The 56490-nt window shown below is 56.0% G+C and carries 63 protein-coding genes and 1 riboswitch (2 of these 64 cut by a window edge); of the genes, 47 read left to right on the top strand and 16 right to left on the bottom strand.

Annotated elements, in window-relative coordinates:
- The 11 genes from atzF to QOY30_RS16940 form a co-directional block, all read left to right on the top strand.
- Positions 1-9, top strand: partial view of an allophanate hydrolase gene (gene atzF / locus QOY30_RS16990; RefSeq protein WP_283745807.1) — the 3' portion only. Its footprint begins 1761 nt before the window's first position; 9 of the gene's 1770 nt are visible here — the last part of the coding sequence; the start codon falls outside the window, past its left edge; the stop codon is at positions 7-9.
- A 5-nt stretch (positions 10-14) separates the two neighbouring features.
- On the top strand, positions 15-884 hold the full coding sequence (locus QOY30_RS16985; protein WP_283745806.1) for an apurinic/apyrimidinic endonuclease family protein: 870 nt from the start codon (positions 15-17) through the stop codon (positions 882-884).
- Between the two features lie 2 nt (positions 885-886).
- Positions 887-1771 (top strand): DMT family transporter, encoded by an 885-nt coding sequence (locus tag QOY30_RS16980; RefSeq protein WP_283745805.1) that lies wholly within the window; start codon positions 887-889, stop codon positions 1769-1771.
- Between the two features lie 328 nt (positions 1772-2099).
- Entirely contained in the window at positions 2100-3098 is a 999-nt protein-coding gene (locus QOY30_RS16975; RefSeq protein WP_502958697.1) for an ABC transporter substrate-binding protein, read from the top strand.
- A gap of 48 nt (positions 3099-3146) precedes the next feature.
- The gene (locus QOY30_RS16970; protein WP_283745804.1) at positions 3147-3959 is read left to right on the top strand and encodes a TorF family putative porin; all 813 of its coding nucleotides are present in this window, start codon (positions 3147-3149) and stop codon (positions 3957-3959) included.
- Positions 3960-4090: 131 nt separating this feature from the next.
- Entirely contained in the window at positions 4091-5056 is a 966-nt protein-coding gene (locus QOY30_RS16965) for an ABC transporter permease (RefSeq protein ID WP_283745803.1), read from the top strand.
- Between the two features lie 2 nt (positions 5057-5058).
- On the top strand, positions 5059-5970 hold the full coding sequence (locus QOY30_RS16960) for an ABC transporter ATP-binding protein (RefSeq protein WP_283745802.1): 912 nt from the start codon (positions 5059-5061) through the stop codon (positions 5968-5970).
- Between the two features lie 2 nt (positions 5971-5972).
- A complete protein-coding gene (locus QOY30_RS16955; protein ID WP_283745801.1) occupies positions 5973-6743 on the top strand; it encodes a creatininase family protein in 771 nt (256 codons plus the stop codon).
- 26 nt (positions 6744-6769) lie between these two features.
- On the top strand, positions 6770-8134 hold the full coding sequence (glnT, locus tag QOY30_RS16950) for a type III glutamate--ammonia ligase (protein ID WP_283745800.1): 1365 nt from the start codon (positions 6770-6772) through the stop codon (positions 8132-8134).
- Between the two features lie 10 nt (positions 8135-8144).
- Positions 8145-8654, top strand: a complete 510-nt coding sequence (nikR, locus tag QOY30_RS16945) for a nickel-responsive transcriptional regulator NikR (protein ID WP_283745799.1) — start codon at positions 8145-8147, stop codon at positions 8652-8654.
- Positions 8655-9118: 464 nt separating this feature from the next.
- Positions 9119-9922, top strand: coding sequence for a MipA/OmpV family protein (locus QOY30_RS16940; protein WP_283745798.1), 804 nt, complete (start codon positions 9119-9121; stop codon positions 9920-9922).
- A gap of 189 nt (positions 9923-10111) precedes the next feature.
- On the opposite strand, the gene QOY30_RS16935 is transcribed toward QOY30_RS16940, so the two are convergent.
- Positions 10112-10732: a phosphatase PAP2 family protein gene (locus QOY30_RS16935; protein ID WP_283745797.1), complete on the bottom strand. Its 621-nt coding sequence runs from the start codon at positions 10730-10732 to the stop codon at positions 10112-10114.
- 12 nt (positions 10733-10744) lie between these two features.
- The gene (locus QOY30_RS16930; RefSeq protein ID WP_283745796.1) at positions 10745-11311 is read right to left on the bottom strand and encodes a DUF4337 domain-containing protein; all 567 of its coding nucleotides are present in this window, start codon (positions 11309-11311) and stop codon (positions 10745-10747) included.
- A 264-nt stretch (positions 11312-11575) separates the two neighbouring features.
- Here QOY30_RS16930 and argS point away from each other — a divergent pair, with 264 nt between their 5' ends.
- The 7 genes from argS (at position 11576) to QOY30_RS16895 (ending at position 17940) form a co-directional block, all read left to right on the top strand.
- A complete protein-coding gene (argS, locus tag QOY30_RS16925) occupies positions 11576-13252 on the top strand; it encodes an arginine--tRNA ligase (RefSeq protein ID WP_283745795.1) in 1677 nt (558 codons plus the stop codon).
- 19 nt (positions 13253-13271) lie between these two features.
- Positions 13272-13865, top strand: coding sequence for an SPOR domain-containing protein (locus tag QOY30_RS16920; RefSeq protein WP_283745794.1), 594 nt, complete (start codon positions 13272-13274; stop codon positions 13863-13865).
- 31 nt (positions 13866-13896) lie between these two features.
- The gene (locus QOY30_RS16915) at positions 13897-14520 is read left to right on the top strand and encodes a thiol:disulfide interchange protein DsbA/DsbL (protein ID WP_283745793.1); all 624 of its coding nucleotides are present in this window, start codon (positions 13897-13899) and stop codon (positions 14518-14520) included.
- Positions 14521-14579: 59 nt separating this feature from the next.
- Positions 14580-15365 (top strand): SDR family oxidoreductase, encoded by a 786-nt coding sequence (locus tag QOY30_RS16910; protein WP_283745792.1) that lies wholly within the window; start codon positions 14580-14582, stop codon positions 15363-15365.
- A 176-nt stretch (positions 15366-15541) separates the two neighbouring features.
- Positions 15542-16054: a ubiquinol-cytochrome c reductase iron-sulfur subunit gene (gene petA / locus QOY30_RS16905; RefSeq protein WP_283745791.1), complete on the top strand. Its 513-nt coding sequence runs from the start codon at positions 15542-15544 to the stop codon at positions 16052-16054.
- 12 nt (positions 16055-16066) lie between these two features.
- Entirely contained in the window at positions 16067-17305 is a 1239-nt protein-coding gene (locus QOY30_RS16900) for a cytochrome b (protein WP_283745790.1), read from the top strand.
- The gene (locus tag QOY30_RS16895; protein ID WP_283745789.1) at positions 17302-17940 is read left to right on the top strand and encodes a cytochrome c1; all 639 of its coding nucleotides are present in this window, start codon (positions 17302-17304) and stop codon (positions 17938-17940) included. The genes QOY30_RS16900 and QOY30_RS16895 overlap by 4 nt, the downstream gene beginning before the upstream one ends.
- Before the next feature lie 111 nt (positions 17941-18051).
- Here the strand turns inward: QOY30_RS16895 and gatB are convergent, their stop codons facing one another.
- The 4 genes from gatB to gatC are packed head-to-tail and all read right to left on the bottom strand — an operon-like array spanning position 18052 to position 22099.
- Complete coding sequence (gatB, locus tag QOY30_RS16890; RefSeq protein ID WP_283745788.1) at positions 18052-19545, bottom strand: Asp-tRNA(Asn)/Glu-tRNA(Gln) amidotransferase subunit GatB; 1494 nt, start codon at positions 19543-19545, stop codon at positions 18052-18054.
- On the bottom strand, positions 19545-20345 hold the full coding sequence (locus tag QOY30_RS16885) for a DUF3050 domain-containing protein (protein WP_283745787.1): 801 nt from the start codon (positions 20343-20345) through the stop codon (positions 19545-19547). Before QOY30_RS16885 ends, gatB begins: the two co-directional genes overlap by 1 nt.
- Before the next feature lie 8 nt (positions 20346-20353).
- A complete protein-coding gene (gatA, locus tag QOY30_RS16880) occupies positions 20354-21805 on the bottom strand; it encodes an Asp-tRNA(Asn)/Glu-tRNA(Gln) amidotransferase subunit GatA (RefSeq protein ID WP_283745786.1) in 1452 nt (483 codons plus the stop codon).
- A gap of 6 nt (positions 21806-21811) precedes the next feature.
- Positions 21812-22099, bottom strand: coding sequence for an Asp-tRNA(Asn)/Glu-tRNA(Gln) amidotransferase subunit GatC (gene gatC / locus QOY30_RS16875; protein ID WP_283745785.1), 288 nt, complete (start codon positions 22097-22099; stop codon positions 21812-21814).
- A 97-nt stretch (positions 22100-22196) separates the two neighbouring features.
- On the opposite strand from gatC, the gene QOY30_RS16870 reads away from it, so the two are divergent.
- The 9 genes from QOY30_RS16870 (at position 22197) to QOY30_RS16830 (ending at position 31202) form a co-directional block, all read left to right on the top strand.
- Positions 22197-23240 (top strand): rod shape-determining protein, encoded by a 1044-nt coding sequence (locus QOY30_RS16870; RefSeq protein WP_283745784.1) that lies wholly within the window; start codon positions 22197-22199, stop codon positions 23238-23240.
- 15 nt (positions 23241-23255) lie between these two features.
- Positions 23256-24173 carry a rod shape-determining protein MreC gene (gene mreC, locus QOY30_RS16865; RefSeq protein ID WP_283745783.1) on the top strand — a complete coding sequence of 306 codons (918 nt, stop codon included), beginning with the start codon at positions 23256-23258 and terminating at the stop codon, positions 24171-24173.
- Positions 24170-24688: a rod shape-determining protein MreD gene (mreD, locus tag QOY30_RS16860; RefSeq protein WP_283745782.1), complete on the top strand. Its 519-nt coding sequence runs from the start codon at positions 24170-24172 to the stop codon at positions 24686-24688. The genes mreC and mreD overlap by 4 nt, the downstream gene beginning before the upstream one ends.
- Positions 24685-26577 carry a penicillin-binding protein 2 gene (gene mrdA / locus QOY30_RS16855; RefSeq protein WP_283745781.1) on the top strand — a complete coding sequence of 631 codons (1893 nt, stop codon included), beginning with the start codon at positions 24685-24687 and terminating at the stop codon, positions 26575-26577. The genes mreD and mrdA overlap by 4 nt, the downstream gene beginning before the upstream one ends.
- A gap of 2 nt (positions 26578-26579) precedes the next feature.
- Entirely contained in the window at positions 26580-27680 is a 1101-nt protein-coding gene (gene rodA, locus QOY30_RS16850; RefSeq protein WP_502958696.1) for a rod shape-determining protein RodA, read from the top strand.
- 8 nt (positions 27681-27688) lie between these two features.
- On the top strand, positions 27689-28648 hold the full coding sequence (locus QOY30_RS16845) for a septal ring lytic transglycosylase RlpA family protein (protein WP_283745780.1): 960 nt from the start codon (positions 27689-27691) through the stop codon (positions 28646-28648).
- A complete protein-coding gene (locus QOY30_RS16840; RefSeq protein ID WP_283745779.1) occupies positions 28648-29007 on the top strand; it encodes a DUF1304 domain-containing protein in 360 nt (119 codons plus the stop codon). Before QOY30_RS16845 ends, QOY30_RS16840 begins: the two co-directional genes overlap by 1 nt.
- A 479-nt stretch (positions 29008-29486) precedes the next feature.
- Complete coding sequence (locus QOY30_RS16835; protein WP_283745778.1) at positions 29487-30323, top strand: DUF3800 domain-containing protein; 837 nt, start codon at positions 29487-29489, stop codon at positions 30321-30323.
- Between the two features lie 552 nt (positions 30324-30875).
- Complete coding sequence (locus tag QOY30_RS16830; protein ID WP_283745777.1) at positions 30876-31202, top strand: DUF167 domain-containing protein; 327 nt, start codon at positions 30876-30878, stop codon at positions 31200-31202.
- 41 nt (positions 31203-31243) lie between these two features.
- Here the strand turns inward: QOY30_RS16830 and QOY30_RS16825 are convergent, their stop codons facing one another.
- On the bottom strand, positions 31244-31708 hold the full coding sequence (locus tag QOY30_RS16825; RefSeq protein WP_283745776.1) for a bacteriohemerythrin: 465 nt from the start codon (positions 31706-31708) through the stop codon (positions 31244-31246).
- A gap of 125 nt (positions 31709-31833) precedes the next feature.
- Here QOY30_RS16825 and QOY30_RS16820 point away from each other — a divergent pair, with 125 nt between their 5' ends.
- From QOY30_RS16820 to QOY30_RS16785, 8 genes are all read left to right on the top strand, one after another.
- Entirely contained in the window at positions 31834-32925 is a 1092-nt protein-coding gene (locus QOY30_RS16820) for a VanZ family protein (RefSeq protein WP_283745775.1), read from the top strand.
- On the top strand, positions 32922-33233 hold the full coding sequence (locus tag QOY30_RS16815) for a (2Fe-2S) ferredoxin domain-containing protein (RefSeq protein WP_283745774.1): 312 nt from the start codon (positions 32922-32924) through the stop codon (positions 33231-33233). Before QOY30_RS16820 ends, QOY30_RS16815 begins: the two co-directional genes overlap by 4 nt.
- On the top strand, positions 33233-33853 hold the full coding sequence (locus QOY30_RS16810) for an alpha/beta hydrolase (RefSeq protein ID WP_283745773.1): 621 nt from the start codon (positions 33233-33235) through the stop codon (positions 33851-33853). The genes QOY30_RS16815 and QOY30_RS16810 overlap by 1 nt, the downstream gene beginning before the upstream one ends.
- Positions 33850-34764, top strand: coding sequence for an ATP-binding cassette domain-containing protein (locus QOY30_RS16805; protein WP_283745772.1), 915 nt, complete (start codon positions 33850-33852; stop codon positions 34762-34764). Before QOY30_RS16810 ends, QOY30_RS16805 begins: the two co-directional genes overlap by 4 nt.
- A 181-nt stretch (positions 34765-34945) precedes the next feature.
- Positions 34946-35413 carry a thioesterase family protein gene (locus QOY30_RS16800; protein ID WP_283745771.1) on the top strand — a complete coding sequence of 156 codons (468 nt, stop codon included), beginning with the start codon at positions 34946-34948 and terminating at the stop codon, positions 35411-35413.
- Entirely contained in the window at positions 35410-36195 is a 786-nt protein-coding gene (locus QOY30_RS16795; protein ID WP_283745770.1) for an ABC transporter permease, read from the top strand. The genes QOY30_RS16800 and QOY30_RS16795 overlap by 4 nt, the downstream gene beginning before the upstream one ends.
- A gap of 132 nt (positions 36196-36327) precedes the next feature.
- Positions 36328-36738: a CopD family protein gene (locus QOY30_RS16790; RefSeq protein WP_283745769.1), complete on the top strand. Its 411-nt coding sequence runs from the start codon at positions 36328-36330 to the stop codon at positions 36736-36738.
- Position 36739: 1 nt separating this feature from the next.
- Positions 36740-37885 (top strand): THUMP domain-containing class I SAM-dependent RNA methyltransferase, encoded by a 1146-nt coding sequence (locus QOY30_RS16785; protein ID WP_283745768.1) that lies wholly within the window; start codon positions 36740-36742, stop codon positions 37883-37885.
- 121 nt (positions 37886-38006) lie between these two features.
- Here the strand turns inward: QOY30_RS16785 and QOY30_RS16780 are convergent, their stop codons facing one another.
- Both QOY30_RS16780 and QOY30_RS16775 read right to left on the bottom strand, forming a co-directional pair.
- Positions 38007-38264, bottom strand: coding sequence for a hypothetical protein (locus QOY30_RS16780; RefSeq protein WP_283745767.1), 258 nt, complete (start codon positions 38262-38264; stop codon positions 38007-38009).
- A 345-nt stretch (positions 38265-38609) separates the two neighbouring features.
- Positions 38610-40388, bottom strand: a complete 1779-nt coding sequence (locus tag QOY30_RS16775) for a Kelch repeat-containing protein (protein WP_283745766.1) — start codon at positions 40386-40388, stop codon at positions 38610-38612.
- Positions 40389-40904: 516 nt separating this feature from the next.
- Here QOY30_RS16775 and QOY30_RS16770 point away from each other — a divergent pair.
- A complete protein-coding gene (locus QOY30_RS16770) occupies positions 40905-41429 on the top strand; it encodes a hypothetical protein (protein WP_283745765.1) in 525 nt (174 codons plus the stop codon).
- A gap of 41 nt (positions 41430-41470) precedes the next feature.
- On the opposite strand, the gene QOY30_RS16765 is transcribed toward QOY30_RS16770, so the two are convergent.
- Positions 41471-43744, bottom strand: a complete 2274-nt coding sequence (locus QOY30_RS16765) for a putative bifunctional diguanylate cyclase/phosphodiesterase (RefSeq protein ID WP_349496697.1) — start codon at positions 43742-43744, stop codon at positions 41471-41473.
- A gap of 568 nt (positions 43745-44312) precedes the next feature.
- On the opposite strand from QOY30_RS16765, the gene QOY30_RS16760 reads away from it, so the two are divergent.
- The 6 genes from QOY30_RS16760 to QOY30_RS16735 all read left to right on the top strand — a co-directional run bounded on the left by QOY30_RS16760 (position 44313) and on the right by QOY30_RS16735 (position 48404).
- Positions 44313-44846, top strand: coding sequence for a GlcG/HbpS family heme-binding protein (locus QOY30_RS16760; protein WP_283745764.1), 534 nt, complete (start codon positions 44313-44315; stop codon positions 44844-44846).
- A 226-nt stretch (positions 44847-45072) separates the two neighbouring features.
- Entirely contained in the window at positions 45073-45291 is a 219-nt protein-coding gene (locus QOY30_RS16755; protein WP_283745763.1) for a hypothetical protein, read from the top strand.
- A 4-nt stretch (positions 45292-45295) separates the two neighbouring features.
- A riboswitch (cyclic di-GMP riboswitch) is annotated at positions 45296-45376 on the top strand.
- Positions 45377-45851: 475 nt separating this feature from the next.
- Positions 45852-46574, top strand: coding sequence for a thiopurine S-methyltransferase (locus tag QOY30_RS16750; RefSeq protein ID WP_283745762.1), 723 nt, complete (start codon positions 45852-45854; stop codon positions 46572-46574).
- 88 nt (positions 46575-46662) lie between these two features.
- Positions 46663-47238: a hypothetical protein gene (locus tag QOY30_RS16745; protein WP_283745761.1), complete on the top strand. Its 576-nt coding sequence runs from the start codon at positions 46663-46665 to the stop codon at positions 47236-47238.
- A gap of 61 nt (positions 47239-47299) precedes the next feature.
- A complete protein-coding gene (locus tag QOY30_RS16740) occupies positions 47300-47866 on the top strand; it encodes a hydrolase (protein ID WP_283745760.1) in 567 nt (188 codons plus the stop codon).
- 61 nt (positions 47867-47927) lie between these two features.
- Positions 47928-48404, top strand: coding sequence for a YbhB/YbcL family Raf kinase inhibitor-like protein (locus QOY30_RS16735; RefSeq protein ID WP_283746079.1), 477 nt, complete (start codon positions 47928-47930; stop codon positions 48402-48404).
- A 51-nt stretch (positions 48405-48455) separates the two neighbouring features.
- Here the strand turns inward: QOY30_RS16735 and QOY30_RS16730 are convergent, their stop codons facing one another.
- The gene (locus QOY30_RS16730; RefSeq protein ID WP_283745759.1) at positions 48456-49934 is read right to left on the bottom strand and encodes a coniferyl aldehyde dehydrogenase; all 1479 of its coding nucleotides are present in this window, start codon (positions 49932-49934) and stop codon (positions 48456-48458) included.
- A 193-nt stretch (positions 49935-50127) separates the two neighbouring features.
- Between QOY30_RS16730 and QOY30_RS16725 the strand changes: the two genes are divergently transcribed.
- Positions 50128-50592, top strand: coding sequence for a hypothetical protein (locus QOY30_RS16725; RefSeq protein ID WP_283745758.1), 465 nt, complete (start codon positions 50128-50130; stop codon positions 50590-50592).
- 98 nt (positions 50593-50690) lie between these two features.
- A complete protein-coding gene (locus QOY30_RS16720; RefSeq protein ID WP_283745757.1) occupies positions 50691-51992 on the top strand; it encodes a cation:proton antiporter in 1302 nt (433 codons plus the stop codon).
- Positions 51993-52106: 114 nt separating this feature from the next.
- Here the strand turns inward: QOY30_RS16720 and QOY30_RS16715 are convergent, their stop codons facing one another.
- Together QOY30_RS16715 and QOY30_RS16710 are read right to left on the bottom strand one after the other, a co-directional pair.
- Positions 52107-52871 carry a hypothetical protein gene (locus QOY30_RS16715; protein WP_283745756.1) on the bottom strand — a complete coding sequence of 255 codons (765 nt, stop codon included), beginning with the start codon at positions 52869-52871 and terminating at the stop codon, positions 52107-52109.
- Between the two features lie 286 nt (positions 52872-53157).
- Complete coding sequence (locus tag QOY30_RS16710) at positions 53158-53562, bottom strand: hypothetical protein (RefSeq protein WP_283745755.1); 405 nt, start codon at positions 53560-53562, stop codon at positions 53158-53160.
- A gap of 63 nt (positions 53563-53625) precedes the next feature.
- On the opposite strand from QOY30_RS16710, the gene QOY30_RS16705 reads away from it, so the two are divergent.
- The 3 genes from QOY30_RS16705 to QOY30_RS16695 all read left to right on the top strand — a co-directional run bounded on the left by QOY30_RS16705 (position 53626) and on the right by QOY30_RS16695 (position 55598).
- The gene (locus tag QOY30_RS16705) at positions 53626-53865 is read left to right on the top strand and encodes a hypothetical protein (RefSeq protein WP_283745754.1); all 240 of its coding nucleotides are present in this window, start codon (positions 53626-53628) and stop codon (positions 53863-53865) included.
- Between the two features lie 47 nt (positions 53866-53912).
- Entirely contained in the window at positions 53913-54788 is an 876-nt protein-coding gene (locus tag QOY30_RS16700; RefSeq protein WP_283745753.1) for an alpha/beta fold hydrolase, read from the top strand.
- Positions 54789-54857: 69 nt separating this feature from the next.
- Positions 54858-55598: a UPF0149 family protein gene (locus QOY30_RS16695; protein WP_283745752.1), complete on the top strand. Its 741-nt coding sequence runs from the start codon at positions 54858-54860 to the stop codon at positions 55596-55598.
- Between the two features lie 64 nt (positions 55599-55662).
- Here QOY30_RS16695 and QOY30_RS16690 read toward each other — a convergent pair whose 3' ends face one another.
- The 3 genes from QOY30_RS16690 to QOY30_RS16680 form a co-directional block, all read right to left on the bottom strand.
- A complete protein-coding gene (locus QOY30_RS16690) occupies positions 55663-55893 on the bottom strand; it encodes a hypothetical protein (protein ID WP_283745751.1) in 231 nt (76 codons plus the stop codon).
- 58 nt (positions 55894-55951) lie between these two features.
- Positions 55952-56320, bottom strand: a complete 369-nt coding sequence (locus QOY30_RS16685; RefSeq protein ID WP_283745750.1) for a TusE/DsrC/DsvC family sulfur relay protein — start codon at positions 56318-56320, stop codon at positions 55952-55954.
- 67 nt (positions 56321-56387) lie between these two features.
- Positions 56388-56490 carry the 3' portion of a hypothetical protein gene (locus tag QOY30_RS16680; RefSeq protein WP_283745749.1) on the bottom strand. Its footprint extends 47 nt past the window's final position, so only the last 103 of its 150 coding nucleotides appear in the window; the start codon falls outside the window, past its right edge — the gene reads right to left on this strand; its stop codon occupies positions 56388-56390.

Here is a 56490-nt window from a genome sequence, read left to right as displayed (position 1 = left end):
TTGAGCTGATTTCCATGGAACTGCAATTGTTCAAAACGCTATGGGGGCATGGCGGCTCGCTGAACAAGGCTGCCTATCAGGCCGTTGATGCGGGTTTTGTCGGCCTGGAAGGAAATGCGGATATGCCGCAGACACGTCGCGATGAATTGCAGTCCATATTGCAGACGTGGGGCTTGCGCTACATTCAGGAGATCGTGACGGCAGGCGGTTATGTGCCCCGACGCCAGGCGACAGTGGAAGAACATATCGCCGATGTCGAGCGCCAGCTTCAACTCGGACGCTCGCTTGAACCTCAATGGGTGACCGTTATCGGCGGTTGCGATGCATGGCAGTTGGAACAAAGTGTGCGCTTCTTCGGCGAAGTGCAAGAAGTCGCTGCGAGAATGAACATCGAATGCAGCTTTGAGACGCACCGCAGTCGCTCATTGTATAACCCCTGGACCACGATCGATATCTTGCAGCGCCTGCCGGAATTGCAACTCACTTGCGACTTCAGCCACTGGGTAGTGGTGATGGAGCGGCAACTGGATCACGACTGGGATGCGGTCAAGGAAGTTGCGCGGCATGCCCGTCACATTCATGCCCGCGTCGGTTATGACCAGGGACCGCAAGTACCCCATCCGGCCTCGCCGGAATATGCGGGTGCGCTGGCATCGCATCAGCGCTATTGGGAAGCGATCTGGTCGGCACAGCGCGACAACGGAAATTCCCTCACAACGATGACCCCTGAGTTCGGCCCGGACGGCTATTTGCATACCATGCCATTCACGCAGCTGCCGGTTGCCGATTTGTGGGAGATCAATGCGTGGATGGGAAGAACCGAACTCGAGCATTTTGAGAATTGGTGCAGCAACGGCCATTCGACTGACAGCAGTGTGAAGTGACCATGTTCGGACTCACCTTTCAACCGCGGCAGAAGGCCGTCTCGGCACTGCTTGCGGGCTCGGTGTTCTGGGGGCTGTTCTGGTGGCCGCTCAAATCGCTCTCCATGTTCGGCATCCAGGGCGGCATTGTGCAGGTATATGCGTTTGGCTTGTCGGTGCTGCTGCTGTTGCCCTTCGTTTGGAATAATTTGGCGCAATTGCGCGGACAGATACGGCTGATCCTGCTTATAGCCGCACTGGGCGGCTGGGCCACCGCGGCATTGGTCACCTCTCTCGCTGCGGGAAGCGTGGTCCGCGTCATGTTGCTGTTTTACCTGGCACCTGTGTGGACGATCCTTGCGGCAAGGATATTCCTGGGCGAAGCGTTCACACGGTTGCGACTCATTGCGCTGGGACTTGCACTGGCAGGACTGGCCGCGACCTTGGGCGGCCCCGAGATATTTTCGACGCCGCTGTCTGCGATAGATATGCTTGCGCTCTCTTCCGGACTGGCTTTCGCCTTCAACAATGTGGCTATCCGGGTTGGTCACGGCTTGCCGGACACGGTGCGGGCAGTGGCGATCAACGCAGGATGTGCCCTCATTTCGTTCGGCTTCATGTGCCGGGAAGCCAAGCCCATGCAGACGCTCGATGTCATGCAGCTGGGAATACTGTCCGCACTCGGTTTGTTCTGGGTATTGCCCGGCACGCTGGCGACTTTCTACGGTGTGGCGCGCCTTGATGCGGGCAAGGCGGCGATCTTGTTGCTGGCGGAACTGGTTGTCGGCGTATTTTCCGCAGTGTTGATCGGGGGAGAGCAATTGTCCATGCAGGAAATCACAGGCGGGTTCCTTATTCTGACGGCAGCAATAATCGAAGCTCGATCAGAGGCTGCTGCGCATATTTGATCCTGATCACACCATTCACATCATCAACACAACGTTTGTCGAATGACTAACTCTGTCCCAGCGTTCCGGAAAATTGTCCCTGAAATTTTGAGTGATTTTTCTTTCAGGCAAAGCAAACCCGGGTGCACTACTTTTGGTGCGTGTTGCGTTCAATGTTGGTGCGAGTCGCCTGTGTTTTAGCGCAGCATTCAATCAGTGAAAACAATCTAATCTCAATAAAAACAACGGCAAACTGAAAAATTTGTAGTCTGGCATCGTTATTGCTGAATGATTAATGAATATTACGAATATTCAATCCAGTAATACCATAGACAAATCGGAGACGACAATGAATGTAAATAGATTCGGTAAGGCAATGAAGCGTTGGATGGCAGGTGCGCTGGTTACCATGGCGGCCTTTTGTTCCATTTCTGCAAATGCGGCCCAACCCTTGACGATAGGTTACAGCGACTGGCCTGGCTGGGTGGCTTGGCAGGTGGCGATTGACAAGGGTTGGTTCAAGGATGCCGGTGTTGACGTGAAGTTCCAATGGTTCGATTACTCTGCATCAATGGACGCGTTCGCGGCTGGCAAGATTGATGGGGTCTTCATGACCAATGGCGACGCGCTCGTTACGGGCGCCGGTGGCGGCAGAAGCAAGATGATTCTGATAACCGACTATTCCAACGGAAACGATATGATCATTGCCAAACCGGGCATCAAGACACTGACCGACCTGAAGGGCAAGAAGGTGTCTGTGGAAGTGGGTTTGGTTGAGCATCTGTTGTTGCGCAATGGCATGAAGAAAGCCGGCATGAAGGCAGATGATATCGAAATCGTCGGTGCCAAAACCAACGAAATGCCACAAATGCTCGCATCCAACGATATCTCTGCCATCGGAGCCTGGGAGCCCATCGCAGGCCAAGCCAGAAAAGCGGTTCCGGGCGCCAAGGCGATCTATACCTCCGCCGACGAACCGGGCTTGATCTATGACGTATTGGCGGTTAATCCAGCGAGCGTCAAGGATCGTCGCGATGACTGGCAAAAAGTGGTCAAGATGTGGAACAAGGTAGTCGCCTACATTGAAAATCCCGAGACTCAGGCAGATGCGGTCAAGATCATGGCGGCCCGTTCCGGCGTGAGCCCGGCGGAGTACCTGCCTCTTCTTAAAGGCACAAAGCTGCTGACGCTTGAAGAGGGCAAGAAGGTATATGTCAAGGCTGAAGGCTATCGATCCATTTATGGTTCTACCGAAATTGCGAATACCTTCAATTGGTACAACAAGGCGTACGGCTTGAGTCAGAACGTGCCCAGCTACATCGATCCGTCTTTCACGAATGCAAACTGAGCATAATTTAGAACCCCTACTTTTAACCTGCAAAAAAAGGAAACTTTCATGAACCCCAACCTTTTGAAGAACACATTTCAACATTCGCTTTCCAAAGTGGTGTTGCCTGCCGTGGCGCTCGGCTTTTCTCTGGCCGCTCATGCAGAAGAAGCGCCTGTTCCCGATTACAGCCTGGCCTACAACGTGGGGGTGCTCTCCGACTACCGTGTGCGCGGTATTGCCCAGACTTCGGGCGATCCGGCCCTTCAGGGCGGAATCGACTTGACCACCAAGAGTGGCGTTTACCTGGGCACCGCCGCTTCCAATGTGAAATGGGTAAAGGAGTTCAATGGCGCCACAAAAGGAAGTTACGAGCTCGACCTGTATGGCGGGTATCGGGCGCAAATTACCGATACCAATTTTTCGTACGACGTGGGTGTGATCACATACCAGTATCCGGGTAACAATTCCGGCGTGGCGGGTTTCTATCCTGCCGGCACATTTGGGAACGCCAGCACAGTTGAAATGTACGGTGATCTTACTTACGAAATATACACACTGAAATACAACCGCAGTGTCGGCAATTTCCTGGGTAACCTGAACAGCTCCGGAAGTCAGTATTTTGACCTCAGTGCGGCTGTAGATATGACTCACGGCTTCACGCTCACGCCCCATATCGGACATCAGTTCATCCCGAACCAGACCGGAAACCTGGGCAACTATACCGACATGTCGTTGACCTTGGCCAAGGATTTTGGCAATGGCTTAAGTGCAACTGCTGCGCTCATCACCACCAATGCCAACAAGACTTTCTACACGGATACCAAGGGCAGATACCTGGGCAACAACACGTTTGCAGCCGGATTGAGGTATAGCTTCTGATTGGAAATATCGGGCTCGATAGCAGTCTGAAAAGAAAACACCAAGTGTCCCGCAGAGGATCGCGGGACTTTGGCAGGACAATTGAAATTTCTAGCATTGAAGATATTAGGAATAAGGGCAAGGAAACGAGTATGAATACCAGCTCCTGGTTTGCGGTGCGGCGAGAACTGTCGCAGAACAAGAAAACGATACTGGGCGTTGCTTCGTTCCTGCTTCCTCTGCTGATATGGTGCATGGTCAGCTATTTGCCCTTTATCTGGCATCCGAAGGTGTTGATCAGCAACCCGGGCGATGTGGATTATTTTCAGGTGGGCATGCTGGTCGACAAAGCGACGTTCAGGGACGAGCTTTCCAATATGCAATCCACGGGCAAGATCGCGCCCCAGGGTCAGCCCGCCAATCCCATCTATCTTCCTGCGCCGCATGAAGTTGCAAAAGCGTTCTATACCGGATTCACCACAGCGCCGGAACAGCGCGACGGACAGTGGTTGCACGAGAGCCTTTGGCACAGCATTCAGATTATTTTTTGGGGTTTCGTGATCTCCTCGGTGATTGGTGTTCCTCTGGGGATCCTTTGCGGTACCTATAGCGCTGTTTCAAGGCTGAATGAGCCATTTGTGGAATTTTTCCGCTATCTGCCTGCACCGGCATTCGGTGCGCTGGCCGTGGCGATCCTCGGTATTTACGACGGGCCAAAAATTGCCATTATCGTGATCGGCACACTGTTTCAACAGATCCTGATCATCGCCAATACCACGCGCAAGCTGGACTACGCACTGATCGAAGCGGCGATGACGCTCGGCACCGGCCGCATCAAGCTCCTGTTTCGCGTGATACTGCCCGGAGTGTTGCCGGACATCTACCGTGATCAGCGCATTTTGCTCGGCTGGGCGTGGACCTATCTGATCGTGGCCGAGCTGATCGGTACCTCGTCGGGCATTACCTGGTTCATCACCCAGCAAGCGCGCTACCAGCATTTTGACAACGTCTACGCAGCCATCTTCATGATCGGCTTGCTCGGTCTCGGCGGCGATTTGCTGCTGGCCGTTCTGGGCAAGAAATTGTTCCGCTGGAACCTTTCGGCCAACAAGGAGTAAACATGAACACTACCAGCCATTTGCCGAGCTACCTTGAACAGTCCGAAGCAGTCCGGAGCCGGTTTGATCGTCTGAAGTCGCGCGAGGTCATCCTCGAAGTAAAACATCTGGGCAAGGACTACAAGACGACCAAGGGCAATGTCACGGCGCTAAAGGATGTCAACTTCAAGACCCATCGTCGCGAATTCGTCTGCGTAATTGGGCCATCCGGCTGCGGCAAATCGACCCTGATCCGCATTCTGGCGGGTCTGGAATCCCACACCTCAGGCGAGGTGCTGCTGGATGGCAAGCCGGTGACCGGACCGGGCCGGGACCGTGGCATGGTATTTCAGGGCTACACATTGTTCCCCTGGCTGACCGTAAAAAAGAACGTCATGTTCGGTCTGGAAGTGAACAACGTCAGTACAGACGATGCCGGTCGCGAGGCGGAACTTTGGCTGGAGTTGATCGGGCTTGAGAAGTTCGCCAACGCGTTCCCACACGAATTATCCGGCGGCATGAAGCAGCGAGTGGCGATCGCCCGTGCGCTGGTAAACCAGCCGCGCATTCTGCTGATGGATGAGCCGTTCGGCGCACTGGATGCGCAATCCCGCGTCAAGATGCAAACGCATCTGCTGGAAATCTGGCGCAACATCGACATCACTGTGCTGTTCATCACGCACGACCTGGATGAGGCCATATTCCTGGCGGATCGCATTCTGGTATTGAAAGCGCATCCGGGTGAAGTGCAGGAGTTGATCGAAGTCCCGGTGCCACGCCCGCGAAGTGGCGAGCAGTTTGCCGGCCCGGAATTCCTGGCCACCAAGGCGCGCCTGGAAGCCCTCATTCATCCGCAGGAAGCGGAGCCGGATCCGGATGCAGAGGTAAAACCGCAGATGATCCGTTTCGTCAACGTTGCAGACAACGTGGAGTGATCATGACAATGCAATGGTCACATGCCACCTGGGACGAGCTCCCTTCCGCGCTCGGAATCTCGAACAACAGTGCCATCCTGCCGGTCGGCGCGACCGAGCAACACGGGCCGCATCTCGGATGCGGCATGGATTACATCCTGGCCGATATTCTGTGTCGGGCAGTGGCAAGAAAAGTGAAAGTGCCGATGCTGCCCACCATGCCTTACGGTTGTTCGGTGGGACACAGTCGGCGCTGGCCGGGCACAATCGCCGTGTCACCGATCACGCTGATCAACTTGATCAAGGAAATCGGTGACTGGTCCTACCACAGCGGAGTGCGTCGCCTGTTTATCGTCAATACCCATGTCACCAATGCCGCGCCTCTGCGCTGCGCGCTGGAAATGCTGCGCGGCGAACACGATGACATGATGGTGTGCGTGTTCAATTCCGGCACGCTCAGTCCGCGCGTGCGCGAATTTCATCATGCAGATGGTGATGACTGGCATGCGAACGACGCAGAAACTTCGCTGATGCTGGCGAAAGCGCCTGAGATGGTGCGCAACGACAAACTCGGGATCGCGGATGACCCTGACCGTACTGCCGGACTGGTGTTCTCCCACCCGGTGAACCGCACAAGCCTCAACGGTGTCACCGGAAAGCCCAGCATTGCCAATGCCGACAAAGGCGCAACGTGGTTTTCCTGGATGGTGGAAGACTTGAGCCAGTTGATCATGCAAGGCATGCACGAAGAACCTCCCCTTGCACATTCGTATTTCAGTCGTGTGCACGGCTAATAACCGATTTTTTTGAAAGGAATGGTATGACGAAATCTTTAGCGGAAATCAGCAAAATTCAGGAAGACCTGAAGAACAAGGGTGTGAAATATTGCATCGGTGCGTATGTCGATATCCACGGTATTCCCAAGGCCAAGGTCGTGCCCATTGACCATTTGCCGCAGATGGCCGCTGGCTCAGAGCGCTATACCGGTTATGCGTTGGACGGCCTGGGCCAGGCACCGAGCGATGATGAATTGAATTCCATCCCGGATCTCGACCATATCATCCAATTGCCGTGGGAGCCCAAAGTTGCCTGGATGCCTGCCGACAACGGCTTTCAGGGAAAGCCTTATCCGCTCAATACCCGGGTGGCGCTCAAGAATGTACTGGCAACGGCGGCAGAAATGGGGTTTGGCTTCAATCTCGGTATCGAGTGTGAAATCTACCTGCTGAAACAGGAGGCAGATGGCCAGCTGGTTGTGCCCAATCCAGACGACAAGCTGACCAAACCTTGTTACGACGTGCGCGGCTTCATGGACAATTTCGGCTGGCTGGACAAGATGGCCAGCGCCATCAACGGCCTCGGTTGGGATCTCTATTCGCTCGATCACGAGGATGGCAATAGCCAGTTCGAATTCGATTTCAATTACAGTGATGCGCTGACCATGTGTGACCGTCTCACCTTCTTCCGCTACATGGCCAAGCACTATGCCAAGGAGGAAGGTCTGCTCGCCACCATGATGCCCAAGCCCTTTGCCGACAAGACCGGCACTGGTGCGCACTTCAACATGTCACTGTATGACATCAATACAGGAAAAAATCTGTTTGCCTGCGACCCCAAGGACGACCCGCGCGGCATCGGATTGACCAAGCTCGGCTACCAGTTCATCGCCGGCATCCTCAAGCACGGTCCCGCGTTGTGCGCGACATTTGCCCCGACCGTCAATAGCTACAAGAGACTGGTAAGGCAGGGCAAGATGAGCTACTTCAGCTGGGCCCCGGTATTCAATTCTTACGGCTCCAACAACCGCACCAACTCGGTACGGGTACCGGCCGGCGGCGGGCGCTGCGAATCGCGTAACGCCGACGGTGCCGTCAACCCCTATCTGGCCGCGGCGTTAGCACTTGCCGCAGGACTGGAAGGGATACGCGAGGGACTCGACCCCGGCAATCCAAACGAAGATAATCTGTATGGAATTTCGGAAACCGAACGCACCAAACGCGGCATTGATTTCCTGCCGCAGACACTACAAGAGGCGGTGGCTGCGTTTGCAGCGGATCCGCTGGTCGAGCATGCGCTGGGCAAAGAATTGAAGGACGAATTCATACACTACAAAACGGAAGAGTGGGAAACGTATCATCTCACCGTGAGTAAGTGGGAAATCGAACGTTACAGTTATATGTTCTGAAAGAAGTACGATGAAAGTCAGCAGCGAGAAGAAAAATTCCACATTGGTAAGCCGCGTCAGTATCTCGTTGCCGCCGCCGTTGCTGATCGAGCTCGACCGCATGGTGGAGAGCCGTGGATACGAAAGCCGTTCGCAGGCGATAGGCGAGATGGTGAATTACCAGCTCAGCGAGCATAAACGCACACTGGGCAACGAGGTGATGGTTGGCACGATCACGCTGCTTTATGACAGATTGACGCGTGACTTGCAGAAGAAGCTGGCCGATTTGCAATTCAAACATATCAATGAAGTGATCAGCTCGCTGCACGTGCACTTGACTGAGGATCAGTTGATGGAAGTCATTCTGGTGCAGGGGCCGGCAACAAAACTGCAGGAAGTCGCTAACGAAATGATCACCCTGCGCGGAATTATCACCGGACGATTGCAACTGCTTGCTGCGGTCATTCCACCTGTGCATCCCATATCCGGTAACAAGAGTGAGAAGTCATCGCCGCTCAATTCACCAAAAACCCCCAAATAGCAATTAGCTGACCAGCGGTTGGTGGGGTGAGCAGAGGCCAACAAGGCGTCAAGGTATAAGCCACCACCCTGCTGGCAGGAGCTCCGCCAATGTTTCCGCTTGGAAATACGCACCGTGGCAGCTTCTGGAAATTCCGACCAATAGTAAAAGATCATGCCCGCCACGCGCCGCTTACGGCTCAGCACAGGCCATTAATCTCAGTCAACAATCTCAACGGCCTATACCGGTCTATATACCGGTCTATGCATTCGTTTTGCTGTTCACAGATCAGTCAGAAAGTTAGTATCGCCGCGCATCAAATGTGTAAGCAAAATTTTAAGTTTTTGAAATTGGATATTTTGCCGGTTTAATAAGACCCAACAAGTGCAGCCCGACATTGCTGCTCCGCTGGCATGATCTTAAAGTTTCGCAAAAGTCTGGTCGGGCAATCTGCAAACCTCACATTACTAATCAAAAGGATGGTTATGAAACGTCAAATGCTGATTATTTTTTTCTCGCTCGCCTACGTTGCTGCAAGTGCAGCTGAAAGTGACCTATTGTCTTCACCCAGTGCAAGTCTGCGGCCAGCCAATGCTCCACAAGAAGCGGAAATTGGAGGCATTGTGGGCGTGGTTCCTGGCTATTTCGGCGCACAAAAATTGTCACTAGTGGCAAGTCCTTATGTCGAGGCAAATTTTGGCAACGGAGCCTTTGTGGGCGCCAGTGGCATTGGGTATCGCAGCCCGAATTATGGGTCGTTTTCAGTTGCAGCAAGTCTCGGTGCGGGCCGGTCAAGGCTGGAAAGCGCCGGTAATGCCGACACGCATAATCGGCTGACCGGCATGGGTGATGTGACGCCGCGCGCTCAGGCCAATCTGTTCGCCAACTATGACAACGGTCCGTACCATGCGTACGTATTGCTGCAACGAGAGTTGGGCAACCGGGACGGTGCCGAAGGGCAGTTAGTAGGTATGTTCGACGCGGTTTCTACAAAAACCGATCTCGTCCAGTTGTATGCGGGCATTGATTACGCAAACCAGGCGCAGATGCAAACCTTTTTTGGAGTCACTGCATCGCAATCATCCACCAGCGGAAATGCAGTTTACACACCAGGAGCGGGTGTTGCCGGCAGCTCGGTGGGATCGATCTGGCGGCATGCTTTCAGCCAGCATTGGGTCGGCACCCTTGAAGTGGGGGTGATATCCTTGAGCGGTGGGGCCGCGGACAGTCCGTTGACTGCACGCAAAACCAATGGGCTTGCAGTTGTTAGTTCCGGGTACCGGTTCTGAGTTAATGGCTTCGGCCCGGTTCAAGTACAGGGCCCGAAAGATTCCGGAATGCCAATTTCGAAGCAGGAAAAGTATTCCGTTTCTTTCGGGGTCTAAACTTTGTTGTTCGGTGGGCAGGCAGTAGTAACAACAGTTAGACCGTTTTCTGTCGGGAGGGCTGCATGTCCGGGTTAAAGGCGAGCATCAATTTCACGCGCCAAGACGGCCTTCGACAACGCGCATCAGCTTTTGGACGGCCATATAAACCAGCAACACCACCGCCAGACTGGACAGGAATCCCGCCAATACATCTGCCGGGAAGTGCGCGCCGAGGCTGCTTCTGGAAATTCCAACCCACAACACATAGGTCACGCCTGCCACGCGCCACTTGCGGTTCAGCACCGGCCACAGGCTGGCAACAACCAGCATTGCAAACGAAGAATGCCCGCTGGGAAGGCTGTGGTGATATTCCGGTGTGCCGATAATATTCACAGTGCCTTGCGGAAGTGCCAGCGGCGGGCGCGGAAAGTCGAGCAGGGGTTTCAGGAATCCCAGCAGCAAACCGTCCAGCAAGTAAGCGATGCTGAACACGGCAATCACCGATGTCCAGAGTGTCACTTGCAGGCGGTAATGCTGTAGATCCTGATCCGCCCTGTTTACAACGACCAGCGCGAAGATCGTCAGCAGACCAAGGTAGGGTATAAAAAGGTTGTGATCGCCCAGCGTGGTGCCAAGCAGCATGACCTGATCCAACCATGCAAACCTGATGTCATTGATGACGTGAAACAGCCAGACGTTGGCGCCACCCCAATCGTAGAAGATTTCTTTCATGGCAGTCCCTGCTTAAGCGGCCAGGGCCAATCCCCACATGATCAGGCCACCGGCGGCAGACACACCCGCTACTGCGAACAGCCATTTCTTGCGCGTCAATACCGTGATGGACGCCAGAGAGATGGCGATCTGTATCAGGGTCATGGATTGCGCCAGTTTATGGTGGGGATGCATCGCGTGTTCGCTTTCCTCGTTGGCCTTTTCCGATTCGGCTTCCAGAGCCTCGGCTTTGGCCTTGATCTCCTTTTTGTCGTTTTCGTATTTCTCGATCTGGGCCTTGTAGTAATCGTGCTTGCTCTTCGGCGCCATGTCGGAAGCGAGTTCCATCAAATGCCCCTTGTTGCTCTTGGCCTGGTAAAAACTCCATTGATCGGAAGCCTGGGTTTTTTTCAGCACGGCCTCGTTCTTGTACAACATGGCCTGATTTTGCGTATCGCCACCCTGATAGCTGACGATCGCGCCTACCGAGGCCAGGATCGCGGTGAAAATCGCGACTTGCCCGCCCAGCTTGTCGCCACTATGGGCGCCGTGTTCCACTGCATGATCGTGGGCACCGTGAACATGAAATCCTTCTGACATAATCTTATCCTTTACTCGGGCATCAAGAAAAACAGACGCGCATTCTATACCGCGAACCGGGAAATGTTGTCAGCACCTCACCGGGTTTGCACTATCAAACCGATGCCGGTCGAGTGTTATAATCCGCGCCTCTTTAACGGGCATGGTGTTGTGCCATCCCTGAAAATAACATTCGCTGTGCCCGTTTTTCCTACCCGAACCTTCCTCCGGATGGGAGAGGGAGCAACGATCGCTACGCGAATTCACGTTTAATGGTGCTGCTTCATGTCCGTCGTCCTGAATTTTAAATCCCATTTGTCCGAATTGTTTGCGCAGGCCTTGCGCGAGGTCGCTCCCGACCAAAGCAGCGCGATCGTCCTCATCGAACGCCCCAAGCAGGTTGCCCACGGCGATTACGCCTGCAACCTCGCGATGCAGCTCGCAAAGCCGCTGCGCAAATCGCCGCGCGACATCGCAAATGCGTTGATCGCGGCATTGCCGAAATCCGATGTCATCGAAAAGGTGGAGATCGCCGGTGCGGGATTCATCAATGTATTCATCACCACCGCGGCGAAGCAGGATGTGGTGCACGGCGTCTTGCTGGCAGGTGCAGGCTACGGGCATGTGCATGTTGGCGGGGGGCGCAAGGTGGGGGTGGAATTCGTCTCGGCCAATCCGACCGGTCCTCTCCATGTTGGCCACGGGCGCGGTGCGGCAGTGGGCGATTGCCTGTGCAATGTGCTGCACGCGGCAGGCTGGAACGTGACGCGCGAATTTTATTATAACGATGCCGGGGCGCAGATCGACAATCTGAGATTGTCGGTACAGTTGCGCTGCAAGGGCATCACGCCGGACGATCCGTCCTGGCCTGAATCGGGCTATCGCGGCGATTACATCGCCGATGTGGCGCGCAGCTACATGGCAAAAGAAACGATCGAGGCGGACGACCAGCACATCACCGGCAAAGGCGATGCAAACGACGCCGAAGCCATCCGCCATTTTGCCGTGGCCTATCTGCGTCGCGAACAGGACCTGGATCTGCGCGCCTTCGAGGTGGAATTCGACGTGTTCTCGCTGGAGTCCGCGCTGTATACCGACGGCAAGGTGGAGGAAACGGTGAGCCGGCTCATCGCGAGCGGCCATACCTACGAGCAGGACGATGCGCTGTGGTTGCGGACCACCGATTTCGGCGACGACAAGGACCGTGTGATGCGCAAGAGTGACGGCGGCTACACTTACTTCGTGCCTGACGTTGCTTATCATCTGGACAAATGGCGCCGTGGCTTCGAGCGTGTCATCAACGAACAGGGCTCCGATCACCACTCCACCATCACCCGTGTTCGCGCCGGTTTGCAGGCGCTGGATGCAGGCATTCCAAAAGGCTGGCCGGACTACGTGCTGCACCAGATGGTGACGGTGCTGAAGAACGGCGAAGAAGTGAAGATATCGAAGCGCGCGGGCAGCTATGTGACATTGCGCGACCTGATCGACGAAGTCGGCTGCGATGCGACGCGCTATTTTCTTGCCGCGCGCCATCCCGATTCGCAGCTGGTGTTCGATATCGATCTGGCGAAGTCGCAGAGCAACGACAATCCGGTGTATTACATACAGTATGCCCACGCCCGCATCAGCACGGTGTTGGCGCAATGGGCCGGTGAACGCGCAGCCTTGCTGCATGCGGATGTCGGTGTGCTGGACAGCGAATACGAAACGCAATTGCTGCAGCGACTGATCGACTACCCGCAGGTGATCGAGACAGCAGCCGAAGACCTTGCGCCGCATCTGGTTGCTTTCTATTTGAAAGAATTGGCAGCCGATTTTCACAGCTACTATAATGCCTCGCGCTTTCTGGTCGAGGATGAAAAGCTAAAGCTGGCGCGCCTGGCATTGATCGCCGCCGTTGCGCAGGTGATCAAGAACGGATTGGCATTGCTGGGTGTCTCTGCACCCGAGAAGATGTAACAAGACATAAGGAAAAAACATGAGCGGAGGTAAAGGCAAGGTTGTTGCGGGCGTCTTCATTGGCATGGTGCTCGGCATTGCCGCAGCCGGGGGAGTTGCGTGGTATGTCCTGCAAAAGAAGCCGAATGCCTTCACCAACAAGGATCAAGCGAAACCTGCCCCGCAAGTGGCGCCGGTTTCAGTCATCCCTCCCGTTGTCGCGGCAGTTTCAGCACCGGTGGCGGCTTCGGGCGTAGGCGAAGCCAAACAGCATTTCGAATTCTACAAAGTGCTGACCGACAAACCGGATGCTGCAGCGCATCAAACCAATCCGAAGACCGTTACGCCGAAAGAACCCGCGGTTGCCAAAGTGCAGCCTGCTCCGTCTGCAGCGGCATCGAAAGAGATGTATTACGTGCAGGCCGGATCGTTCCAGAACGTTGGGGATGCAGAGAAACTAAAAGCCAAGTTGGCGTTCTCAGGCTTCGAGGCGACCGTTCAGACCGTCGCCATACCGGATAAAGGTGAATGGCACCGTGTACGCCTCGGCCCGTATAACAATAGCGAAGCGGGCAAAGCCATCGCAGCATTGAAGCAAGACGGCATTATCGCCACCCAACTACATGCCCAGTGAACGGGCGTATCGATTCAACAAGGAGACGAGCATGAGATTCTTCAAGCAGGTGTTTGTAGTGTTGGCATTGTTGTGCGCGACTTATGCGCAGGCCGAAATCGTGGCCGGCAAGGATTACACGGTCATGAATTCGCCGATGCCGACCAGCAGCGGCAAGAAAATCGAGGTGCTCGAGTTTTTCTTCTACGGCTGTCCCCATTGCTATCACCTGCATCCGTATCTCAGCGCGTGGGAAAAGAAGATGCCCAAGGATGTTAAATTGGAATATGTACCGGTCATTTTCAATGAAAGCTGGGAGCCGATGGCGCACACTTACTACGCCCTGGATGCAATGGGACAAAGCCAGCAATTGCACAATGCCCTGTTTGAAGCGTGGAACGTACAGAATATTGATCTGAGCGATGAGGCCCGTATTTCCGAGTTTGTGGCGAAGCGCGGTGTGGATCGCAGCAAATTTGATGCGGACTACAATTCCTTTGCGGTATCCAGCAAGATTGCGCGCAGCAACCAGCTGGTGCAGAGCTACGGAATTCGCGGTACGCCATCCATCGCGGTGGATGGCAAATACATCATCACCGGACTGCAACCGGGAGAAACCATCCGCGTGTTGGATGAGGTAATTGCGCTGGCACGCAAGGAACGCAGCAAACACTGATCAGGATCTGGGAATTGGGGGCCGGGATTTTGGGGCGGAAGGGAAGTGGAATTGCTGATTTGGCCAAATCCCAGATCCCCAATCCAAAATCCCTGGTTATCTCAGGCGCGTCGAGCGGCATCGGCTTGGCTTTGGCGCACCATTATCTTGAACGCGGCGCAACCGTCGCCGCTTTCGCCCGTCGCGGCGATCTCCTGCAAAACCTCGCTACAGAGTTTCCCGGCAAAGCGTATTGCTACACGCTGGATGTGCGTGACGCGCCTGCCATTCTGGCGGCGGCAACCGATTTCATGTCGCGCGTTGGCGTCCCTGACATTGTTATCGCCAATGCGGGAGTGAGCAGGGGCACACTCACCGAATATGCCGAGGACGAAGAGGTGTTCCAGAACATTATGGATATAAACGTGTTGGGTATGGTAAAGACGTTCCAGCCTTTTCATGCCGCAATGCGCGAGGCAAAGCAAGGCACATTGGTCGGTATTGCCAGCGTTGCAGGCTTTCGCGGCCTGCCCGGTGCAGGCGCTTACTCGGCATCCAAAGCAGCGGCGATTTCTTACCTTGAAAGTCTGCGCGTCGAACTGTACGGTAGCGGCGTAAAAGTCGTGACGATCTGCCCGGGTTATATCAAGACACCAATGACCGACATCAATACTTACCCCATGCCGTTCATCCTGGAAGCCGATGAAGCCGCCCGCCGCATGGCGCGTGTCATCGAGCGGGGTGCATCTTTCGCCGTTGTACCCTGGCAGATGGGATTGACAGGCTGGCTGCTGAAAAGATTGCCTAACTGGATCTACGATCCGGTATTCAGCAAAGCACCACATAAATCACGAGGCAATCAATAGCCTCTTTTGGTAACACCAGCAAGCTATGCCGTGATGCTTGCGGATTACTTCTTTCGTGCTGCTGCATAACCCTTCTAGACAGGCTTAACCCGTGTTTTGTTAATTGCAAGTAACAAGATGCGCGCGTAGAATTCACGAGATTTTGACAAACTGCAACAATATCAAGGAGCGTGAAGATGGAGAATGAGGCTTTAAGCAACAGTGACCGCCGGGATTTTCTGGTCAAGTTGACTTCCGTAGTTGGCGGTGCAGGCGTGGCGGCAACCTGCGTACCCTTCGTGGCAAGCATGAACCCAAGTTCCGATGTGCTGGCAAAAGCCGAGACCGAGGTCGACCTGACCGGCATTCCGCCGGGCGGCCTGCGCACGGTTGCCTGGCAGGGCAAGCCGGTATTTATACTGCGCCGTACCCCGGACGAGATCAAAGAGGCTCAAGCCAGTAATGGGGGATTTGACCCGGAACCGGATAGCCAGCGTGTAAAGAATCCAGAATGGCTGGTCGTTGTTGGAGTTTGTACCCATATGGGATGCGTGCCGAACAAGGAAGGGCCGGGTTGGACATGTCACTGCCACGGTAGCCAATATGACGATAGTGGCCGCGTAACGCGCGGTCCGGCACCGAAAAACCTTGAAGTTCCGCCATATCACTTTGTGTCGGAAAACAAGATCGTTATCGGCAAAGTTGCTTAAGGAGGCCACCCCATGAAAACAAAAGTTATCAATTGGATAGACCAGCGCTTCCCGCTCACCAGCTTTATCGAACATGACCTGACAGGTTATCCCACTCCGCGCAATCTCAGTTACTGGTGGAACTTCGGCTTCCTCGCCGGATTTGTACTGGTACTGCAGGTTGTAACCGGAATATTCCTGGCGATGCATTACAAGGCGGATGTTTCTCTTTCGTTCGATTCCATCCAGCACATCATGCGTGATGTGAATTACGGCTGGTTGTTGCGTTATATGCATGCAATGGGCGCGTCTGCGTTCTTCTTTGTGATCTTCGTTCATATGGCACGTACGCTGTATTACGGTTCCTATCGTGCACCGCGCGAACTGCTGTGGTGGACTGGACAAGGACTGTTGCTGTTGCTGATGGCAACCGCCTTCATGGGCTATCTGCTGCCTTGGGGTCAAATGTCATTCTGGGGTGCGACGGTCATCACCAACCTGTTCCGGGCAACGCCATTTTTCGGTGATCAGGTTGTCATCTGGCTGCGAGGCGATTTCACCGTAGGTGACGCCACACTGTCGCGCTTTTTCTCGTTGCACTATCTGTTCCCGTTCATCATCATCGGGGCGGTAATAGTGCATCTGGTGGCATTGCACACGGTAAAGAGCAGCAACCCGAGCGGTATCGATCTGGCCGACCATGACAACATCCCGTTCCATCCTTACTTCACGATCAAGGATCTGTATGGGCTGGGCCTGTTCCTGATGTTGTATAGCGTGTTTGTGTTCTTCATCCCCGACAGTTTGATCGAACCCGCCAATAACATTCCTGCAAACCCCATGATGACCCCGAACCACATCGTTCCGGAATGGTATTTCCTGCCGTTCTACGCGATATTGCGCTCGGTGCCGAATATGGTAGGCGGTGTAGTCGCAATGGGCCTGTCGGTGATCATATTTGCCTTCATGCCCTATCTGGACCGCTCGCGCATACCCGGTGGTGCGAGGAATCGTCCAATATACAAGGTGCAGTTCTACCTGTTCATTGCGGACATGCTGGTGTTGGGATTCGTTGGTTACTATCCGCCAACAAATCAATCGATCCTGATCGGCCAAATTGCAACACTATGCTATTTTGGTTCTTTCCTTCTCGTCCCGTTCTTGTCCAAAGTAGAAGAACGCTGGCTGATCAAGCGTGGTCTATCCCCGGAGGTGATGGCCCTTATTGAGAGCGAAAAACATGAGATAAGTAAAAAAGGAGGAAAGCTGTGAAAAAGCTCATGACAATTTTGGCTTCATGCCTTATCGCTACGTCGGCGCTGGCTTCGGAAGTGGAACTGAAAACAGTTAAAGTCAGTCACGATGTGCAGACGCTGGAGCGCGGAGTGGATGCTTTAATGACTAACTGCCATTCCTGCCACAGCCTGAAGTACATTACTTATAGAGACTTGGTTGTCGCGGGAATCGATGCGAAAAAGGTGGATGCCTGGCGCGGTGATCAACCCATGTCTTCTGCCTTGTTATCCCAGATGCCTGCGGCCGATGCTGCCCAGGCTTTCGGCATAGCCCCGCCGGATCTGAGTTTGATGGCCAAAGCAAGAGAAGGTGGAGCTAGCTATGTGTACTCCTATCTGTTGGGCTATTACGTTGGCCCCGACGGTGTGACCGGGAACCACTATTATCCTCCCACCAAGATGCCGGATATTCTCGGGGTCAGTACCGCACCGCAGGATCAGCAGGCAAAAATACAAGACACAGCACATGACATCGTATCCTTTTTGTCATGGGCATCCGATCCTCATGCAGATGAGCGGATTCGCCTTGGATATTATGTAATGGTGTACCTGGTTGTACTGACGACCTTGCTCTATTTCGTCAAGAAACGAGTCTGGTCGAAGTTGAAATAAACCATTCGTGTCCGGCTCCAGGAAAAACATGGAGTCGGCATGAAAGAGTTATAGATGATCTTTTGCTGATGTGACGGGTCGTTTATGGAGTAATGAAAAACTGGCGGGCGCTTAGCCCGCCAGTTTCTTTTTCAGGATGTCGTTCAGCTGGGCGGGATTGGCTTTACCCTTGCTTGCCTTCATGGCGAGGCCGACGAAGAAACCGAACAGTTTGTCTTTGCCGCTGCGGTATTCCGCGACCTTGTCCGCATTGGCTGCAATGATCTCGTCCACCAGCGCTTCGATTGCGCCGCTGTCGGATACCTGCTTGAGCCCCTTGGTCTCGATGAGTGTATTGATCCCTTTGGTTACATCTTCAAGCGAATCACCTATGACTAGCTCAGCATCCTTGGGTGTCCAGAGGTGATCGAATATCTGTTTGGCGGCGCTATTTGAAATCGTTCCATCGACGATTCGGCCAATCAAAACGGCTAATTGCATAGGCGCAATCGGTGCGTCGGCGATGTTCTTATCCTCGCGGTTGAGCCGCGCGGAAATCTCGCCCTGAATCCAATTTGCGAGCAACTTGGCCTGTGCTGGGCTGACGCTCAGTGCCGCCTCGAAGTAGTCGGCTATCTCACGCGACGCGGTGAGGATGCTGGCGTCATAAGCCGACAGACCGAGTTCGCTCACATAGCGAGCCTGCTTGGCCTGCGGCAACTCCGGCAAGGTGCCACGCACTTGCTCAATCCATTCGGTTGATATTTCCAGCGGCAACAGGTCGGGATCGGGGAAATAGCGATAATCGTGTGCATCTTCCTTGCTGCGCATTGCACGGGTCTCGCCTGTATCCGGGTTGAACAGGATGGTGGCTTGGTGGATCTTGCCGCCGTTCTCGATGGTGTCGATCTGCCACTGCACTTCATAGTCGATGGCCTGCTGCATGAACTTGAACGAGTTCAGGTTCTTGATCTCGCGGCGTGTGCCCAGCGGTTCGCCGGGGCGGCGCACCGACACGTTCACGTCGCAGCGGAACGAACCCTCCTGCATATTGCCGTCGCAGATGCCGATCCACCGTACCAGCGTATGCAGTGCTTTGGCGTAGGCGACCGCTTCGGCGGCGGAGCACATGTCCGGTTCGGACACGATTTCCAGCAGCGGGGTGCCGGCGCGGTTCAGGTCGATACCTGTTACGCCTTGCGAATTGCCGTGTACCGATTTGCCAGCATCTTCTTCCAGGTGGGCGCGGGTGATGCGCACCGTTTTTTCATAGGGTTTTGCGTTACCGGATAGAGGTTCGACCTGAATGGTCAATGCGCCTTGTCCGACTACCGGCAGATCGAACTGGCTGATCTGGTAGCCCTTGGGCAGGTCGGGGTAGAAATAATTCTTGCGTGCGAACACCGAGCGTTGAGCGATGCGCGCGCCGGTGGCCAGGCCGAACTTGATCGCCCGCTCGACTGCGCCCTTGTTCAGCACCGGCAATACACCGGGCAGCGCGATGCTCACCGCATCGGCTTGCGTGTTGGGTTCGGCGCCAAATGCGGTCGAAGCACCGGAGAATATCTTGGTGTTGGTGGAGAGCTGGGTATGTACTTCCAGTCCGATGACGATTTCCCACTGCATTATTTGCTCCGTATTTTCGAGGAGGAGGGCAGAGCGGCGCGCACGCCGTCCCACAGCGCGATACGCGCTTCGATGGCTTCACGGCCCGCCTTCGATGCAGCGCGCAATTTCGTATCGCTGCCGCTGCACAGATGTCCCAGCAATTTGAGCGACAGCGGACCGTGGAGCTCGTCGTCGAGGTGGATGTGGCGCTCGAGGTAGTAATGGAACAGGGGCGCCTTTCTCTTGCCGATGTTCATGTCGGCCAGCAAGGCGCGGAACATGCCGGGGATCACCTGTTCGCGGCCGAGCGCGAACGCCGCAGCCACGATATGTGTCTTGCCGCTGCCAATGAAACCGAACGTCGTCTGCATGAACCGGCGCGACGGTTCGGGAATCTTTGCGATCTTCAGCGCCTTCTCGATGCCGTTCCTCTGCACCGACCTGATGAAGGCTTTCACCGGGGCAGTGTCAGCACCCACTTCTTCCATCGCGCCGATGTACAGGTCAAAATGGCTGATGAAAGTCGGGTTTCCCTTCGCATCCGGCAAGCCGTCGTCGGTCTCTTCGCCGAGCACGATCTCGTTGATGAAGCGCTGTACCGAGGTGACAGTGGCATCGCCGGTCGGTATCCACGGCATGGTGGCCGGCGCCAAGTCGCGTTGCAGGTATTTGAGCAGCGACATGAAATCCCATACCGAATAGACATGGTGTTCCATGAAGCGGCGCAGATCGTCGATGTTGCGCACCGCGCCGTAGACGGGATGGCGGTCGAGCTGTCTCTTGAGTGCGGGCACACCGGTGAATCTCGTGATTTTCATGAATTGCCTCAAAGTTGCGGCGCGCGGCCGTGCCAGTCGGTCGCCAGTTGATACTGGTGTGCCACGTTCAGCATGCGCGCTTCGTCGAAATAGTTGCCGATGATCTGCAGGCCCACCGGCATGTCGTTCGCGCCAAAACCGCAGGGAATGGACATGCCGGGCAGCCCGGCCAGGTTCACGGCGATGGTGTAGATGTCGGACAAATACATCTGCACCGGATCGTCGCCCTTCTCGCCCAGCTTGAATGCGGTGGAGGGCGAGGTCGGCCCCATGATCACGTCGCACTGCTTGTAGGCATCGGTGAAGTCCTGCGCGATCAGGCGGCGAATCTTCTGGGCTTGCAGGTAATAGGCGTCGTAATAGCCGTGGCTCAGTACGTAGGTGCCGATCATGATGCGACGCTTCACTTCTGCTCCGAAGCCCTGTGCACGGCTCTTCTCGTACATGTCGCCGAGGTCGCCGTATTCCGGTGCACGGTAGCCGTAGCGCACGCCGTCGAAGCGCGACAGGTTGCTCGACGCCTCGGCCGGAGCCAGCACGTAATACACCGGGATGGAAAGTCTGGTATTTGGCAGGCTGATATCGACGATGACCGCGCCCAGTTTCCTGTATTCGGCGATGGCGGCTTCGACGGCCTTTGCCACGTCGTCGCTCAGGCCTTCCGCGAAGAACTCCTTCGGCAGCCCGATGCGCAGGCCGTTCAACGGCTTGTTCAAGTCGCGGGCGTAGTCTTCCTTTTCGCGTTGCAGCGAAGTGGAGTCACGTTCGTCGAATCCGGCCATGGTGTTGAGCAAAAGCGCGAGGTCTTCCGCGCTGCGCCCCATAGGACCGGCCTGATCGAGGCTGGAGGCAAAGGCGATCATGCCGTAGCGCGACACCACGCCGTAAGTGGGCTTCAAGCCGGAAATGCCGCATAGCGCAGCCGGCTGGCGGATGGAGCCCCCGGTGTCGGTGCCGGTCGCTGCCGCACACAAACGTGCAGCTACCGCGGCTGCCGTCCCGCCCGAGGAGCCGCCGGGCACGCGCGACATGTCCCACGGGTTTTTTACAGTACCGTAATGCGAAGTTTCGTTCGATGAGCCCATGGCGAACTCGTCCATGTTGGTCTTGCCGAGGTTCACCGCTCCGGCGTTGTTGAATTGCGCAATGACATGCGCATCGTAGGGTGAAACGAAGTTGTGCAGCATCTTCGAGCCGCAGGTGGTCAACCAGCCCTTGGCGCAGAAGATATCCTTCTGTGCAACAGGGATACCGGTCAGCGGATCGGCCTTGCCGGCAGCGAGACGGGCATCGGCTGCACGCGCCTGGGCCAGCGAAATTTCCGGATTCAGCGTGATGTAGGCGTTGAGTTCCGGATTCATTTTGGCGATACGATCGAGGTAGCTTTGGGTCAGCTCGACGCTGGAGATCTTTTTGGCGCGCAGGGCCGCGCCCAGTTGTGTGAGGCTGGAATTGATCATGGCGGTTTACTCGATGACCTGCGGAACCAGGTACAGGCCGTTTTCCACCTGTGGGGCAATGGCTTGAAAAGCCTCGCGCTGATTGGCTTCGGTGACTTTGTCGTCGCGCAGGCGTTGCGCCAAGTCCTGGGCGTGGGACATGGGTTCTATGCCCGAGGTATCGACTGCCTGCATTTCGGCAATCAGGCCGAAGATGTTATTCAGTTGATCCCGGGCGGCTTGGAGTTCTGGGTCGGTCATCGCCAGCCGGGCAAGGCGGGCGACTTTTTCGACATCGGCTAAACTTAGGGACATAAACGGGTTTAAAGCTTTATCAAATCAGGCGCGATAGGGTATCATAAACCGCTTATTTCGGCGCACACCTTCTACCTTCCACCTTCCAGGACCTGACATGTTAAGTTATTTCAACGGCTATTTCTCCAACGACCTCGCTATCGACCTCGGTACGGCGAACACACTGATCTGGTTGCGCGGACAGGGGATCGTGTTGAACGAGCCGTCCGTTGTCGCGATCCGCCAGGAAGGCGGTCCCAACGGCAAGAAAGTCATCCAGCAGGTCGGCCTCGCGGCGAAACAGATGCTGGGACGCACGCCCGGCAACATCACCGCCATCCGTCCGATGAAGGACGGCGTGATCGCCGACTTCACCGTCACCGAGCAGATGCTCAAGCAGTTTATCCGCCGCGTGCACAAATCCAGCATCTTCACGCCCAGCCCGCGCATCGTCATTTGCGTACCGTGCGGTTCCACCCAGGTTGAGCGACGCGCCATTCGCGAATCCGCCTACGGTGCCGGTGCGCGCCGCGTGGAACTGATCGAAGAACCGATGGCTGCCGCGATCGGCGCCGACTTGCCGATCGAAGAGGCGACCGGTTCCATGGTGGTGGATATCGGCGGCGGCACTACCGAGGTCGGCGTGATCTCGCTGGGCGGTGCGGTGTATTCCGGTTCGGTGCGCGTCGGCGGCGACAAGTTCGACGAAGCCATCATCAACTACATCCGCCGCAATTACGGCATGCTGATCGGCGAGAGCACTGCCGAGAATATCAAGAAGGAAATCGGTTCTGCCTTCCCCGGCAGTGAAGTGCGCGAAATGGAAGTGAACGGACGCAACCTGGCTGAAGGCGTGCCGCGCAGCTTCACCATCTCCAGCAACGAAATCCTGGAAGCCTTGACCGACCCGCTCAACAACATCGTCAGCGCCGTGAAAACGGCGCTGGAACAGACTCCGCCGGAACTTGGCGCGGACATCGCCAGCAAGGGCATGGTCCTGACGGGCGGCGGTGCGCTGTTGCGCGACCTGGACCGTCTGTTGATGGAAGAGACCGGCCTGCCAGTGGTCATCGCGGACGATCCGCTGACCTGTGTGGTACGCGGCTCCGGCAAGGCGCTTGAACGTATGGACAAATTCAGCAGCATCTTCACCAGCGATTGATCGTACGGCAGTAACTTGGACGACACTCGCACCCTACGGTTCTTTAATCGCGGCCCCAGCCCGGCCGCTCGCCTTGTCTTTTTTTGCCTGCTCTCGCTGTTGCTGCTATTTGTAGATGCCCGTTACCAGTATCTGGAATCCGCCCGCAAGGTCCTTGCTGTCGTGATCTATCCGTTTCAGCGCCTGACCGCACTGCCCGGCGAGGCCATGGGGCAGATTGCCGTTTATTTCGAGATGCAAAATCAACTGCAGACGGAGAACGCGAAACTGCGCCAGCAGCACGATGCGGATGCGGCACAGCTGGCGCAGCTGAATGCGATCCGGGCCGAAGATACCCAGTTGCGCAACTTGCTGGAACTCAAACAGCGGGTCGACTATCCGATGCAGATGGCGGAAATCGCCTACGTCGAGCGCGACATTTTCAAGCGCAAACTGTTTGTGGATAAAGGGTCGCAGGCCAATGTATTGCCCGGGCAGGTGGTAATGGACGACATGGGAGTGGTGGGCCAGGTGACCCGCGTTTACCCCTGGCTCTCCGAAGTCACGCTGGTCACCGACAAGGATCACGCAGTGCCCATACAAATATTGCGCAACGGATTGCGCGCGGTGATATTCGGATCGGGCGATATCAGCGAAATGTCGCTGCGCTACATGCCGGTCAGTTCGGATGTCGTGGAGGGCGACGTACTGGTGACTTCCGGCATCGACGGCACCTACCCGCCCAATTTGCCGGTGGCGAAAGTGCTCAAGATCGAGCGGGATCCGGCCTACCCGTTCGCGCGCATCATCTGTGCACCGTTGGCCGGAGTTGATCGGCATCGCGCTTTGCTCATCGTTTCCGGCCTGCCGAAATTGCCGGAACATCCGGCCACATCGGAAACGAGTGCCGAGTCTGATCGCCTGAACAAGCGACTCAAGCGGAGGAAGCAGTGATATCCAACCTCCCCAAAGACCAGGAATTCCTGCTGCCCGCGAGTACGAGTTTCATCGTATTCAGCCTGTTCGTGGCGGTGATGCTCAACTGGTTGCCCTGGTACGGCTGGGCACTGGCGTTGCGTCCCGACTTCGTGGCCCTGGTATTGCTGTACTGGTGCACGCACAAGCCGCATCGCATTGGCATCGGCATCGCCTGGCTGGTCGGGATTTTCGCCGATGTCGCGGATGCGAGCCTGTTTGGCCAGCATGCGCTGGCGTACACGGTGCTGGCTTTCGGCGGCATCGTGCTGCATCGCCGCGTACAGATGTTCGACCTGCGCCAGCAATCCCTGCACGTGTTTCCGTTGCTGTTGCTGAGTTACGCAACCTATGCTGCCGTGCATTGGCAGGTGCGCGGTTATGTGGCGTGGGAATATTTTCTGGGCAGCCCGATATCGGCGCTGTTGTGGATGCCGATGACCATGTTGTTGCAAGCCTTGCGCCGCCCGCGTCACGACCCTAACGAACTATGAATCGTTACGTCGAGCTGAAGAACCATCAGCGCGAAATCTATTATTTCCGTCTGCGACTGGTGTTGAGTCTGGGCTTCGTGGTGGTGATGCTGCTCATCCTGCTGCTGCGTTTCTTCTTTCTGCAAGTGATCCGCCATGATTACTTCCACACCCTGGCGGACAGCAACCGCATTTACGTTGTGCCCATCGTGCCCAACCGCGGGCTGATCCTGGATCGCAACGGCGTGGTGATGGCGCAGAACTATTCCGGTTACACGCTGGAGATCGCACCGAATAAAGTTGCCGACATGGATGCGCTGATCGCCGAATTGTCCAAGCTGGTCGAGATCACGCCCAAAGACATCAAGCGCTTCCAGAAACTGCTGACCGAGCGGCAGACGCTGGAGACCATGCCGATACGCAGCCACCTGAGCGACGAAGAAGTGGCGCGTGTTTCCGCTCAGCAATTCCGCTTTCCCGGCGTGGAGGTCAAGGCGCGATTGTTCCGCGAATATCCCTTTATCGATATGACCTCGCACCTCATCGGCTATGTCGGTCGCATCAACCAGAATGATATCGACCAGCTGGACGAAGACGATGTCGCTTCCAATTATCTCGGTTCCGACTACATCGGCAAGACCGGCATCGAACAAAGTTACGAAAAAGACCTGCACGGCAAGACCGGGTTTGAGCAAGTCGAAGTGGATGCCGGCGGGCGCGCAGTGCGCGTGCTGTCGCGCACAGCACCGCAGTCCGGCAGCAACCTGATGCTGACGCTGGATGCGAAACTGCAGGAGGTGGCGGAGAAGGCATTCGGCGAATACCGCGGTGCCTTGGTCGCAATCGATCCCACCAACGGCGAAGTGCTGGCTTTCATCAGCAAGCCCGGCTATGACCCCGGTCTGTTCATCGACGGTATCGACACGGAGACCTGGGACGCGTTGAATAATTCGCCCGATACACCGCTCAACAACCGCGCCTTGCGCGGACAATATCCGCCAGGCTCCACCATCAAACCCTTCATGGCGTTGGCGGGACTTTTCTACGGCACACGTTCTCCCACCCATGCCATCAACGACCCCGGCTATTACATGCTGCCCGGCAGTCGGCACCAGTACCGCGACTGGAAGGTTGGCGGGCATGGCGCGGTCGACATGTTCAAATCCATCGTCATTTCCTGCGACACCTATTACTACGGGCTTGCCACCGAACTGGGCATAGACAATATGCACAGCTACCTGTCGCGTTTCGGTTTCGGTCAGAAGACCGGACTGGACATGGAAGGAGAAGTATCCGGACTGTTGCCTTCTCCCGAATGGAAATCCAAGCGCTACCAGCAGATATGGTATCCGGGAGACACGGTCTCGGCGGGGATCGGCCAAGGCTACAATCTGGTGACTCCGCTGCAACTGGCCTATGCCACGGCCATATTGGCCAACGACGGTGTGGCCTTCCAGCCGCACCTGGTCAGAGAAATGCGGCCTGCGAGCGGGGGCGCAGTGATGACCGAACCCAAACAGATGTTCGACCTCAAAATCGATCCGGAAAATCTCAAACTGGTGAAAAGCGCAATGGAAGCCGTCACCAAACCCGGCGGCACGGCAGCAGTAGCGAGTTATGGCGCAACCTACCGGATTGCGGGCAAGACCGGTACAGCACAGGTCATCGCCATCAAGCAGGGTGAAAAATACGACGCGAAAAAAGTCTCGGAATACAATCGCGACCATGCCTGGTTCATCGCTTTTGCGCCGGCCGACAAGCCGCGCATTGCAATGGCAGTGTTGGTAGAGAACGGCGGTCACGGCGGCACAACCGCGGCCCCGATCGCGCGCAAAGTGATGGATTATTACCTGCTCGGCAAAATACCCCAGCCGTTGCCGACGGATAAAACCGGGGATCAGAGCGACTGAGCATGAACGCGAGACAACTCAAGCAACGATTGATGATGAATCTTGACCCCGTGCTGCTGGCCGCGCTCGGGGGATTCGCATTGGTCAGCCTGGTGCTGCTGTACAGCGCCAGCGACGGCAACCTGATGCGCGTGCTGGCCCAGCTAGGCAACATCGCGGTGGCTTTCGTCGCGATGTGGGTCGTCGCCAACATGCCTCTGCACTACCTGATGCGCGCAGCCTTTCCGATATACCTGCTGGGCATGATCCTGCTGTTGCTCGTGATGACACCGCTCGGCGTGAACAGCCACGGCGCCACGCGCTGGCTCAACATCGGCGTGGCAACGATCCAGCCTTCCGAATTGATGAAGCTCGCCGTGCCGCTGATGATGGCCTGGTACTTCGAAAAGAACGAAGCGACCCTGAAGCTCAGGAATTATTTTGTCGCGGCCATCCTGCTGCTGTTGCCCGTGGCGCTCATTGCGAAACAGCCCGACCTGGGTACTGCCATCCTGATCGGGGCGAGCGGATTTTATGTACTGTTCCTCGCAGGCTTGTCCTGGCGCATCATGATCGGTTCCGCATTGGCGGCGGCGGCCAGCGCGCCGTTTCTGTGGTCGGCGCTGCACGACTACCAGCGCCATCGCATCATGATGCTGTTCGATCCTTCGCAAGACGCATTGGGCAAGGGCTATCACACCATTCAGGGCATGATCGCGGTGGGGTCCGGCGGCATCCTCGGCAAGGGATACCTGAACGGTACGCAGACGCACCTGGACTTCCTGCCCGAACGCACTACCGACTTCATCTTCGCCGTCTGGTCGGAAGAATTCGGGCTGGTTGGCAATCTGCTGTTGCTGTCACTATACGTTTTCGTCATCGGGCGTGGCTTCATCATCACCGCCAACGCCTCCACCTATTTCACGCGCCTGATGGCGGGCAGCATCACGCTCACCTTCTTTACCTATGCCTTCGTCAACATGGGCATGGTGAGCGGTATCCTGCCGGTGGTGGGCGTGCCGTTGCCGCTCATCAGTTACGGCGGCACATCCATGCTTACGCTGATGCTGGGTTTTGGTATCCTGATGGGCATCCAGACAAACAAAAAACTCGTTAAATCTTGAGGGGAACGATGATGCAAATAAAATTGCTGTTGATTTTGCTGGCTGCGCTTGCAATGACCGCCTGTTCCACCACGAAACCGGGAGAGAAGGAGCAAAGTGCGGCACCGATCGTGGATGCGATCGCCGGCCCCAGCGGCAAATCGGCAAGCGCCCCCCCGGCAACGGGCGGCGGATACCTGCCCGGCGACGGTCCGGGCACCGATGCGCCGAACCTCGACAACATCCCCGATGCGGTACCCAAGGCCGAGCCCCTGCATCGCTACGCCAACCGTCCCTACACCGCGCTGGGCAAAACCTACACACCGTTGCAAACTACCGGCAACTACAAGGAACGAGGCATCGCTTCCTGGTACGGCAAGAAATTCAACGGACAGCGCACCTCCATCGGCGAGACATATGACATGTACGGCATGACTGCCGCCCATCCCACGCTGCCCATCCCCAGCTATGCACGCGTCACCAATGTAGCAAACGGCAAGTCTGTCATCGTGCGCATCAATGATCGCGGCCCGTTCCTGCACGAGCGCATCATGGATCTTTCCTATGCCGCCGCCTACAAACTGGGCTTCGTCAACACAGGCAGCGCGGAAGTCGAAGTCGAGAGTATCGCCACCGGTGCCAACGCTCCCGTCACAAACCCGGTCGAAACGGCTGCAGTGAATATAGAACCGATCACGGTTGCACCCATCGCACCCGTTGCAACCGCCATTCCCGTCGATACGGTAGGCAGTTCGAAAGGAAAAATTTTCCTGCAACTCGGCGCATTCAAATCGGCGCAGGGTGCGGAAAGTTTCCTTGCCAAAATGAATGCAGAACTGGGCGATAACGGCAAGGAACTGAAGCTGTATGAAAAGAATGGACTGACCCGCGTGCACCTCGGCCCCTATGCGAACGAGAGCGAAGCACGCGATGCCGCAAGCAAGCTTGCTTCGAAACTGGGCTTCAAACCCTTCGTGAGCCTGCACTGATGCATGCCGCCGCCAACATCGTTGTCGGCATCGTCGCCCTCATCCACGTGTACATCCTTGTACTTGAGATGTTCCTGTGGGAAAGACCAACCGGCCTGAAGACTTTCGACATGGACGAAAACTTCGCTGCCGCAACCCGGATACTCGCGGCGAACCAGGGGCTGTATAACGGGTTTCTGGCAGCGGGGTTGTTCTGGGGATTGTTTACTGGGGACATCCATGTGCAGAGGTTCTTTCTCGGGTGCGTGGCGACGGCGGGGGTGTATGGGGCGATGACGGCGAATGCCAGGATATTGTGGATACAGGCGGCGCCAGCGGTGGTGGGATTGGTGTTGTTGGGGTTTGTGCCGTCCTATTGAGAATTTGAGGTTGTTCGCGCCACGCGCTACATAGAGGACCGTTCGTCCTGAGTGCCGCACGCAGTAGCGTAGGTTGGGTTAGCGGTTTCATCGCGTAACCCAACATCAAAACCAAAACCGTCGGGGGTAGCCCGACAGCTAGTCACTTTTCTCGTCTTGCCGAGAAAAGTAACCAAAAGAGGGCGCCCCCAGTTTGCCGCCCTTCGGGTTCCCTCGATATTTCGCCAACAAGCGGGGCTGCGCAACTCGCCCTGGCGGGCACACAAAACGTGCCCCACTGCGGAGCTCAGACAGTGCTCGCCTAAACCTCCGCTTGCTGGCGAAATATCGAGGCGGCGCACAGGGGAAGAAAAAGCGAAGATCAAAACCAAATGGTGGGCAACTAGTTGCCCACCATAGTCAAAACAATTCGACTCCGGTACATTGTGGCTCATTTTGAAAATTGCCAGAGATGCAACAATTAACTGTGTGAGGGGGCTATGACGGTTCGACTTTTTTATGTTGATGAATCATATGATGACAACAAATTTTGTTTGTCAGCCATTGGTATTCGCCATGGTGATTGGCATGAATGCTTTAGTCGGCTTCGTCAACACCGTGCTTTACTTAAACAGGATTTTGGAATTTTTCTCAGAAAAGAAATTCACGCCCATGAATTTGTTAGTGGTAGAGGAAGAGTTTCTGAGCAGTTAATTGGAAAATATCAGAGATCAAGAATTTTCGATCAATTGTTATCTTCGGTGGCGCAGCTACCAAATGCGATGTTGATTAATGTTTGCTTAGATGTGAAGGGGCGAAGTGATCCGCAGCTCGATGCGTGGGATCGACTTACCAATAGAATTGAGCGAACAATGCTGGAGTTCGAGAAAAGGGAAATTCCTCTTCGTAGAGATCTTGTGGCCAAGTTGCCGACAGCTTATGCAGAGCGGCATATATTAGAGTTGCGGTTAAATAGTTATCGGCCAAGAGCAGTTATATTTGCAGATGAGGGTCGAGAGTCAGAAATTACAAAAGTGATGCGGAAAATGAGTGTGTTTAATCCAATCCCGTCGCAATTCGGAGAATGGAAAGCCGGAAAGACCACTCAGAACATTCCTATTGAACGAGTGATTGAAGACCCAATTTTCAAGAAATCACACCAATCATTTTTTCTTCAACTTGCCGATTGTGTAGCTTTTGCACTACTAAAGCGGGAGGTTGCTGCAACACAAAATATTAAGAAGTATGGAATACATAAGATGTTTGAGCACCGCCTGTCTGGGGTGTGTTATCGCAAGGCTTCGCCTAAGGATCAACTTGGCATAGTAAGAAAATAAGAAGGGCTGCCCTAAGGCAGCCCAAGCACGGTCGGGGGCTACCGCTAAAGGCAGGCCGACCGAACGGTTGTATCTTGACGGAGAATGACACCTAAGTCAATGTGCCTGCAGGCATGTTGGCGTGGGCACGAAGTGCTCACGCGGTGGTTTTAGGTTTTGCTTTCCCCCTGTGCGCCGCCTCGATATTTCGCCAACAAGCGGAGGTTCAGGCGAGCACTGATGAAACAACTAGCCATTCGACTAGGCTGAAAAAAGACTTCAGCCAAGTCGCTGGTTATGTCCGAGCTCCGCAGTGGGGCACGGGGTTTGTGCCCCGCCAGGGCGAGTTGCGCAGCCCCGCTTGTTGGCGAAATATCGAGGGAACCCGAAGGGCGGCAAACCGGGGTCGCCCTCTTTTGGTTACTTTTCTCGGCAAGACGAGAAAAGTGACTTGCCGCCGGGCAACCCCCGGCAAACTATGCGCCCAGCCATTCATGGTTCGACAAGCTCACCACGAACGGCTTTAGCTGTCTGGCTACCCCCGACGGTTTTGGTTTTAAATTTGGAGAGTAGATGGAACCGTTCTGCTGGTGGGAAAACGACACCCTCGTCCTCAACATCCTCGGCCGCCCCCGCGCCAAAAAAACCAAGATAGGCAAAGTCATCGGCAAACAACTGGAGATCCACGTCGCCGAGAATCCGGTGCGCGGAAAGGCGACGGCGCATCTGGTGACATTCCTTGCCGACGAATTTCAAGTACCCGAGAGCGCGATCACGGTGGTGTTCGGGGTATACAACGTCAACAAGCAGTTGCGCATCGCTGCACCGAAGCGGCTTCCTGCAGCGATCGCGAAGCAGCAGAAAGCTGCTGCTTTACCAGGTGTGAGCAAGAAGATTTGAATTCCGTCGAGGTTGCGGGAAGGAGCGAATGGAACCGGGCATCAGCCGAAAAATTTCTTCAACGCCACGCCCAGCCAACCTCCGGCTACTCTGCTTTCTGTGCCTTCGACTCCCAACATCTTCTTGACGCTATCCGCATAGTCCGCGTCGTCACCCTTGATGTGGTTGACCAGCCATATCTTCAGCATGGAAAGCAGCTCCGGCGCAACATTTTCCCCGGCCGCCGCGCGTTTCTGGAATTCAGCCACGCGCTTGGTGAAAATATCGTGTACGCGCTTGTGTGCCCTGACGAAAGGATAGTTAGCCCTTTCCTGCAACTCTTCCTCGAATGCAAAATGAGTGAGCGTGTAATCAACCAGCTCGTTCAGCACGTGATTCGTTGCTTGCCTGTCGGCCCTGTCGTTCGCATCGTTTAGTTCGTTCAGGTAATCCACAATGCGTTTATGCTGGTTGTCGATGACCTCTATGCCGGTATTCAGGTCACTGGACCAATGCAGGTATGCCATAATTCCTCCTAAGTACTAGTAAAAGCCAATTTGTATTGGTCTAATTTCGAAAGCGGGGCATTGTTTCTTACCCTTACTCCCGAGTCAATCATTAAAAGTTTGAGCGATTTCCTCCGGCTCTGCGTATGAGCACTTCATTACCTGCTAAATCGCGCAGTCTGTTGCGTCGCTATCTGGCGGCGGGGTATGCCGCGTTCATTGTGTATGCCAGTCTGTCGCCATTCCTGGGCTGGCAGGAGCAGGGGCTGGAGTTCTGGGCAGTCCTCACTTCGCCCCTGATGCTGACCTACTCGGGTTTCGACGCGCTGAGCAATTTGCTGGCCTATCTTCCTTTTGGTCTTTTGCTCGCACTCAATTTGCTCACTTGTTTCGGCAACGTGCGCAGCGTGTTGTGGGCAACCCTGCTGGCGATCGGACTTTCCGTCACGATGGAATATCTGCAGATGTATTTGCCCATGCGTACCAGTTCCAATGCGGACATCCTGGCCAATGGCATCGGCGCTTTTGCGGGCGCATTGCTGGCGGTATCCGTCGCGAACCGTGCCTGGTTCATGCGCGTGACGAAATGGCGCATCGGCCTGTTCAGGCAGGGGACCGGCGTGGATTTCGGGTTGGCGCTGGTGATGTTGTGGATGTTTGCGCAGATCAATCCTTCCTTGCCCATGCTGGGCAATGTGTTCATCACCGAGCCGGCTTACCGGATGTTCGTCGCGATCCCGGAAGCGCCGTTCAGCATATGGGAAAGCGTGGCGGTTGCATTGAATCTGCTGATGGTGGGGGCGCTGCTGTTGACACTGTTGCGGGTACGCCGGCATGTGGTTGTCGGGCTGGCGCTCATGCTTGGCGTGGTTGCCCTCACAAAATTCATCGCTGCTGCGCTGCTGCTCAAATCCTGGGCGCTGCTGCTGTGGCTGAACAGCGAAGCGATATTGGGCATCGTGATCGGTGTGATTCTGATCACCGGCATCTCGTGGCTGTCACGATCGCGGCTCATCTGGGCGACCGCGCTGGGGGCGCTGAGCTACGTGGTGCTGGCAAATTGGGTGCTGGACAGCGGCACGCCCTCAGCCGCGATGCGCTTATATCAATGGCGTTTCGGACACCTGCGCAACTACAATGGGTTGTCGCATAACGTTTCGCTTGTTTTTCCGCTGCTGCTGGGCGGATATCTCTGGCGGGTGCGGTCTGCTCGCCATCTTGAAGAAGGAAAGAAATGAGTCATTACGACAAGCACGTGTTCTTTTGCGTGAACCAGCGCCCGGCGGGTGAAGACTGCTGCAACAACCACCAGGCGCAGGCAGCGCGTGATTATGTCAAAGACAAGGTCAAGCAGCTTGGACTTTCCACCGACGAAAGAACGATGCGCATCAACTCGGCTGGTTGTCTGGGCCGTTGCGAATTGGGCCCGGTGCTGGTGGTCTATCCCGAGGCGGTCTGGTACACCTATGTCGACCAGAGCGACCTGGACGAGATCATCGAGGAACACCTCAAAAACGGGCGCGTGGTGGAGAGACTGAAGATCTGATGGCGACCGTACTGGAAAAATTTTCGACCGCCGGTCCGGCGGGGTTGATCGAGGGTGTCGTGCACACGCCCGATGAAATAGCCTGCGGCATCGCCGTGGTGGCACATCCCTTGCCAACCATGGGCGGCACCATGGAGAACAAGGTGGCGGTGATGCTGGCCAAGACTTTCGCCGAACTCGGCTGCGTCACGCTGCGTTTCAATTTTCGCGGCGTGGGCGCAAGCGAGGGCGAATTCACGGGCGGCGACGGCGAAGAACAGGACATGCTCGCCATCGTGCGCTTTGCGCAGGAACAGTTCGGCGAAGAACTGCCCCTGATCCTCTCCGGATTCTCTTTCGGCGGCTATGTCGCCGCGCGCACTGCATTGCTGGTGCACCCGCAGCATCTCATCTTGGCCGCGCCCGCTGTCGGGCGTTTTGCCATGCCGGCCGTTGCGCCGGATACACTGGTCATACACGGCGAGCATGATGACGTGGTGCCGCTGGCAGATGCACTTGATTGGGCGCGCCCGCAGCATTTACCCATCGTCGTACTGCCGCAGGCCGGGCATTTCTTTCACGGACGACTGACACAATTGCGCGATATCGTCAGGCAACATTTCACCGGATTTGAGATATGAACGTCGTTATTCGTGCGAGCGGCCTGCAAAAATCCTATGGCGGACAGCGCGTGGTGGACGGGCTAGACCTGTCTATCCACAAAGGCGAATGCTTCGGCCTGCTCGGCCCCAACGGTGCGGGCAAGACCACGACCTTGCGCATGCTGCTTGGGCTGATCACGCCGGATGCGGGCACGGCGATGCTGCTCGACCTGCCCGTGCCGCAGGCCGCGCGCGAGGCGCGTATACGCGTTGGCGTGGTGCCGCAGATGGACAACCTCGACCCCGATTTCACCGTGGCGGAAAACCTGCTGGTCTACGGCCGTTACTTCGGGATGCAGGACAGCGAGATCGAGGCGCGCATCCCGTCTCTGCTGGAATTCGCGAGCCTCACCCACAAGCGCGATGCGAAAGTGCCCACGCTGTCCGGCGGCATGAAACGGCGCCTGACGCTGGCGCGTGCACTGGTCAACGACCCCGATGTCATCTTCCTCGACGAACCGACCACCGGCCTCGACCCGCAGGCGCGCCACCTGATCTGGCAGCGGCTGCGCGAACTCACGCAGCAGGGCAAGACCTTGTTGCTCACGACACACTTCATGGATGAAGCTGAACGCCTGTGCCATCGCCTTGCGGTGTTGGACAACGGAAAACTGATCAGCCAGGGATCACCGCGCGAATTGATCGAGCAAAACATCGAGCCGCAAGTGGTGGAAGTGTTCGGCGAGACTTCGGGCCTGTGGGCGGGCGAACACGCCGCCAGATATTCGCAACGCTTCGAAGTCAGCGGCGAGTCGGTATTCTGCTACGTGAAAGATGCGCAGCCCCTGGTTGCCCATCTGCAGGGTCAAAGCGCGTTGCGCTATCTTCACCGGCCGGCGAATCTGGAAGACGTGTTCCTGAAACTGACCGGCAGGGAGATGCGCGAATGAATTTCAAGTCACATTCATCGCGATCCCCGCGTTGGCTGCGGTCTTCGGCTCCTTGCCGTACTGTCTGTACTGATGGAACTACTAGCCAATCCACTAAGCCGCAAAATACGCGGCAAGTGGCTGGTTATGTCTTCGTCGCCTCAACCTTGCCGCCTTGGCCTTGCTTCGACTGTGACTTGAAATGAACCTGATCTTCCGCATGCTGTGGGTCATCATCCGTTCCTTCTTCATGAAGCGGCTGGACAACGGGAACTATACGAGCTCGCTCACGCTGCACGTGTTACCCAACGACATCGACATCAACTTTCACATGAACAATGGCCGCTACCTGACTATTTGCGATCTCAACCGGGTGGATGTGTTTGCACGCAGCGGTCTGCTGAAAGCGATGTTCAAACGCGGCTGGATACCGGTCATCGCCGAGCACACCATGACCTACAAGAAGCCCCTGAACATCTTCCAGCGTTACGAAGTGAAACTGGAAGTGTTGCGTTGGGACGAGAAATACTTTTACATGACTCACACCTTCATTCACCGGGATCGTGTCGCCGCGGAAGGCACATCCAAAGGCTGCGTGTATGAGCGCGGTGTCGGGGTGGTGTCGCCGGACCGCGCGTTCGCGGCAGTGGAACAGGACAGGACGAAATGAACAACCGCGATTTTGCTTTACCGAAATTGAGCCTGCGTTTCTTTCCCATCTGGCAACGGCACTGGCTGGTGTGGAAAAAGATCGCGGCGCCTTCCATCCTCGGCCATCTGGCCGATCCGGTGATCTACATGCTGGGTCTGGGTTACGGTCTGGGCAGTTTGCTGCCGACGATGGGCGGCATGTCGTACATGGCGTTCCTCGCCGCCGGTACCGTGTGCTACAGCACCATGAACAGCGCCAGCTTCGAGGCACTGTATTCCGGGTTTGCCCGCATGCATGAACAGCGCACCTGGGAGGCTATCCTCAATACCCCGGTCTCGCTGGATGACGTGGTGCTGTCCGAGATCCTGTGGGCCGCCACGAAGAGCCTGATGTCCGGCGCGGCTGTACTGGCCGTGATCTGGGTGCTCGGCCTGTCGCATTCGCTCATGTCGCTGTGGATGATTCCGCTGGCTTTGCTGATTGGTCTTGCCTTCGCTTCCCTCGGTCTGATCATGACTGCGCTGGCGCCTGCCTATGACTTCTTCATGTACTACTTCACGCTGGTCATAACACCGATGATGCTACTATGCGGAGTGTTTTTTCCGGTCACCCAGTTGCCGGAAAGCATGCAGGTGATCGCGGGCGTCCTGCCGCTGACGCACGCGATAGACCTGGCGCGGCCATTGATGGGCGGCACGATTCCGCCGCAGGCGTTGCTGCATATTGGCGTGTTGCTGGCATATACGCTGATCGCTTTTTATGTATCGCTGGTATTGTTCCGGCGCAGATTGTCGCGCTAACACCGGCGTTGAAGGCCGTTCGTGGTGAGCCTGTCGAACCATGAACGACTCTTCGCCAAGCTTGTTTCGAGCGCCGTTCGTTCCTTCGACAAGCTCAGGACGAACGGACTTTTCAAGTGTTGAGGAATTGTTATGTTGTGGTTAAAAGCTTTTCATATCTTCTTCGTGGTCAGCTGGTTCGCCGGACTGTTCTATCTGCCGCGCATCTTCGTCAATCATGCGATGGCGGAAGAACAGGCAGTGCGCGAGCGTTTGAAACTGATGGAACGAAAACTCTACCGCTTCGTGACGCCCATCGGCGCGCTCGCCGTGATTACCGGATTGTGGATGTGGTTCGGTTTCGGTTTCAGCGGCGGCTGGCTGCATGCCAAGACCACGCTGGTGGCGGTACTTGTCGCCTACCATCTGTATTGCGGTCATCTGGTCAAGGTGTTTGCCGCAGATCGCAACACCAAAAGCCATGTCTGGTTCCGTTTCTTCAATGAAGTGCCGGTGCTCATTCTGCTTGCAGTCGTCATTCTTGTTGTTGTGAAGCCCTTCTGATATGCCTGATTTCTTCGCCCCCTGTCCGCGCGGACTGGAAAAACTTCTGGCCGGTGAACTGGATTCATTCGGCGCCGCCGATGTGCGCACCACCGATGGCGGCGTCGCCTTCTCGGGCGATTGGCCGCTGTGCTATCGCGCCAATCTGCAGAGCCGTCTTGCATCGCGCATTCTGTGGCGCGTAAAAGATGCCACGCCGTTCCGCAACGAACAGGATGTCTACAAGACCGTTTACGATCTGCCCTGGACGCGCTGGTTCGACGTGAACGACACCATCCTGGTCAAGGTCACCGCCATCAAATGTCCGCTCAAGAGCCTGGAGTTCATCACGCTCAAGATCAAGGATGCGGTGTGCGACAAATTCCGCGCCGAGAAGGATGCGCGCCCCAGCGTTGCCAAACTCGATCCTGACATGCGCATCCACGCCTTCTTCGAGGGCGAGAAATTCACCCTGTATCTGGATACCTCCGGGGACGCGCTGTACAAACGCGGCGTGCGCATCCACACCAATATCGCGCCGCTGCGCGAGAACCTGGCCGCGGGAATTCTCATGATGGCGGGCTGGAAGCCGGGCATCCCGCTGCTAGACCCGATGTGCGGGAGCGGCACTTTCCTGATCGAAGCTGCGCAGATGTCGCTTAATATCCAGCCCGGCATCGCGCGCGATTTCGCTTTTCAGAAATTCAAGTATTTCGAAAGCTCAAAATGGAATGAGCTGCGCGAGGCCGCCATCGCCGCGCAACTGCCGGTCAGTGAACTGCCCATCTACGGCAGCGACCTGTACGGCGACGCGCTCAAGGCCGCGCACCAGAATCTGGAAGAGGCGGGCATCCGCGAAACCGTAGATCTGAAACAGTGCAACGTGCTGGAATCATCTCCGCCGGAGAAAGAGGGCATCCTCGTTGCGAACCTGCCCTACGGCGAGCGCATGGGCGATGAAGACGAACTGGCAGAGTTGTATCCGAAACTGGGCGATGTGCTGAAACAGCGGTTCGGCGGCTGGAATGCCTACCTGTTCACCGCCGACCTGCGCATCGCCAAAATGATGCGGCTCACACCGTCCAAACGTACCCCGCTTTACAACGGTGCCATCGAATGCCGTTTGTTCGAATACAAGATTGTGGCGGGGAGCAACCGGCCGAAATGATGGATGGAGCGAGCGGATTAGATGTCGGGTTCGGAGAGGAAGTTGTGTTTTAAACAGGGGCAATCTTCCTGCCCTGCCGAACAGGGCGAACAAACCTAAACCCAAGTCGGCCGTCTGGCAGTCAGTGGCGGGGTTTATCGTAGAGCTGCTTCAGTTGCAGTATTTCTTCCCAGGCTTGTTCCGGAAAACCATCGCGATCCATCCTGCCGCCGCCACGGCCATTGGGCTGCAACAAGTCGGCAAAATAGGGTTCTGCATCGGGTGAATCCCAGAGCTTGAGAATATTTTCCAGAACATGGGGAAACCTCTCATCAAGCATTCTCGGGTACTCGTACGGGCTGCACTTCAGGGTTTGCATAACGGTTTCTCTGCTGATCATAATATTCTCCTTTATCATCATGCTTGCCATTTGCAGGATATCGCTTGCGCGAACCTCATCCCGGACGAAGCCTAAATCGGAGCGGTTGTCGCGTCAATACCATTGATTTGCCCGGTCCGTTAAGGATACAGGTAGTCCACGTTTTTTCGCAGTAGCAACAAAATGCGCAGAAAGGGGATGTCCGGCTGAGCATCCGGCAGACGCGTGTCATCCTCATTGTTTTCTGTTCGTTGCAATTGGACTCAGAGTGCCCGCCAGAAGTTATCCGCACGGGACGATTGCACCATCAACCGGATCGGTTTGCATCGCGATTTTTCCCCGCGATGGACTAGTCGATTCGCGCGGCTATGGCCGGTATCTGCCGCCGCTGTTGGCATTTGCGGAGGAACTATCAATTCCGCCCCACACGATCAAGTCGGATCCGGTCCACAACCCCGAGTGTTGCCATCTGGGAATTGGCATGCCAACTACGGGCGTGGTTTGCCAAGTATCGGTAGCCGGATTGTAGCGTCCTCCGGCACCGTAGTAATAACCGTTTCCGCCACTAGCTCCTCCCCACAAAATCATTTCAGTCCCGTTCCAGATACCGGTGTGTCCGTAACGGGCCATCGGGGCGCACGCGGCGGAAACGGCTTGCCACGAATTCGCGGATGGGTTGTACCGCGCTCCGCTATTGAGAGCGGTCAAACCATTCCAACCTCCCCATATAATCATCTCGCTGCCGGTCCAGATTGAAGAATGGTATTGCCGGGCAGCCGGTGCGCCAGTGTCCGGGATGGCAGACCAGCTGTCAGTAGATGGCGTATAGATTCCTCCCGTTGATAACGCCGGACCGTTCTGTCCTCCCCACACGAGCATCGCAGAACCCGTCCAGGTGGCCGTATGCTCGGATCGGGCGGTAGGTGCGCCAGTGGGAGAAATCGGTGACCACGAGTCGGTAGTCGGGTTGTAGCGCGCTCCATCCCCCAGGACTGAATAATTTGCGCTACCGTACCCACCCCAGACGATCATTTCCGTTCCTGTCCATACCGCAGTCGCGGACTGACGGGCTGAAGGCGCCCCGGTTGTCGACATGGGTGCCCATGAATCCGTAGCTGGATCATAAATACCACCCGAAGCCAGGTAGACTCCCTGTTGCCAGCCACCCCAGACGATCATCTTGTTTCCTGTCCATACCGCGACATGATCGGCCCGGCCGGATGGAGCACCGACAGTTGATACAGGCACCCAGCCGTCGATCAAAGGATCGTAGCGTGCGCCATCGCCGAGAACGGTGGCGCCATACAACCCACCCCAAACAATCATCTCCGTACCAGTCCAGACAGCTGTATGTCTTGATCTTGGCACGGGAGCGCTGTCGATGGCGGTGGCATTCCATGTGCCGGTTCCTGCAGCCTGCGTCGTGAATGTCCACGTGTAGTCGGAGGCCAGATGATTACCGGCCAAGTCCATGATCCCGGTTGTGAGTGTGCCCGTGTAGCTGGAGGAGTTGGCAAGAGTACTGTCTGGAAGGAAATTGGCCTGCCCCTGATAATCCAGCATAGCCGTACCGCCGACCGTAGCGTTCAGGCTGTCTTTAAGAAGAAATGTACCAATGCTCATGGTCTGGGGCTGTACCGACTTGCTGAATGTCGCCAGAAGCTGTGTTTCGGTCGGCACGCAGGTTGCGCCATTTGAGGGTGAGGTCGAGCTTACAACGGGGGGAACGGTATCGGGTGCTGCACCCGTTGAAAAGTTCCAGGTATATGCTGAAGCCAGTGAGTTTCCGGTGATGTCTTTTACATTTGTAGTGACCGTTGCGGTGTAGTTGGTGGATGGCAGCAAGCCGCTTGAAGGAGTGAACGTGGCGACCCGATTCAAATAAGTCACACTGCCCCTTACGGGGCTGTTCGAACTATCCCGGAGCAAGATCGTGGCTGCAGAGACGGTGAGGGGATCCATCGCTTCACTGAATGTCACGGTAAAGGAGCTGTTCGTCCCAACGGCATAGGCACTGCTGGCAGGGCTTGTCGTCTGAACGGTGGGAGGGGTGACGTCGGGTGTGCGGATCACAGTGGTCGTAACGCGTCCCAGATTTCCGCTCGGGTCGGTGGCCGTGATCGTGATGACATTGTTCCCCAGCACGAGATCAATCGAAGCTTCCCATTTATGGCCGCAAAGTAAGTATTGAAACAACCAGCAATATTGAGCGCTCTGAAAGGTGGCACCTGAAACTCCCGTAGTTGTATTTGCCCAGGAGACGGTTACTCCCGTGTCACTCCCTGATCCCGAGCAACAATGCCACCAAGTCGGGCTGATAAAGGCATCACCGCTTAGATTCACGATGGTTGAGCTTGTTGAATTGCCGGAATCAGCACTGCTGCCGGTGATCGTGATCCAGCCTGCGCCCACGCGATTGGGGTCGCTAACCGGTGCTGACTCGCCACCGCCTCCGCCACATCCAGCGAACAGTAAGGCTAGAAACGCAATCAGACCGATACTGTATCGGGTCGTGTGTCGTAGTACGATGGGTAGCCTCATGATGCACAAGCCTTCTATCGCGGCGGACAGAGTAAGTGAAACAACCTCGCGGCGACGAGATCAGGCTACTCCGCCTGATCAGCAGGAACAATATGCGAAACTACCTAGTCAATTATTGATATGCAAACAGGGAACCACCAGCGCTACCGGGAAATAAGACGGATCGTGCCGGAAGGTACCGCCATCACCGTGCTGCATATCGGCGATCAGGAAACCTCGGTTGCCACCGGTACGGGAAGCGAACCCGAAAAAATATTGCTGCTCGACATCGGCTCACACAGAACGTCGGCAGAGTTCTTCTTTCATACGCCGCCAACGCCGGGAGAGATCGAAAACGCCATCATGCGCGTCGAGGACGAGGTCACCCGCGCGCGCGAAATCGTTGCAGCTTACCCGATGCTGATTTCGTCGGATGTATCCATCCGTGAAATTGCGCAAATTGCCGGCGGCCACGCCGGATCAGCGTTGCCGCTCCCGATCGAAGCCGTGGAGCAAGTATTTGAGCTGCTTGCCAGCCACTCGCTGGGCAGGCCTGCATCAAGTGTCGGCATTACCGGCGACCCGGCATTCGCCGCCACGCTTTTGATACTGCGCGAGTTCATGCACCACCTGAAATTTGCCTCGATCAGCGTAATGTCCCGATGATCGATTGCTGAAGGCAGGAGAAAACGAATCTGAAGCGGTTCCTATTGCTGCTTCAGCATCGCATCAAATTCCCGGATCGGAACCGGCTTGCCGAACAGATACCCCTGAAAGTGAAGGCAGCCGTTGCCCAAAAGGAACTGCCGTTGTTCTTCTGTTTCCACACCTTCGGCAATGACGTCCAGATCGAGGTTTTGCGCCATTGCAATGATGGTGCCCACGATTTCTCTGTCACTGCTGTCGGAGACAATATCTCGAACGAATGACCTGTCTATCTTGATCTGGTCGAGCGGCAATTGCTTGAGGTATTGCAGGGATGAGTATCCGGTGCCGAAGTCATCCAGCGAGAACTGGACCCCGATCTCTTTCAATGCGTGCATGGTCTTGATCGTGTCTTCGATCTTCTCCAGCAGAATGCTTTCGGTGAGCTCCAGTTTGAGCAGCACCGGATCGATGGTGTGGCGTTCCACGGTAGCCTGTACCCGGGCGACGAAATCAGCCTGGTGAAACTGCTTTGCACTTACGTTCACTGCAAGCGTGAGGTTACGGGTAAGGACATCCTGCTGCCAAGCCTTGAGCTGTGCACAGGCCGTATCCATCACCCATTGCCCGATGGGCAGTATCATATCCGTTTCTTCCGCCACCCTGATGAATGCGTCGGGAGGCACCAGACCGCGCTCGGGATGCATCCAGCGGATCAATGCCTCTGCGCCCAATGGCCGGTGCGATCTGTCAACCTGAATCTGGTAATACAAAAGGAATTGTTGCTTCGCAAGTGCTTTGCGCAGTTCGCTTTCCAGCACAACGCGGGCCGTGACGGCATCCTGCATTTGCTGGTCGAAGAAGCGCACGGTGTTGCGGCCTGCTTTCTTGGCCTGATACATGGCAATGTCGGCCTGTTTCAGCAATTCTTCTTTTGCCAACCGATGGCCATTGAACAAGGTCACACCGATGCTGGGGGTGCAGCGATATTCGCTGACAACCAACTGGTAGGGCTGGCCTAGCGTAGCAATGATCTTCTCGCCTACGGCTTCCGTCTGCGCCGCCGTTTCAAGATCGTGTTGTCCAAGATCTTCCAGCATCACGACGAACTCGTCGCCGCCCAGGCGCGCCACGGAATCGCCCTCGCGCACACAGGAAGTCAGGCGCTGGGCGACCTGTTGCAGCAGCAAGTCTCCCATGTCATGGCCCAGTGTGTCATTCAGGGCCTTGAAATTGTCCAGGTCGATGAACAGCAGTGCACCTTCCCTGCCGCTGCGCGCACTGGTAGCCAGTGCCTGCTGCAACCTGTCCAGCAGTAGCCGCCGGTTGGGCAGGCCGGTGAGGGGATCGTAGAATGCCAGGTTATTTATTCTGTCCTCAGCCACCTTGTGCTCGGTGATGTCCTGAACGATAGAGATGCCGCCCACAATCTTTCCGCTGCCGTCCCGGACGGGCGCGCAGGTCATGTATATCCAGCCTTCGGCTTCACTGAAGGTGGCATGGTAATGACCGTCGTAGTAACCCATTTCGCCTTGCATGGCCTTGCGCAAACTGGGCAGGACGGCCTGGTCCCTGATCAGCTTCATGTCCAGCCCGACGATGCAATCAACGTTGTTGCGCAGCATGGCGGCACAGCGATCGTTGCAATAGGTGACAACGAGGTCGGTGTCGAAATGGAAAATGCCGACAGGCAAATGGCTCAGCAGCAAACGATAGCGTTCCTCGCTTTCCCGCACCTTTTCCTCGCGCCCGGCAGCCTCGATGCGCAGGGTAATATTTTCATTCACATTCTGGTTGATGCGCCGCACGCTCATGATCATGAAGCCGAGATACAGCATCACGGCCACACCCATCGTCACGGATAAACTGTCTCCGGCAACAAACAGGCGGGTTGCGATCGGCAGGCTGAGCAAGGCTGAAAATGTAACAGCACTGACCAGGTCGGCTGAAAAAGAAATGACACCGCCGGCAGTCATCCCCGCCAGCACGAAGATCAGGAACATCACATGTTGCGGATTATCGGCAGGGAAGAGCAGAAAGCCGGATGAACCCCACATCGCCCCGGCCACCATTACCCCAAGGCGAAACCTCTCCAGCCGTACCTGGTCAACGCCGCGATTGAGCCGGAAGGGTTGGGGAAAATAAACGAGGGCAGCCCGGAATAGCGAGGCCGCCACCATGAGGGAACACCAGACCAGCAGCGCAGTGGTAGAAATCACCGATCGCTGCATATAAGCGAGGATCGCGGCGAGAGTTATGCTGGCGATCAACGAAACCTTGCTGACGGAAAGCAACTGTCGCAGCTGGGCAGATTGTATTGCTGTCTGATTGTTCAATGTTCTGTCACTTTTGATCTAGTGATCTGATAATCGTCTCAATGGTGCAAGTTCAAATGACATGTTGTTCGAGCCGCGCGGATTATGCCTTAAATTCGTACCATAACAACTTCAGCTTTGTAACAAGCGAGACGCCAATTTGTTCGCTGAACTTGTCGGGCAGCCACCACGAGCTACGGATTCAATCGGTGCTTTCCAAAACAATTCTTTCCCATCAATAGGTAACAGATGATCGAGATTTTCCGAAGGACCATCGGCGAGCAGTCCGGGTCAGGGAAAGTTGATTGGAGAGCGCGCTCAATGCCTATCCGGCAAAAAATCTCCGTCTATCTCTTTCTCCCCAGAATGATCAAGAGCGAGCATCGGAAATTCAGGAACACCCTGATTGAAATGGTGTTTTTAATTTTGCACATTCTGTCAGAATGAGAAACGGTTGCTGTATGCAGCTGGTTTTTCCGCGGTCGAATCTTCGTTTGGTCGGGAAGGGTGCGAGTCGAGACTTCCAAACGCAGAACCGGACCATTCCTAACAAGTTCACCATCGATATTTCTAACAGGAGAGCGACATCATGACGTTGAAATCAATTTTGGCTGCCATTGTTCTTTGCCCGGCATTGCTTGTGTCTGTCGATAGTTTCGCCGAGGATGCCAAACCGGCAAATCCTCTCGATAACGTTCCCGAAAAAATGAATTTCGATATTCCGTATGGCACTCCCATTTCCCTGGAACGCGCAACAGCAGCCATTGCCGCAGTCGTTGCAGAAGCGAAAAAGCGCGGATGGAAAATGAATGTCGCGGTGGTCGACTCCGGAGCCAATCTGGTGGCTTTTCAGCGCATGGATGGAGCCCAGCTGGCATCGATCCAGATCTCTGAGCACAAGGCACGGGCCTCAGCGACCTTTCGCCGCGAAACGAAAGTGTTCGAGAACGCGATCCAGGTGAACAACATGCCCTACGTTGCAACGCTGGATGGTGCCATCGGCTCGCGCGGCGGTATTCCGCTGGTCGAGGACGGGAAGCTCATCGGAGCGATCGGCTGCTCGGGCGGAACCGGTTCGCAGGACGAGGTGGTCTGCAAGGTTGGCGCGGCAATGTTCAAGTAAGCGCGTCCCGCCCCGTTGAAAAAGGAAGCTGCAGGGTGTTGTACCGTACAGAGGAATATTTCCGGGACTTATAACCTTGCAGCCGTTGAACCGTGATCGGAACGGTAGACCATTTGAGCCGAAAGGAACTTCGCTATGAAAAGGCAATTCAAGTTTTCGGTGGCCATTCTTTGCATACTGACTACATTGCTATCCGGTTGCTATTTTCCGGGTGAAGGGTGGCGTCATGATGGTGATCGGGGAGGCGATCATGATGGTGACAGAGGCGGTGAGCGGGGCGGTGACCGCGGAGATCATAGATAAGCAAGCAGGATTTAAGGCGGCACTTGCGTCAAGCAAGTTAGGGCAGCCCTCCATACTGTCATGTGCTGCTGACTGGATTTGGAAAATGACGTCGGATTTTTGTGAACTGTTGCAGTTTTTCACGCTGCCTGAATCAGGGTAATATGCACAGTACTTGGCAAACGTACTGAAAAGTACGGGCGCAAAGTCTCCGGCCTAAGGGAAACTATGGTAGCGGGACTGCGGCATGGGTATTCATTCCTGTGCCTCTCTCTTCCTCTGACAGCCGAAGCAAACGAGTGACCTCCCAGCACCAGTTCAAGTGCGTTGGTTGCCCTACGCTGTTGTTGATGGAAGAAGTCAATATGAACAAGAAATTGCACTTCAAAAACAGACTGCCCGCCCACCCAACCTGTGACAATTGTGTCCACACGTTCAGAAAAAAAGGCGGGCATGGTATCGTTGTATGCGTTCCCCATTTGAAAGATATGCCCGGCCATAATTCATCGGTCTGTGAATTGTATTCAATGAAAAACAAGACGCATTAGATGCCCCGGGTTTCGGGTGAGATCACGCGGGCAATGAGTATCATTTAACCTATCCCGCACTAAAACGCCGAAACAACCGTGCTATTCTTTGAGAACCGCGCTACCGCAACATCCCCGCGCGGCTCTCGCGAGTGCCTTTCCGGCTTGCCCGGCCTTCAACGAAACGTGCACAACCATGAGCAGCCGCGACAACGCACTCTGGCAGCAATGCTGGCGTGACCAAAAAACCGACTTTCATCAGCAAGAAGTCAACCGGCTTCTCACCCGCTTCTGGCGCGGCCTCGATCTTGCTCAAGGCAGCAGGGTGTTCGTTCCGTTGTGCGGCAAGAGTCTGGACATGATCTGGCTGGCGCAGCAGGGGTATGAAGTGATCGGCCTGGAGCTGAGTCCTGTCGCAGTGCGCGCATTCTTCCGCGAGAATCACATGCAGCCGAACAGGCGGAAAGTCGGGCAATTCACCCTGTGGCAATCCGGCAGGATCAGCATCCTCTGTGGCGACTACTTTTCGGTAAGCCGGGCTGATCTGGGGTGTATCGATGTCGTCTATGATCGGGCAGCGCTCACTGCACTGCCGGAAGACATACGCAGGCTCTATGTCGCCCACCTCAAATTGATCCTTCCGGCAGCCTGCAAAGTGTTCCTGTTAACCGTAGAGGATGCAGATGAAAGCGAGACGCGGGAAGTGACACTGGGTGCATCCGCGGAGATCACTGCGTTATATTCGGAAGCCTTCGAAATTGAGCTGGCTCACGTTGAAAGCATTTTAGAATCTGACCCGGATCGCGGCGAGGGGATCGCAAGATGTTCCGAGCACAAGGTATACCGGCTCATCCCAAAACAAGGTTGCCATGAACAACACGAAGCCGATCCCTGTACATCCTCCGTGTGCAATAATTAACGCAGGCGGGCTGCTGCGTCATATGGAAGTTCCGCTGCCCCATCTTCGACCTTACTGAGAATGCCGATCAAAATCGGCTACTGCCCAAATGATTGAAGTCTCGCTTGAACTCGAACTCGATTCTTTCCTGGTCAACAGCATGGGAAAATCCGAGGATACATCGAGTCAGAATTCAGCCAGGGCACTGAAACTTTCGTGCGAGAAGATCGCTTCAGTACGACTGCTGACCGAAAACAAGCCGAGTGCTGATTTTGAGTTCCTGGCCACCGCGAGCAAGCACGATACCCAGGCTGTATCCGACAGCGAATTCGAAGACAAGCTCTTTGCCTACCTGAAGACGCACATGGCGGTCGACACTTCCAGGGTCAATATTGCCTCCGGATCTGCAGGTTATATCGCGGCTCAAAAAGGGACCAACAGCGGAGAAATTGGTCGGGTATACGTCACCGAGTTGCCAAACCAGAGCAGCCTGGATCTTGAGTTGGTCTTCAAACCGGATGAGTTCGACGCCGCCTGGGAACTGATGACTCAGGAAAAAGTCCGCAGGGTGATCGCGACCCTGGTGTGTTTCAAACTGACGCCCGGTGCTTATTTGGGACAAAACAATAATCTGTTTGTTGCGGGCGTTCTGTCCTGTTCGATGCAGTTCGCGCCGAACAACTAGTACAAAAGACGCCGGGGATCAGTCACACTTCCCCGGGGCTTCGTTAGTGAATGGAGAAATCATGTCTATCCAGAACAAATTCCTGCTGGATCCCGCAAGGGCGGTGCTGGTCGTTATCGATGTGCAGGAAAAACTCTGCGCAGCCATGGATCAAAATGCGCTGCAGCAATTGGCCAAAAACACCGGCATCCTGCTGGAAAGCGCGAACGAACTGGCAGTCCCGGTGATCTTCACCGAACAGTATGTCAAAGGGCTGGGGCCGACATTGGCTGAACTGAAGAGCAGAGCACCTGCTGCGTCCTGTCATGAAAAGATGACTTTCAGTTGCTGCGGCAACGGCGCGTTCATCGAACAACTGAAACAAAGCGGCAGGACACAGATCATTGTCACCGGCATGGAGACACATGTGTGCGTACTGCAGACCGTCATCAATCTGCTGGATGACGGATTCAAAGTCCATCTCGTCAAGGATGCAGTGATGAGCCGCAGCAGCGACAACAAGCAGACCGCGATCGAAGCCATGATGCTGGCCGGGGCCGTGCCCACCTGCACCGAGGCCGTCGTGTTTCAGTTGTTGAAGATCGCCGGCACCGAGTCGTTCAGGAAGCTCTCGAAACTGGTCAAATGAGGGTGACGGCGATATCCGCCAGATTGGGCAGGCCGGTTTGTTCAAAGACAAGGAGACCATGATGCCATTCATCATCACATCAACATCTTTCCAGCACAACGGCGCGATTCCCGCGCGCCATACCTGCGACGGGGACAACATCTCACCGCCGCTGATCTGGGGTGGCGTGCCGGCCAGCGCAAAGAGCCTGGTTCTGATTGTCGACGACCCGGACGCGCCCGATCCCAAAGCGCCCAAGCGGACCTGGGTGCACTGGGTGTTGTACAACATTCCGACGCACACGCACGGCTTGCCCGAAGGCATCGCCGCCGCCGCGCTCCCGCCGGGTACCCTGCAGGGCAAGAACGACTGGCAGCAGACCGGCTACGGTGGCCCGTGTCCACCGATAGGGAATCACCGCTACTTCCACAAACTGTTTGCGCTCGATACCGTGCTGCCGGATTTGAAGTCGCCCACCAAGGCCGCACTGGAAGCTGCGATGCAGGGCCACATCATCAGCCACACCGAACTGGTCGGCCTCTACCAGCGGCCGCATTGACGTCGATGCACGCAGAGGAAATCGAAAACCTGGGTGCTGAATTATTGCCAGTCAGCGCAGCAGCCACTTTAGCAACCACCTCTGGATGATCCCGCCGTAGGGCGGGTACATGAACTTCATCGAGTTTAGTCGGCCCTTGCTCATGATTGCCTTCGCTTTTGACAGAGTCAGGAAGCCCTCATGGCCGTGGTACTGGCCCATCCCGGAATGGCCGATGCCGCCGAAAGGCAGGTCGTCGACGCCGACCTGGATCAGCGCTTCATTGATGCACATCGAGCCGGAATGGGTGTGTGTCGTCACATGGTCCTGCAACGCCCGGTCATGCGTGAACAGATACAGTGCCAACGGACGCGGATGCCGGTTCACATAGTCCAGCGCCTCTTGCATGCTGTCATAGGGCAAGACCGGCAATATCGGCCCGAACAATTCCTTCTGCATGATCGTCATCTCGTCCGTCACCTGCGTTACCAGATGCAGGGGCATGCGGAAGGTACCGTCGTTGACGGCCTCGTCGCTCACCTTTTCTATGCGCGCGCCCTTCGCTGCGGCGTCCTTCAGCCAATGCTGCAGCAACTCATGGGCGCGCGCATTCACCACGCTGGTGTAATCCGCATTGCCGTTGATCGTGGGGTACATCCTGTTGAACGTGGCCTTGTAAAGACGGATGAAAGATTCGAGTTTGCCGCGCGGGACCATCACGTAATCGGGTGCCACGCAGGTCTGCCCGCCATTCAGCGATTTGGCGAAGCACAGGCGGTCCATGATGTTTTCCAGCGGAATGTCGTCGGCGATGATGGCCGGCGATTTGCCGCCCAGTTCCAGCGTGACCGGGGTCAGGTTCTCCGCCGCCGCGCGCATCACCAGCTTGCCGATCGGTGTGGAGCCGGTGAACAGCAGATGGTCGAACGGAAGCTTCGCGAACGCGGCACCGAAATCCGCCTCGCCGGTCACCACTGCAATGTGGTCTTCTGCAAAGCCCTTGCGCAGCATCTCTTCGATCAGCGCGGCAGTCCTCGGCGTTAGCTCCGACATCTTGATCATCACCCGGTTGCCTGCCGCAAGTGCAGTCACCAGCGGCACCATGGAAAGATTTACGGGATAGTTGAACGGCGAGATGATGCCGACCACGCCCAGCGGCTGGTAGAACACGCGGGCGGCGGCGGGCAGGAAATGAAGGCCCACGCTGCGGCTGCCCGGCTGCATCCAGCGGCGCAGGTGCTTCAGCGAATAGTCGATGTGATGCACGGCAGGCATGATCTCGGCGATCAGCGATTCATCGACGGAATGCGACGTGAAATCGGCGCTGATCGCTTCGGCAATGGAGTACCGGTGTTCCAGCAGCAAGCTCTTGAGCGTCGAAAGATGCCGTCGGCGTTCGTCCAGGGTTGGCATCGGGGATCGGGCATAAGCCGCCTTTTGCTGCGCGAAGATGGATTCCATCCGCGCCAGAGCGGCTTGGGACGATGCGGTTGCGGAGACGGGTGGCGTCATGGCGATCTTTCTTCTGCAATCGGAAGCTGGATGAGCCATGCTATTCTGACATGACAGCAATGCTTGCGGTCGCAGTAAATGCAGTCTCATTTCACCTTGAACGTGCGCTGTAACACAGAAGCTTTGGGACGCAGGTGCATAATCGCGGCGTAGCCATGCTGAATACCTCGTGCAGGCGGGGAATTCCAGGCACACTGTTTAACTTTCCTGAAACACATTAAGGAGATTCAACGTGAAACGTATTCTGATTGCTGCGGCAATAGCCGTTTTTACCATCAACATCCCGGTCGCCGCCGCCGACGTTGGCGTTTCCGTCAGCGTTGGCCAGCCCAACTTCTATGGCCGGATCGACATCGGCGACTTTCCTCAGCCACAAGTGATGTTTGCCCAGCCGGTGATCATCGAGCGGGGACCGATGCGCCCGCCGATCTATCTGCACGTGCCTCCCAACCATGCCAGACATTGGAGCAGGCACTGCGGTGAATACAACGCCTGCGGCGAGCGCGTCTTTTTTGTACAGGACAACTGGTACAACCGTGAATACGTTCCGCGTTACCAGGAACGGCATGGCAATCGCCATGACGGCGGCCGCAATGAACGCCGAGATGATGGCCGTGATGAAGGCCGTGGCAACCAGGGAAACGACCAACGCGGCAGGGGAAGAGGCAATGACGAAGGCCGTGGCCGCGATCACTAAAGGGGGTCGGTAGGTAATCGGGCTCTGGCCAGGCCGACCTGCGGCTTGGCCGATTTGCGTTTAATCAATGCTGTCACTTATGTATCCGGAACGAACTGATGACTGACTCACAATGGTTCATGTTCGTAGGCGGACTATTGCTGTTCATGGGCCTCACCGCTTCCATCCTGAAACGTTCGGTGGTTACCTCCGCCATCATCTACCTGGCAGTGGGCGTGCTGGTCGGGCCGACCGCGCTCAATCTGTTTCATTTCAACCCTCTCAAGGAATCGGCGCTGCTGGAAGTGCTGACCGAAGTCGCGGTATTGATCTCCCTGTTTTCTGCCGGCGTCAAAATGCCGGTACCGTTCACCTTTGCCCGCTGGCGTGCGCCTATCATGCTGGCGACGGTATCCATGACCATCACGGTCGCGGCGGTCGCTGCTTTTGCCTACTATGCGCTGAATCTGCCATTGGGAGCGGGCGTACTGCTGGGCGCGATCGTCGCGCCGACCGATCCGGTGCTGGCAACCGATGTGCAGATCCGCCATCCCGGAGACCATGACCAATTGCGCTTCACCATCACCTGCGAGGCCGGCATGAACGACGGCAGCGCGTTCCCGTTTGTGATGCTGGGGATGGGAATGCTGGGCTTGCATGAAATCGGCGATTACGGAATCAACTGGCTATTGCTGGATGTGCTATGGGCTACCCTGTCGGGCATCGCCATCGGCGTTGTCGCGGGTGTGGCGCTCGCGCGTCTGGGCTGGAAACTGCGCAGCAAGCCGCACAAACACGAACTGATGGACGACTTCCTTGGCCTCGGTCTGATCGGCGTCGTATACGGGCTGACGACGCTGGTTAACGGCTGGGGATTCCTCGCGGTATTCTTTGCCGCCGTCGCACTGCGCCAGACCGAATTGAAACTGGCCAAAACAGCCCAGGTAGCCTTTGACAGCAGCAAAACCCAGCAATCCGCACGCGCTGCCGGAAAGGCGCAAGCCGAACTGGAACCGCCGGAAACCGTCAGCGAAGGATCTCTGGTATTCAAAGAACATCTGGAAAGACTATCCGAAGTGATGCTGGTGCTATTGATCGGCGGATCGCTGTATCTGAACTCGTGGACCTGGGAAGCGGTGTGGTTGGCGCTGTTCCTGTTCGTGATTGCACGTCCGGTCAGTGTCATCGTCGGCCTGCTGGGCACGAACACGAGCTGGCGCATACGCGGCATGACGGGCTGGTTCGGCGTGCGCGGGATCGGTTCCCTCTACTACCTGATGTATGCGATAGAGAACGGCTTGCCGGAAGCGCTGTCGCTGCAATTGATACAAATGACACTGATCGTCGTCACGCTCTCCATCCTTCTGCACGGCACCAGCGTCAAACCGTTAATGGGACTTTTCTGGCGGCGCGGCAAATAAAGATCCACAGCATGGATTACATACTGCAATGAAAAGCGAAGCTGATCCTTTGGCTATTGTGAAAAAGGAAGGGCATGTTGCCGAGAATGATTCGATGCTATCCCAACGGTTCATTTATGGGCGTTTTCCAGACGATCCAAGCGCCAGACTTAATCGCCGCAGGGTAGTCGCATTGAATTCGCGTGCTTGCGGACTCCATCGTTTCGTAATCTGATCAATCTCGGCCTGTAGCCTTGCTGCTGTGGCGGTGTCACCTATGGATAGGGCCCAAATGGCATACTGGGCGCGAGCTTCAAAACTTCCATGGCGATCCACTGCCGACTCGAAATTGGAACGCGCCTCGGTAGTCCGCCCCACTCCGGCATAAGAGCGGGCGAGCAGCAGCGAAACGGCCTCACGCCGGAATGCCTGATCGATACCCTGAATTGCCTCAAGATGCACGATCGCCTCTTCAAAGCGGCTGCACTCCACGAAGGCGCGGGCCGCGCCGAATCTGATTTCCAGTGAAGTCGAAAATGGTCCCTTAAGGCAGGTTTCATAGTTCTTTGCTGCCGCTTCATACAAACCCAATTCGAACTGGGCCTCCGCCAGGCGTATCTGGTTTTGCGCCGTCGGCAACTCTTCAAAAGCGGCCTGGGCGTCCCGCATTTCACCCTGGGGATTGAGTACTTTCGCCGCCGCGGTGACGGCGCGCCTGGCCCGGTGATCGAGACGAAAGCCCGGCAAGAAAATCGCAAAGAAATAAACCACGCTTCCCATCAGCGGAAACAGGAACAAGACGAGCAGCCAATAGATCGGTTGCCCGTTGCGAACGGCGTGTATGGCGAAAAAAGCGGCAATGATTACGTGAAGTCCAAGTCCGGCGAATGTTATATCCACATTAGTTCCTGCATTTTGATCTGGTTGATTTTCTTAATGGCGCAATTTGCCGGAACTCTGATGCCGGAATGTCCACAAGGTTCCCTTCCATGCATTTCCCGTTGGGATCGAAGCTGAACCTCATAGGCTGCACCGGATTGTCGCGGCAGGAAAACCCCCCGAAGATGGCCGTGCTTTTTGGCTTGCGAGGGAGTCGAATATCCGGAAGCGGAACCCTGAAAATTGACGGGGCGGCTGCCGGAAATAATTTGATGCTGGTCCGTGCTATTGATCATGCAGGGCGGAGTCAGAGGTGTGCCATCTGGTCGAGGCCGAACCAGATAACTGCGTAGTAGATGACCGCGAAGACCGCGTTGCTGACCGCCAGCGGCAGCCATATCCTGCGCATGTCGACGCCCAGCCAGCGCAGCGCCACCAGGATGGGCTCCTGACCGACCACGGCGCAGCCTATAGTGAGACCGCCCCAGACTCCCCACCTGTCGGCCAACGCCGTGCTCCTCGGCGTGCGCATCCGCGCAACCCACCGGCCGATGAAACCGATGTGCGTGCTCTCGCCGGCGAGCCAGGCGACGACAAGCCCTTCGAAGTAACCCGCCACGGCAACCACCGTCAGGAGTATCCACGGGTTGCAGTGCGCCGCGATGCCCACGCCGAGCGCCGCCGATGGCCCCAGTATCAGGTTGGGGGTCATCGACAGCCCGACGATGGAGAGCCATGTCCAGAAGCTCGTCATAAGGAAGGGGAATTTAATTTCATGAATCGGAGTATCCGTAACCGCAGTACTCCGGTCAACGTCAATGTTTTCCTTGGACTCAGGCAGAACATCCGAGTTGAATGCGGCGGTATCAAATCGACCCCGTTTTCCTGCAAGGAAACACAAGCATTGTTCGAGGGGGCAAGTCCCCGACGCTTTTGCGCCATCCGGACGGTAGCCGAGCGCAAGCTCGGCACACCTTATTACTCGCACTGGGTATCTATCAATGCGAAAATGTAAGCGATGTTCCTTTAGCTCACCACGTCGCTTATCCACATCCAGCCATCATGCCCTACACCCAGTCCAGAACCGAAACCATCAACGTGCGCGGCTTGAGTTATTGCGTCCGGCATTGGGGCTCGCCCGACGCGCCGACCGTATTCTTTTTGCACGGCTGGATGGACTCTTCGCCCACGTTCCAGTTTGTCGTGGATGCGCTCAAACAATCGTGGCACATCATCGCGCCGGACTGGCGCGGCTACGGTGCATCGCAATGGCTGGCGAGACCTTACTGGTTCCATGATTACTATGCAGACCTCGATTGCCTGCAGGAACACTACTCGGGCGACAAGCCGGTGCGCATCGTCGGCCACAGCATGGGTGCCAACATCGCCAGCATGTATGCGGGAGTGCGCCCCGAGCGAGTCGCACAGCTCGCGATGCTCGATTTCATCGGCATGAAGCTGGAAGCGGATATCGACGCACCGGCCGCGATGGCAAAGTGGATCAACGCCATTCGGGAGCAGCCGACACCGCGGATCTACGCGGATCATGCAGCATTGGCACGGCGCCTGATGCTGGCCAATCCCCGCCTGGATATCAAGAAAGCGACCTTCCTGTCCCACGTGGTAAGCCGCATGCGCCCTGACGGCCAGGTCGAGATGGCCTGCGATCCCTGGCACAGGATCCCGTCGCCGATCCCTTACCGGATCGAGGATTCCAAGGCGACCTGGCGCAAGATCGAGGCGCCCGTTCTGATGTTGGTGGCAGATAAAGGCTATGTGTACGATCGCCTGGGCAACGACCCGGATGAATATCGCGACCGAATCGGAAGTTTCACAAACGTGCAGGTTGTCACCATCACCGATGCGGGCCACAATGTTCAGCACGACCAGCCCGAGCAGGTCGCATCAGCACTGGAAGCATTCCTGCATAGAGACTAGCCTGGTAAAGGGAAGTGCTGAATAAATCAGCGCGTCCACAATCGTTCAGAAAAGGAAGTAATAACAATTATGTCCAAACAAGAAACAAGCGAAACTGAAGTAACGCTCGCGCTCTCCGAAAAAGAAATGGACGAGCTCGACAGCTTCCTGATGTCCGACGCCACGACAAATGAAGTCATGCTGCTGGATTGCCTGGATGGATTTCTAACTGCCCTCATTTCCGGCCCGGCAATGCCAACGCCAGGCGAATGGATCCCGCGCGTATGGGGCCCCACAGCAGCAGATGCGCCGACATTTGCTTCCGGGGCGCAGGCAGAAAGAATCACTGGCCTGATGACGCGCCACTTGAATGCAATCGGCTGGAGCCTGCACCAGGAGCCGGAACATTTCGAGCCCGTGTTCGACATGCAAGTCTATGAAGGCGACGAGCACGAATACATGGACGGTGAAATGTGGGCACACGGCTACATGATCGGCATCGATATGCAGCGCGACAGCTGGAAAGCCTTATTCGAATCCAGTCACGGCCCAGTGGCATTGCGGCCAATCTACCTGCTGGGTGCAGCGGAAGTCACCGAGGCAGAAGAGGAACTGGTAAAAACACCGGCTCAGCGCGAAGAGCTTTCAAAACAGATCCCGGCGAGCGTCGGCTGGATATACAAATTCTGGGCACCGCAACGTCGTGCAGCAGACAGCGCCAGTGGCAAAACCCCTGAAAATGAAAATCCAAAAATAAGCCGCAATACACCTTGCCCTTGCGGCAGCGGCAGAAAGTACAAGAAGTGCTGCGGGGCAACTCAATCAGGTTGAAGCCTGAGGAGGTTTAGCCGGAGCTAGTTCGCGCGTCCAATTGGCGAACGATGTTTTTCTGAAACTAAAGCCCCACTATCGCCGCCGCCGGATCGGTAATGCGTACCATATTCAATATCTGCATGCCCTGGATTGCGTCAGGATCATATTTGACCATCATTGCATGGTGATGCGTATGAGAATCGAATTGCGCGCAATCGACCCCTAGACTCCCCTCCACAATTCTTTCCAAGGCCATCCTGTCTTGCGCATCCAGCTTGGGATGTACATAGATCAACATATCTGCAGTGTTCATGATTTTCTCCTTGCGTTGATGAGAAGCTGCGACAGCAAAACAAAATTGCGTGGCATCCTCAGCCGGCCCAGCCGAACGAGGGATCGCTCGCATTGGGAGGAACGGGCACGCCCGCCAAACGTGACCCCTGGCTGACGGGCCCTTTCGGGAACAGCTCGTAAAGATAGCGACGCCCGCCTTCATCCGCAAAATCCTGCGCCAGCATTTGCATTACGATGCGCGTATTTTTCGGACGTCCCTGCTCGCGATACAGGTTTCGCAGCGCATGGATTACGTGCCAATGCGCCTCGGTGAGCTCCCCGATCCCCTCGTCAAGCGCCAGTTGTTTTGCGATGAGCGGAGACCAATGTTCAAGGTCGTACATATGACCTTCAGGATCAAAGCGGCCATTCGCCTGTTCATTAAGAGCGTGATTGATATCGAGCATGGTGATCTCCTTCTATTGATCTTGCAGAAAACGATCCATCGAAACTCAGGTGAGTTTGCTGGTTCATTCATCCAGCGGCATGCGAAGTGGCGCGATCTTTCCAGGCGATCAATTCGGGATCGGCCAACGCCATCGTAAATGCCATTGCCTTCGCAGCCCGAAAACAGGCG

Source organism: Sideroxydans sp. CL21, assembly GCF_902459525.1.
Lineage (GTDB): Bacteria > Pseudomonadota > Gammaproteobacteria > Burkholderiales > Gallionellaceae > Sideroxyarcus.
Note: the sequence above shows the minus strand (reverse complement) of the source record. Positions and strands in the feature narration are given on the sequence as shown.

Bases quoted from the DNA above. Each gene is read 5' to 3' on its own strand.
- QOY30_RS16965 (WP_283745803.1), top strand. From the start codon at position 4,091: ATGAATACCAGCTCCTGGTTTGCGGTGCGGCGAGAACTGTCGCAGAAC.
- argS (WP_283745795.1), top strand. From the start codon at position 11,576: ATGTCCGTCGTCCTGAATTTTAAATCCCATTTGTCCGAATTGTTTGCG.
- QOY30_RS16695 (WP_283745752.1), top strand. From the start codon at position 54,858: ATGTCCAAACAAGAAACAAGCGAAACTGAAGTAACGCTCGCGCTCTCC.
- QOY30_RS16920 (WP_283745794.1), top strand. From the start codon at position 13,272: ATGAGCGGAGGTAAAGGCAAGGTTGTTGCGGGCGTCTTCATTGGCATG.
- QOY30_RS16915 (WP_283745793.1), top strand. From the start codon at position 13,897: ATGAGATTCTTCAAGCAGGTGTTTGTAGTGTTGGCATTGTTGTGCGCG.
- QOY30_RS16710 (WP_283745755.1), bottom strand. From the start codon at position 53,562: ATGACCCCCAACCTGATACTGGGGCCATCGGCGGCGCTCGGCGTGGGC.
- QOY30_RS16755 (WP_283745763.1), top strand. From the start codon at position 45,073: ATGATGGTGATCGGGGAGGCGATCATGATGGTGACAGAGGCGGTGAGC.
- QOY30_RS16740 (WP_283745760.1), top strand. From the start codon at position 47,300: ATGTCTATCCAGAACAAATTCCTGCTGGATCCCGCAAGGGCGGTGCTG.
- QOY30_RS16790 (WP_283745769.1), top strand. From the start codon at position 36,328: ATGTTGTGGTTAAAAGCTTTTCATATCTTCTTCGTGGTCAGCTGGTTC.
- QOY30_RS16870 (WP_283745784.1), top strand. From the start codon at position 22,197: ATGTTAAGTTATTTCAACGGCTATTTCTCCAACGACCTCGCTATCGAC.
- nikR (WP_283745799.1), top strand. From the start codon at position 8,145: ATGAAAGTCAGCAGCGAGAAGAAAAATTCCACATTGGTAAGCCGCGTC.
- mrdA (WP_283745781.1), top strand. From the start codon at position 24,685: ATGAATCGTTACGTCGAGCTGAAGAACCATCAGCGCGAAATCTATTAT.
- QOY30_RS16835 (WP_283745778.1), top strand. From the start codon at position 29,487: ATGACGGTTCGACTTTTTTATGTTGATGAATCATATGATGACAACAAA.
- QOY30_RS16940 (WP_283745798.1), top strand. From the start codon at position 9,119: ATGAAACGTCAAATGCTGATTATTTTTTTCTCGCTCGCCTACGTTGCT.
- gatA (WP_283745786.1), bottom strand. From the start codon at position 21,805: ATGATCAATTCCAGCCTCACACAACTGGGCGCGGCCCTGCGCGCCAAA.
- QOY30_RS16955 (WP_283745801.1), top strand. From the start codon at position 5,973: ATGACAATGCAATGGTCACATGCCACCTGGGACGAGCTCCCTTCCGCG.
- QOY30_RS16830 (WP_283745777.1), top strand. From the start codon at position 30,876: ATGGAACCGTTCTGCTGGTGGGAAAACGACACCCTCGTCCTCAACATC.
- petA (WP_283745791.1), top strand. From the start codon at position 15,542: ATGGAGAATGAGGCTTTAAGCAACAGTGACCGCCGGGATTTTCTGGTC.
- QOY30_RS16815 (WP_283745774.1), top strand. From the start codon at position 32,922: ATGAGTCATTACGACAAGCACGTGTTCTTTTGCGTGAACCAGCGCCCG.
- QOY30_RS16980 (WP_283745805.1), top strand. From the start codon at position 887: ATGTTCGGACTCACCTTTCAACCGCGGCAGAAGGCCGTCTCGGCACTG.
- QOY30_RS16785 (WP_283745768.1), top strand. From the start codon at position 36,740: ATGCCTGATTTCTTCGCCCCCTGTCCGCGCGGACTGGAAAAACTTCTG.
- QOY30_RS16840 (WP_283745779.1), top strand. From the start codon at position 28,648: ATGCATGCCGCCGCCAACATCGTTGTCGGCATCGTCGCCCTCATCCAC.
- QOY30_RS16805 (WP_283745772.1), top strand. From the start codon at position 33,850: ATGAACGTCGTTATTCGTGCGAGCGGCCTGCAAAAATCCTATGGCGGA.
- QOY30_RS16985 (WP_283745806.1), top strand. From the start codon at position 15: ATGGAACTGCAATTGTTCAAAACGCTATGGGGGCATGGCGGCTCGCTG.
- QOY30_RS16825 (WP_283745776.1), bottom strand. From the start codon at position 31,708: ATGGCATACCTGCATTGGTCCAGTGACCTGAATACCGGCATAGAGGTC.
- QOY30_RS16735 (WP_283746079.1), top strand. From the start codon at position 47,928: ATGCCATTCATCATCACATCAACATCTTTCCAGCACAACGGCGCGATT.
- QOY30_RS16970 (WP_283745804.1), top strand. From the start codon at position 3,147: ATGAACCCCAACCTTTTGAAGAACACATTTCAACATTCGCTTTCCAAA.
- QOY30_RS16690 (WP_283745751.1), bottom strand. From the start codon at position 55,893: ATGAACACTGCAGATATGTTGATCTATGTACATCCCAAGCTGGATGCG.
- gatB (WP_283745788.1), bottom strand. From the start codon at position 19,545: ATGCAGTGGGAAATCGTCATCGGACTGGAAGTACATACCCAGCTCTCC.
- QOY30_RS16780 (WP_283745767.1), bottom strand. From the start codon at position 38,264: ATGATCAGCAGAGAAACCGTTATGCAAACCCTGAAGTGCAGCCCGTAC.
- QOY30_RS16960 (WP_283745802.1), top strand. From the start codon at position 5,059: ATGAACACTACCAGCCATTTGCCGAGCTACCTTGAACAGTCCGAAGCA.
- QOY30_RS16685 (WP_283745750.1), bottom strand. From the start codon at position 56,320: ATGCTCGATATCAATCACGCTCTTAATGAACAGGCGAATGGCCGCTTT.
- QOY30_RS16760 (WP_283745764.1), top strand. From the start codon at position 44,313: ATGACGTTGAAATCAATTTTGGCTGCCATTGTTCTTTGCCCGGCATTG.
- glnT (WP_283745800.1), top strand. From the start codon at position 6,770: ATGACGAAATCTTTAGCGGAAATCAGCAAAATTCAGGAAGACCTGAAG.
- QOY30_RS16935 (WP_283745797.1), bottom strand. From the start codon at position 10,732: ATGAAAGAAATCTTCTACGATTGGGGTGGCGCCAACGTCTGGCTGTTT.
- QOY30_RS16975 (WP_502958697.1), top strand. From the start codon at position 2,100: ATGAATGTAAATAGATTCGGTAAGGCAATGAAGCGTTGGATGGCAGGT.
- QOY30_RS16745 (WP_283745761.1), top strand. From the start codon at position 46,663: ATGATTGAAGTCTCGCTTGAACTCGAACTCGATTCTTTCCTGGTCAAC.
- QOY30_RS16845 (WP_283745780.1), top strand. From the start codon at position 27,689: ATGATGCAAATAAAATTGCTGTTGATTTTGCTGGCTGCGCTTGCAATG.
- QOY30_RS16930 (WP_283745796.1), bottom strand. From the start codon at position 11,311: ATGTCAGAAGGATTTCATGTTCACGGTGCCCACGATCATGCAGTGGAA.
- rodA (WP_502958696.1), top strand. From the start codon at position 26,580: ATGAACGCGAGACAACTCAAGCAACGATTGATGATGAATCTTGACCCC.
- QOY30_RS16885 (WP_283745787.1), bottom strand. From the start codon at position 20,345: ATGAAAATCACGAGATTCACCGGTGTGCCCGCACTCAAGAGACAGCTC.
- gatC (WP_283745785.1), bottom strand. From the start codon at position 22,099: ATGTCCCTAAGTTTAGCCGATGTCGAAAAAGTCGCCCGCCTTGCCCGG.
- QOY30_RS16700 (WP_283745753.1), top strand. From the start codon at position 53,913: ATGCCCTACACCCAGTCCAGAACCGAAACCATCAACGTGCGCGGCTTG.
- QOY30_RS16800 (WP_283745771.1), top strand. From the start codon at position 34,946: ATGAACCTGATCTTCCGCATGCTGTGGGTCATCATCCGTTCCTTCTTC.
- QOY30_RS16705 (WP_283745754.1), top strand. From the start codon at position 53,626: ATGAATCGGAGTATCCGTAACCGCAGTACTCCGGTCAACGTCAATGTT.
- QOY30_RS16795 (WP_283745770.1), top strand. From the start codon at position 35,410: ATGAACAACCGCGATTTTGCTTTACCGAAATTGAGCCTGCGTTTCTTT.
- QOY30_RS16810 (WP_283745773.1), top strand. From the start codon at position 33,233: ATGGCGACCGTACTGGAAAAATTTTCGACCGCCGGTCCGGCGGGGTTG.
- QOY30_RS16900 (WP_283745790.1), top strand. From the start codon at position 16,067: ATGAAAACAAAAGTTATCAATTGGATAGACCAGCGCTTCCCGCTCACC.
- QOY30_RS16720 (WP_283745757.1), top strand. From the start codon at position 50,691: ATGACTGACTCACAATGGTTCATGTTCGTAGGCGGACTATTGCTGTTC.
- QOY30_RS16730 (WP_283745759.1), bottom strand. From the start codon at position 49,934: ATGGCTCATCCAGCTTCCGATTGCAGAAGAAAGATCGCCATGACGCCA.
- QOY30_RS16820 (WP_283745775.1), top strand. From the start codon at position 31,834: ATGAGCACTTCATTACCTGCTAAATCGCGCAGTCTGTTGCGTCGCTAT.
- QOY30_RS16750 (WP_283745762.1), top strand. From the start codon at position 45,852: ATGAGCAGCCGCGACAACGCACTCTGGCAGCAATGCTGGCGTGACCAA.
- QOY30_RS16770 (WP_283745765.1), top strand. From the start codon at position 40,905: ATGCAAACAGGGAACCACCAGCGCTACCGGGAAATAAGACGGATCGTG.